General features: G+C 71.3%; 51 protein-coding genes and 1 tRNA gene (1 of these 52 running past the window's edge). 30 read left to right on the top strand and 22 right to left on the bottom strand.

Annotation, left to right across the window (positions count from 1 at the left end; genetic code table 11):
- The 7 genes from Msi02_RS32765 to Msi02_RS32735 all read left to right on the top strand — a co-directional run.
- A protein-coding gene (locus Msi02_RS32765; RefSeq protein ID WP_204051759.1) for an ABC transporter permease crosses the window boundary here: on the top strand, positions 1–133 show its end. The gene continues 668 nt to the left of window position 1, outside the view; the window shows 133 of its 801 coding nt (coding positions 669–801); its start codon lies beyond the left edge, outside the window; the stop codon is at positions 131–133.
- Complete coding sequence (locus Msi02_RS32760; RefSeq protein ID WP_204051758.1) at positions 130–927, top strand: ABC transporter ATP-binding protein; 798 nt, start codon at positions 130–132, stop codon at positions 925–927. The genes Msi02_RS32765 and Msi02_RS32760 overlap by 4 nt, the downstream gene beginning before the upstream one ends.
- Positions 924–1,922, top strand: a complete 999-nt coding sequence (locus Msi02_RS32755) for an aliphatic sulfonate ABC transporter substrate-binding protein (protein WP_079315109.1) — start codon at positions 924–926, stop codon at positions 1,920–1,922. Before Msi02_RS32760 ends, Msi02_RS32755 begins: the two co-directional genes overlap by 4 nt.
- Positions 1,919–3,388, top strand: coding sequence for a sulfatase family protein (locus tag Msi02_RS32750; RefSeq protein WP_239108928.1), 1,470 nt, complete (start codon positions 1,919–1,921; stop codon positions 3,386–3,388). The genes Msi02_RS32755 and Msi02_RS32750 overlap by 4 nt, the downstream gene beginning before the upstream one ends.
- Positions 3,385–4,818 (top strand): sulfatase family protein, encoded by a 1,434-nt coding sequence (locus Msi02_RS32745; protein ID WP_204051757.1) that lies wholly within the window; start codon positions 3,385–3,387, stop codon positions 4,816–4,818. The genes Msi02_RS32750 and Msi02_RS32745 overlap by 4 nt, the downstream gene beginning before the upstream one ends.
- A gap of 2 nt (positions 4,819–4,820) precedes the next feature.
- Positions 4,821–5,738 (top strand): formylglycine-generating enzyme family protein, encoded by a 918-nt coding sequence (locus tag Msi02_RS32740; protein WP_079315108.1) that lies wholly within the window; start codon positions 4,821–4,823, stop codon positions 5,736–5,738.
- A gap of 145 nt (positions 5,739–5,883) precedes the next feature.
- A complete protein-coding gene (locus tag Msi02_RS32735; protein ID WP_079315107.1) occupies positions 5,884–6,102 on the top strand; it encodes a hypothetical protein in 219 nt (72 codons plus the stop codon).
- Between the two features lie 48 nt (positions 6,103–6,150).
- Here Msi02_RS32735 and Msi02_RS32730 read toward each other — a convergent pair whose 3' ends face one another.
- Positions 6,151–7,863 carry a fibronectin type III domain-containing protein gene (locus tag Msi02_RS32730; protein ID WP_204051756.1) on the bottom strand — a complete coding sequence of 571 codons (1,713 nt, stop codon included), beginning with the start codon at positions 7,861–7,863 and terminating at the stop codon, positions 6,151–6,153.
- A gap of 232 nt (positions 7,864–8,095) precedes the next feature.
- Here Msi02_RS32730 and Msi02_RS32725 point away from each other — a divergent pair, with 232 nt between their 5' ends.
- Complete coding sequence (locus tag Msi02_RS32725) at positions 8,096–9,565, top strand: AAA family ATPase (RefSeq protein WP_204051755.1); 1,470 nt, start codon at positions 8,096–8,098, stop codon at positions 9,563–9,565.
- A gap of 9 nt (positions 9,566–9,574) precedes the next feature.
- Here the strand turns inward: Msi02_RS32725 and Msi02_RS32720 are convergent, their stop codons facing one another.
- The 3 genes from Msi02_RS32720 to Msi02_RS32710 are packed head-to-tail and all read right to left on the bottom strand — an operon-like array spanning position 9,575 to position 12,770.
- On the bottom strand, positions 9,575–10,480 hold the full coding sequence (locus Msi02_RS32720) for a carbohydrate ABC transporter permease (RefSeq protein WP_372974677.1): 906 nt from the start codon (positions 10,478–10,480) through the stop codon (positions 9,575–9,577).
- A 2-nt stretch (positions 10,481–10,482) separates the two neighbouring features.
- Entirely contained in the window at positions 10,483–11,403 is a 921-nt protein-coding gene (locus Msi02_RS32715; RefSeq protein WP_079315104.1) for a carbohydrate ABC transporter permease, read from the bottom strand.
- A gap of 2 nt (positions 11,404–11,405) precedes the next feature.
- Complete coding sequence (locus Msi02_RS32710) at positions 11,406–12,770, bottom strand: extracellular solute-binding protein (RefSeq protein ID WP_239108927.1); 1,365 nt, start codon at positions 12,768–12,770, stop codon at positions 11,406–11,408.
- Between the two features lie 337 nt (positions 12,771–13,107).
- On the opposite strand from Msi02_RS32710, the gene Msi02_RS32705 reads away from it, so the two are divergent.
- From Msi02_RS32705 to Msi02_RS32690, 4 genes are all read left to right on the top strand, one after another.
- Entirely contained in the window at positions 13,108–15,540 is a 2,433-nt protein-coding gene (locus tag Msi02_RS32705) for a beta-xylosidase/alpha-l-arabinosidase (RefSeq protein WP_204051754.1), read from the top strand.
- A complete protein-coding gene (locus tag Msi02_RS32700; protein WP_079315102.1) occupies positions 15,524–16,546 on the top strand; it encodes a LacI family DNA-binding transcriptional regulator in 1,023 nt (340 codons plus the stop codon). The genes Msi02_RS32705 and Msi02_RS32700 overlap by 17 nt, the downstream gene beginning before the upstream one ends.
- 85 nt (positions 16,547–16,631) lie before the next feature.
- Positions 16,632–16,949, top strand: coding sequence for a hypothetical protein (locus Msi02_RS32695; protein ID WP_204051753.1), 318 nt, complete (start codon positions 16,632–16,634; stop codon positions 16,947–16,949).
- A 108-nt stretch (positions 16,950–17,057) separates the two neighbouring features.
- On the top strand, positions 17,058–18,038 hold the full coding sequence (locus Msi02_RS32690) for an AraC family transcriptional regulator (RefSeq protein ID WP_204051752.1): 981 nt from the start codon (positions 17,058–17,060) through the stop codon (positions 18,036–18,038).
- 21 nt (positions 18,039–18,059) lie between these two features.
- Here the strand turns inward: Msi02_RS32690 and Msi02_RS32685 are convergent, their stop codons facing one another.
- Together Msi02_RS32685 and Msi02_RS32680 are read right to left on the bottom strand one after the other, a co-directional pair.
- Complete coding sequence (locus Msi02_RS32685) at positions 18,060–18,500, bottom strand: ATP-binding protein (protein ID WP_204051751.1); 441 nt, start codon at positions 18,498–18,500, stop codon at positions 18,060–18,062.
- 285 nt (positions 18,501–18,785) lie between these two features.
- On the bottom strand, positions 18,786–18,998 hold the full coding sequence (locus Msi02_RS32680; protein WP_204051750.1) for a hypothetical protein: 213 nt from the start codon (positions 18,996–18,998) through the stop codon (positions 18,786–18,788).
- 201 nt (positions 18,999–19,199) lie between these two features.
- Between Msi02_RS32680 and Msi02_RS32675 the strand changes: the two genes are divergently transcribed.
- Positions 19,200–22,481 carry an ATP-binding protein gene (locus Msi02_RS32675; protein ID WP_204051749.1) on the top strand — a complete coding sequence of 1,094 codons (3,282 nt, stop codon included), beginning with the start codon at positions 19,200–19,202 and terminating at the stop codon, positions 22,479–22,481.
- On the opposite strand, the gene Msi02_RS32670 is transcribed toward Msi02_RS32675, so the two are convergent.
- The 4 genes from Msi02_RS32670 to Msi02_RS32655 form a co-directional block, all read right to left on the bottom strand.
- Positions 22,482–23,492, bottom strand: coding sequence for a pyridoxamine 5'-phosphate oxidase family protein (locus tag Msi02_RS32670; RefSeq protein WP_204051748.1), 1,011 nt, complete (start codon positions 23,490–23,492; stop codon positions 22,482–22,484).
- A 179-nt stretch (positions 23,493–23,671) separates the two neighbouring features.
- On the bottom strand, positions 23,672–24,070 hold the full coding sequence (locus tag Msi02_RS32665; protein ID WP_204051747.1) for a MerR family transcriptional regulator: 399 nt from the start codon (positions 24,068–24,070) through the stop codon (positions 23,672–23,674).
- A 390-nt stretch (positions 24,071–24,460) separates the two neighbouring features.
- Positions 24,461–24,667: a hypothetical protein gene (locus tag Msi02_RS32660; protein ID WP_204051746.1), complete on the bottom strand. Its 207-nt coding sequence runs from the start codon at positions 24,665–24,667 to the stop codon at positions 24,461–24,463.
- A gap of 217 nt (positions 24,668–24,884) precedes the next feature.
- The gene (locus Msi02_RS32655) at positions 24,885–25,355 is read right to left on the bottom strand and encodes a MarR family winged helix-turn-helix transcriptional regulator (RefSeq protein ID WP_204051745.1); all 471 of its coding nucleotides are present in this window, start codon (positions 25,353–25,355) and stop codon (positions 24,885–24,887) included.
- A gap of 63 nt (positions 25,356–25,418) precedes the next feature.
- Here Msi02_RS32655 and Msi02_RS32650 point away from each other — a divergent pair, with 63 nt between their 5' ends.
- Entirely contained in the window at positions 25,419–25,778 is a 360-nt protein-coding gene (locus Msi02_RS32650) for a VOC family protein (RefSeq protein ID WP_079315093.1), read from the top strand.
- Between the two features lie 146 nt (positions 25,779–25,924).
- Here the strand turns inward: Msi02_RS32650 and Msi02_RS32645 are convergent, their stop codons facing one another.
- Together Msi02_RS32645 and Msi02_RS32640 are read right to left on the bottom strand one after the other, a co-directional pair.
- Positions 25,925–26,341 carry a hypothetical protein gene (locus Msi02_RS32645; RefSeq protein ID WP_204051744.1) on the bottom strand — a complete coding sequence of 139 codons (417 nt, stop codon included), beginning with the start codon at positions 26,339–26,341 and terminating at the stop codon, positions 25,925–25,927.
- A 34-nt stretch (positions 26,342–26,375) separates the two neighbouring features.
- A complete protein-coding gene (locus Msi02_RS32640; protein ID WP_179155161.1) occupies positions 26,376–27,065 on the bottom strand; it encodes a TetR/AcrR family transcriptional regulator in 690 nt (229 codons plus the stop codon).
- Positions 27,066–27,234: 169 nt separating this feature from the next.
- Here Msi02_RS32640 and Msi02_RS32635 point away from each other — a divergent pair, with 169 nt between their 5' ends.
- Positions 27,235–27,729 carry a DUF1707 domain-containing protein gene (locus Msi02_RS32635; RefSeq protein ID WP_204051743.1) on the top strand — a complete coding sequence of 165 codons (495 nt, stop codon included), beginning with the start codon at positions 27,235–27,237 and terminating at the stop codon, positions 27,727–27,729.
- Positions 27,730–27,761: 32 nt separating this feature from the next.
- Positions 27,762–28,403, top strand: coding sequence for a TetR/AcrR family transcriptional regulator (locus tag Msi02_RS32630; protein ID WP_204051742.1), 642 nt, complete (start codon positions 27,762–27,764; stop codon positions 28,401–28,403).
- Positions 28,404–28,406: 3 nt separating this feature from the next.
- On the opposite strand, the gene Msi02_RS32625 is transcribed toward Msi02_RS32630, so the two are convergent.
- From Msi02_RS32625 to Msi02_RS32605, 5 genes are all read right to left on the bottom strand, one after another.
- Positions 28,407–29,423, bottom strand: a complete 1,017-nt coding sequence (locus Msi02_RS32625; RefSeq protein WP_204051741.1) for a lysylphosphatidylglycerol synthase transmembrane domain-containing protein — start codon at positions 29,421–29,423, stop codon at positions 28,407–28,409.
- A gap of 150 nt (positions 29,424–29,573) precedes the next feature.
- Positions 29,574–30,377 carry an amino acid ABC transporter ATP-binding protein gene (locus Msi02_RS32620; protein WP_275414197.1) on the bottom strand — a complete coding sequence of 268 codons (804 nt, stop codon included), beginning with the start codon at positions 30,375–30,377 and terminating at the stop codon, positions 29,574–29,576.
- On the bottom strand, positions 30,374–31,282 hold the full coding sequence (locus Msi02_RS32615) for an amino acid ABC transporter permease (protein WP_079315087.1): 909 nt from the start codon (positions 31,280–31,282) through the stop codon (positions 30,374–30,376). The genes Msi02_RS32620 and Msi02_RS32615 overlap by 4 nt, the downstream gene beginning before the upstream one ends.
- 1 nt (position 31,283) lies before the next feature.
- Positions 31,284–32,246 (bottom strand): ABC transporter substrate-binding protein, encoded by a 963-nt coding sequence (locus Msi02_RS32610; RefSeq protein WP_204051740.1) that lies wholly within the window; start codon positions 32,244–32,246, stop codon positions 31,284–31,286.
- Between the two features lie 14 nt (positions 32,247–32,260).
- Positions 32,261–33,829: an amidohydrolase gene (locus tag Msi02_RS32605; protein ID WP_204051739.1), complete on the bottom strand. Its 1,569-nt coding sequence runs from the start codon at positions 33,827–33,829 to the stop codon at positions 32,261–32,263.
- Between the two features lie 113 nt (positions 33,830–33,942).
- Here Msi02_RS32605 and Msi02_RS32600 point away from each other — a divergent pair, with 113 nt between their 5' ends.
- Both Msi02_RS32600 and Msi02_RS32595 read left to right on the top strand, forming a co-directional pair.
- A complete protein-coding gene (locus Msi02_RS32600; RefSeq protein WP_204051738.1) occupies positions 33,943–34,818 on the top strand; it encodes a LysR family transcriptional regulator in 876 nt (291 codons plus the stop codon).
- 140 nt (positions 34,819–34,958) lie between these two features.
- On the top strand, positions 34,959–36,182 hold the full coding sequence (locus Msi02_RS32595; RefSeq protein WP_204051737.1) for an amidase: 1,224 nt from the start codon (positions 34,959–34,961) through the stop codon (positions 36,180–36,182).
- Between the two features lie 4 nt (positions 36,183–36,186).
- Here the strand turns inward: Msi02_RS32595 and Msi02_RS32590 are convergent, their stop codons facing one another.
- Positions 36,187–37,197 (bottom strand): Lrp/AsnC family transcriptional regulator, encoded by a 1,011-nt coding sequence (locus Msi02_RS32590; protein ID WP_204051736.1) that lies wholly within the window; start codon positions 37,195–37,197, stop codon positions 36,187–36,189.
- Between the two features lie 234 nt (positions 37,198–37,431).
- Here Msi02_RS32590 and cuyB point away from each other — a divergent pair, with 234 nt between their 5' ends.
- Positions 37,432–38,124: a cysteate racemase gene (gene cuyB, locus Msi02_RS32585; protein WP_204051735.1), complete on the top strand. Its 693-nt coding sequence runs from the start codon at positions 37,432–37,434 to the stop codon at positions 38,122–38,124.
- Between the two features lie 594 nt (positions 38,125–38,718).
- Positions 38,719–39,408 carry a hypothetical protein gene (locus Msi02_RS32580; RefSeq protein WP_204051734.1) on the top strand — a complete coding sequence of 230 codons (690 nt, stop codon included), beginning with the start codon at positions 38,719–38,721 and terminating at the stop codon, positions 39,406–39,408.
- Positions 39,409–39,791: 383 nt separating this feature from the next.
- Here Msi02_RS32580 and Msi02_RS32575 read toward each other — a convergent pair.
- Positions 39,792–39,880: transfer RNA gene (locus tag Msi02_RS32575), tRNA-Leu, on the bottom strand.
- Positions 39,881–40,077: 197 nt separating this feature from the next.
- Between Msi02_RS32575 and Msi02_RS32570 the strand changes: the two genes are divergently transcribed.
- The 3 genes from Msi02_RS32570 (at position 40,078) to Msi02_RS32560 (ending at position 44,395) form a co-directional block, all read left to right on the top strand.
- Positions 40,078–41,373 carry a M20/M25/M40 family metallo-hydrolase gene (locus Msi02_RS32570; RefSeq protein ID WP_079315069.1) on the top strand — a complete coding sequence of 432 codons (1,296 nt, stop codon included), beginning with the start codon at positions 40,078–40,080 and terminating at the stop codon, positions 41,371–41,373.
- A 110-nt stretch (positions 41,374–41,483) separates the two neighbouring features.
- Complete coding sequence (locus tag Msi02_RS32565) at positions 41,484–42,110, top strand: hypothetical protein (protein WP_204051733.1); 627 nt, start codon at positions 41,484–41,486, stop codon at positions 42,108–42,110.
- Between the two features lie 203 nt (positions 42,111–42,313).
- The gene (locus Msi02_RS32560) at positions 42,314–44,395 is read left to right on the top strand and encodes a chaplin (RefSeq protein ID WP_204051732.1); all 2,082 of its coding nucleotides are present in this window, start codon (positions 42,314–42,316) and stop codon (positions 44,393–44,395) included.
- A 336-nt stretch (positions 44,396–44,731) separates the two neighbouring features.
- On the opposite strand, the gene Msi02_RS32555 is transcribed toward Msi02_RS32560, so the two are convergent.
- Complete coding sequence (locus tag Msi02_RS32555; RefSeq protein WP_220499497.1) at positions 44,732–44,923, bottom strand: DUF5703 family protein; 192 nt, start codon at positions 44,921–44,923, stop codon at positions 44,732–44,734.
- 262 nt (positions 44,924–45,185) lie between these two features.
- Between Msi02_RS32555 and topA the strand changes: the two genes are divergently transcribed.
- The 7 genes from topA (at position 45,186) to Msi02_RS32520 (ending at position 55,968) form a co-directional block, all read left to right on the top strand.
- The gene (gene topA / locus Msi02_RS32550; protein ID WP_239108925.1) at positions 45,186–47,864 is read left to right on the top strand and encodes a type I DNA topoisomerase; all 2,679 of its coding nucleotides are present in this window, start codon (positions 45,186–45,188) and stop codon (positions 47,862–47,864) included.
- A 171-nt stretch (positions 47,865–48,035) separates the two neighbouring features.
- Entirely contained in the window at positions 48,036–49,346 is a 1,311-nt protein-coding gene (locus Msi02_RS32545; protein ID WP_204051730.1) for a metallophosphoesterase, read from the top strand.
- Positions 49,347–49,501: 155 nt separating this feature from the next.
- A complete protein-coding gene (tmk, locus tag Msi02_RS32540; RefSeq protein WP_204051729.1) occupies positions 49,502–51,565 on the top strand; it encodes a dTMP kinase in 2,064 nt (687 codons plus the stop codon).
- Between the two features lie 6 nt (positions 51,566–51,571).
- A complete protein-coding gene (locus Msi02_RS32535; RefSeq protein WP_204051728.1) occupies positions 51,572–52,744 on the top strand; it encodes a DNA polymerase III subunit delta' in 1,173 nt (390 codons plus the stop codon).
- Between the two features lie 86 nt (positions 52,745–52,830).
- On the top strand, positions 52,831–53,343 hold the full coding sequence (locus tag Msi02_RS32530) for a SigE family RNA polymerase sigma factor (RefSeq protein WP_239108923.1): 513 nt from the start codon (positions 52,831–52,833) through the stop codon (positions 53,341–53,343).
- A complete protein-coding gene (locus tag Msi02_RS32525) occupies positions 53,340–54,926 on the top strand; it encodes a hypothetical protein (RefSeq protein ID WP_204051726.1) in 1,587 nt (528 codons plus the stop codon). Before Msi02_RS32530 ends, Msi02_RS32525 begins: the two co-directional genes overlap by 4 nt.
- Positions 54,927–55,116: 190 nt before the next feature.
- Entirely contained in the window at positions 55,117–55,968 is an 852-nt protein-coding gene (locus Msi02_RS32520; protein WP_204051790.1) for a PSP1 domain-containing protein, read from the top strand.
- A gap of 190 nt (positions 55,969–56,158) precedes the next feature.
- On the opposite strand, the gene Msi02_RS32515 is transcribed toward Msi02_RS32520, so the two are convergent.
- On the bottom strand, positions 56,159–56,344 hold the full coding sequence (locus Msi02_RS32515; RefSeq protein ID WP_204051725.1) for a hypothetical protein: 186 nt from the start codon (positions 56,342–56,344) through the stop codon (positions 56,159–56,161).
- A 454-nt stretch (positions 56,345–56,798) separates the two neighbouring features.
- Positions 56,799–57,251, bottom strand: a 453-nt coding sequence (locus tag Msi02_RS32510) for an RICIN domain-containing protein (RefSeq protein WP_204051724.1), incomplete at its 5' end; no start/stop codon positions are given.

Genomic DNA, 57,251 nt, shown 5'->3' with positions numbered 1-57,251 from the left:
GAGCGCGCAGCTCTACTACGACCTGCCGACGATCTTCGTCGGCATCATCGCGATCGGGGTCCTCGGCCTGATCATGGACCGGCTGCTCATGATCGCCGGCAACAAGCTGACGGCCTGGCAGGAGAACCGATGAGCACTCCCGAGAGCACACCCAAGATCTCCGTACGCGACGTCCAGAAGGTCTTCCCGGTCGGGAAGGACCCGTTCGTCGCCCTCGGCGGCGTCTCGCTCGACATCGCCGACAACGAGTTCGTGACCGTGGTCGGCCCCTCCGGCTGCGGCAAGAGCACGCTGCTCAACATCCTCGCCGGGCTGGAGCAGCCCACCGGCGGCACCGCGCTGGTGGACGGCAAGCCGGTGACCGGCCCCGGCCCCGAGCGCGGCGTCATCTTCCAGCAGTACGCGCTGTTCCCGTGGCTGACCGTCCGCGAGAACGTCGAGTTCGGCATGCGCACCGCGAAGGTCCCCAAGGAGGAGCAGCGGGAGCGGGCCGAGCACTTCATCCGCCTGGTCGGCCTCGAGCAGTTCGCCGACGCGCTGCCCAAGACGCTGTCGGGCGGCATGAAGCAGCGCTGCGCGATCGCCCGCGCGTACGCGGTGAACCCGTCGATCCTGCTCATGGACGAGCCCTTCGGCGCCCTCGACGCGCTGACCCGGGTGCGGCTGCAGGAGCAGCTCCTGGACACCTGGAGCAAGGACCGCAGGACGGTCATGTTCATCACCCACGACGTCGACGAGGCGGTGTTCCTCGCCAACCGGGTGGTCGTCATGGCCGCCAGGCCGGGCCGCATCGCCGAGATCATCGACGTCGACCTCCCCTACCCGCGCGACGAGGACATGAGGCTGAGCCCCGAGTTCGGGGCCCTGCGCAATCGCGTCTGGCACGCGGTGTACCACCAGCGGCAGATCAAGGAGCCCGCGAAATGAAGAAGACACTCCTGGCCGCCGCGGCGGTCGTCGTGGCACTGTCGGCGGCGGCCTGCGGGTCGGACGACTCCGCCGGGCCGGGTGGCTCGGGCGGCGGCACGACCCACGTGAACTTCGGCTACATCGCCGACTTCAACGGCGCGAGCCTGCTCGCCGTGGCCGACAAGCAGGGCCTGTGGAAGAAGCACGGCCTCGACGCCAAGGTCAGCGTGTTCACCAACGGCCCGCTGCAGATCCAGGCGCTGGGCACCGGCGACCTCGACTTCGGCTACATCGGCCCCGGCGCCATGTGGCTGCCCGCCTCCGGCAAGGCCAAGGTCGTCGCGCTGAACACGCTCGGCAACGCCGACCGCGTCATCGCCCAGGCCGGCATCACATCCCTCGACCAGCTGAAGGGCAAGACGATCGGCGTGCCCGAGGGCACCTCCGGCGACATGATCCTCACGCTCGCGCTGAAGAAGGCCGGGCTGACCAAGGACGACGTGAAGATCGTCCCGATGGACGCTTCCACCATCGTGTCGGCGTTCACCTCCAAGCAGGTCGACGCGGCCGGCTTCTGGTATCCGGCCATCGCCACGATCAAGAAGACCGTCCCCGACCTGGTCGAGCTGGCCAAGAACGAGGACTTCTCCGACACCGTGTCGTTCCCGACCGCGTTCGTCGCCGGCAACGACGTCGTCGCCAAGGAGAAGGACAAGACCGAGAAGGTCATCGGCGTGCTGCGCGACGCCATCCAGTACCGCAGCGAGCACCTCGACGAGACCGTGGCCGCGACCGCCGAGATGCTCAAGCTGCCGGCCGACCAGGTCAAGGCCGACGCCGCCAACTCCAAGGTGCTGTCGCTGTCCGACCTGGACGGCTACACCAAGGACGGGACCATCGACAAGTGGCTGAGCGGGATGAACGACTACTTCGTGGGCGCGGGCAAGCTGACCTCGGCCGTGGACCCGAAGACGTACTACACCGGCGATCTGTTCACGGGCGCGGCCAAGTGAACGTTCTGTTCCTGATGACCGACCAGCACCGGGCCGACACCCTGGGCGCGTACGGCAACCGCCTCGCCGCCACCCCGGTGCTGGACGAGCTGGCCCGGACCGGGACACGGTTCGACCGCTGGTACACGCCCACCGCGATCTGCACCCCGGCGCGGGCGAGCCTGCTCACCGGGCAGGCGCCGTTCCGGCACAAGCTGCTCGCCAACCACGAGAGGAACGTCGGCTACATCGAGGACCTCCCCGACGACCAGTGGGCCTTCTCCACGGCCCTGCGGGACGCCGGGTACAACTGCGGGCTCATCGGCAAGTGGCACGTCGGGCACCACCGGAGGGCCGCCGACTTCGGGTTCGACGGGCCGGATCTGCCGGGCTGGCACAACCCCGTGGACCACCCCGACTACCTGGACTATCTCAAGGCCAACGACCTGCCGCCCTACGAGATCCACGACCGCGTCCGCGGGACGCTGCCGAACGGCGGGCCGGGTAACCTGCTCGCCGCGCGGCTGCGCCAGCCGGTCGAGGCGACGTTCGAGCACTACCTCGCCACCCGGGCGATCGAGATGCTGGAGCGGTACGCCGCCGAGCCGAAGCCGTTCTTCCTGCAGCTCAACTTCTTCGGCCCGCACCTGCCGTACATCGTGCCGGACGAGTACTTCGACATGTTCGATCCCGAGCTGGTCGAGCTGCCCAAGTCGATCGCCGAGACCTTCGCCGGCAAGCCGCCGGTGCAGGCCAACTACAGCGCGCACTGGACGTTCGACACCATGCCGCTTGAGGTGACGCGCAAGCTCATCGCGGTCTACTGGGGTTACGTCGCGCTGATCGACATGGAGATCGGCCGGGTCATGGACGCCATGCGGCGCCTCGGCCTGAACGACGACACGGCCGTGTTCTTCACCTGCGACCACGGCGAGTTCACCGGCGCCCACCGGCTGCACGACAAGGGCCCGGCGATGTACGAGGACATCTACCGCACGCCCGGCCTGCTGCGGATCCCCGGCCAGGAGCCCGGGGTGGTCCGCACGGAGTTCGTCAGCCTGCTGGACTGCACGGCGACCATCCTGGAGCTGGCCGGGATCGACCCAGCCCCCGCGGTCGACTCGCGCAGCCTCGTCCCGCTCGCCTCCACCCACGAGGTGCCGTGGGAGCAGGACATCGTCTGCGAGTTCCACGGGCACCACTTCCCGTACCCGCAGCGGATGATCAGGACAGACCGCTACAAGCTGGTCGTCAACCCCGACTCGACCAACGAGCTGTACGACCTGTTCACCGACCCGGACGAACTGCTCAACGTCTACGGCCACCCCGAGATGGCGGAGGTGCGCGGGCGGCTGATGCGGCGGCTCTACCAGGTGCTGCGCGACCGGGGCGACAACTTCTACCACTGGATGACCTCGATGTACGACGTCGGCGACGTGTCGTACGACCCGACGCTGAGCGGACTGGACGAGGCGACCTACCGGTGAGCAGGCGTCCGAACATCGTCATGATCCTGACCGACGACCACGCGTCGCACGCGGTCAGTGCGTACGGCTCGGTCGTGAACCGGACGCCGCGGATCGACGAGATCGCGGACCTCGGCGTCCGGTTCGACAACTGCTTCGCGACCAACGCGTTGTGCTCGCCGAGCCGGGCCAGCATCCTGACCGGCACGTACTCGCACGTGAACGGCGTCTCGACGCTGGTCACGCCGATCGACGCGGCGCAGCCGACGTTCGTGAGCCAGTTGAAGGCGGCCGGATATCGCACCGCGATCGTCGGCAAGTGGCACATGGGGGACGGCCCGGGGCACAACCCTCAGGGGTTCGACTACTGGGACGTGCTGATCGAGCAGGGGGAGTACTTCGACCCCTCGTTCCTCTCGGAGGAGGGCTTGAGGACCGTCCCCGGCTACGCCACCGACCTCATCACGGACATGGCGCTGAGCTGGGCCGACTCGCTCGACGGCGACGATCCCTACTGCCTGCTGATCTACCACAAGGCGCCGCACCGCCCGTGGGAGCCGGACGACAAGCACGCGGGGATGTACACCGACCCCATCCCGGTGCCCTCGACGTTCGACGACGACTACGCGACGCGCTCGTCGTCGGCCCGGCGGGCCGCCATGCGGATCGCCGAGCACCTCAACGCCGAGGACCTCAAGCAGGACCCGCCCGAGGGGCTGTCGTACGAGGAACTGGCGCTGTGGAAATACCAGCGCTACATGGAGGACTACCTGGCCGTCGTCGCGTCGGTGGACGACAACGTCGGCCGGGTGGTCGACTGGCTGCGCGAGCGCGGGGACTTCGACGACACGCTGCTGATGTACTGCTCCGACCAGGGCTTCTTCCTGGGCGACCACGGGTGGTTCGACAAGCGGTTCATGTACGAGGAGTCGCTGCGGATGCCGCTCGTGCTGAGCTATCCGCGGCGGATCCCGGCCGGCCAGGTGCACACCGGGATCGTCACGAACGTCGACTTCGCGCAGACGGTGCTGGACGCGGCCGGGGTTGCGCACCACCCCCGCATGCAGGGCCGCAGCTTCCTCGCCGACCTGACCGGCGAGCCGGGCCCGCCTCCCGCGGAGGGCATGTACTACCGCTACTGGGAGCACGACGACGTCTTCCACAAGGCGCCGGCCCACTACGGCTACCGGACGTCCCGCTACAAGATCATTTACTTCTACAACGACGGCATGGGCATCCCCGGCACGGGCGCGTTCACCTACCCCGGGGAGTGGGAGCTGTACGACCTGGAGGCCGACCCGGAGGAGTTGCGCAACGTCTACGACGACCCGGCCTATCGTGAGGTCCGCGAGGAGATGAAGGTCCGCATGTGGCACGCCCAGGCGGCCCTCGGCGACGAGCCGCACCCGAGCCAGCCGGTGCCCCAATCGCTGGAAAACACGGGGGTCTGACCATGTCGGGGAGCTGCTGCACGCCCGCCACGCCGGGACAGCCCCTTGAGCCGGTCCGCTTCACGGCGGAGGGCCGGCACGGGATCGAGCAGGTGCGCCTGCCCGGCGGGGAGTTCCGGATGGGCGACGCCACCGGCGACGGCAACCCGGGCGACGGCGAGACGCCCGTCCACGCCGTCACGGTGGCGCCGTTCTCGATCGACGCCACGACTGTGACGGTCGCCGACTTCGCCGCCTTCGCCGACGCGACCGGCTACCGCACCGAGGCGGAGGAGTACGGCTTCTCCGCCGTATTCCACCTGGCGATGCGCGCCCACCCCGACGACGTGATGGGGCCGGTGCCCGGCACCCCCTGGTGGGTGGGCGTGCGCGGCGCCGACTGGCGTCACCCCGCCGGGCGGCTGTCGGAGGCCGAGCCCGACCACCCGGTGGTCCACGTGAGCTGGAACGACGCGATGGCGTACTGCTCGTGGGCGGGCCGGCGGCTGCCCACAGAGGCCGAGTGGGAGTACGCCTCCCGGGGCGGCTTGGACGGCGCCCGCTATCCCTGGGGAGACGACCTGCCTCAGGACGAGTGGCGGGTGAACATCTGGCAGGGCGTGTTCCCCACAGAGAACACCCTGGACGACGGTCATCTCACGACCGCCCCGGTCCGTACGTTCGCACCCAACGCGTACGGGTTGTGGCAGACGGTGGGGAACGTCTGGGAGTGGTGCGCGGACTGGTACGCGCCCGACTACTACGTCTACTCGCCCTCGGACAACCCGCGCGGTCCGCTGCGCGGCGGGGCCCGGGTGCTGCGCGGCGGCTCGTTCCTGTGCCACGACTCCTACTGCAACCGCTACCGCAACTCGGCGCGGTCGTCGAACACCCCCGACTCCTCCATGGCCAACGCCGGGTTCCGCACCGTGGCCCTGTGATCAGGGGTTCGTGAATCTTTCAGCCGCGCCCCGGCGGCCGGGCAGGTGGGGGCCGTGTCCTCCGGCGCTCCCTGGCCGCTCGTGATCAGCGATGCGATAGTGCGGGTGCCGCTCGCCCTGTGGGCGTCTATCCCGGGAGGATCGCATGCGTACGGTACGGGCTCTACTCGTCTCCGCCGCCCTGGCCGCCGGCCTGGTGTCCGTCACCACGGCGCCGGCACACGCGGAAAGCATCCGGTACGCCTACTACTACCAGTCGGACTGCTACAACGGCGGCAACCTCGGCATCCAGTGGGGGTGGTGGACCTCCTTCCGCTGCGAGTGGGGAACCGGCGGGGGCAACTTCTGGTTCCTCTACGCCTGACGCTTCGACTGGACGCCCCGCACCCCCGAGTGCGGGGCGTCCAGTGGTTCAGGGGAGGGTGGCGAGGAACGGCTTGACGGTCCTGGAGAAGCTCCAGTTGTTCGAGGCGTCCCAGTTGATCGACCAGGTCATCGCGCCCCGGATGTCGGGGTAGGCCTGCGAGGGGACGAACGACCCGCAGTTGGTGCGCCGCGCCAGGCAGTTCAGGGCGTTGGTGACCGTGCCGGGGGAGACGACGCCGCCGCCGGCCGCGCCGGGACCGGCGGGCAGGCCGAGCGCGACCTGGTCGGGGCGCAGGCCGTTCTGCAGCTGGATGCAGGCCAGCGCGGTCATGAAGTCCACCGTCCCCTGGCTGTAGACCTTCTGGTCGCAGCCGAGCATCGCGCCGGAGTTGTAGTACTGCATGTTGACGACGGTGAGGATGTCCTTGATGTTCAGCGCGAGCTTGAAATACTCCATGCCGGTCGACTGCATGTCGATGGTCTGCGGGGCCATCATGATGATCAGCCCGGAGCCCGCCTTCGCCCGCAGCTCGCGCAGCGCCTGGGCCATGTAAGTGGCGTTGAGGCCGTTCTCCAGGTCGATGTCGACGCCGTCGAACCCGTAGGTCTGCATGATCGAGTAGACCGAGTTCGCGAACGCCGTGGCCGCCCCGGAACTCGCCACCTGTACGTGGCCCGCCTCGCCGCCGACGCTGAGGATGACCTTCTGGCCGCGCTGCCTGAGCGCCTGCACGTCGGCCTTGAACTGGGCCTCGGTGTATCCGCCGAGAGCGGTGGACAGGCCGGAGTCGAGGGCGAACGTCACCTGGCCCGGCGTGCTGGTCGCCTCTCCGAACGCGATCGCGACCACGTCGTAGTCCTGCGGCACCTGCGAAAGCTTGAGCTCGACGGCGGGGTTGACGAAGTTGTGCCAGTAGCCGGTGAGGATGTGCTTGGGCAGCGCCCCGCCCGAGGAGCAGCCGGTGGTCGTGCCGGTGACGGCCGCGCTCGCCGCCGACTCGCCCGCGGAGTTGTACGCCCTGATGGTGTAGGTGTGGGTGGTGCAGGCGCCGAGCGAGCCGATGGTCGCGGTGGTGCCGGTGACCTGGGCGCGCTGGGTCGTGCCCTCGTAGACGCGGTAGCCGGTCACGGTGCCGCTGGAGGCGGTCCACGACAGCGAGATCGACGTGTCGGTGCTGCCGGTCACCGTGGGGGCGCCGGGCTGCCCCGGCGTACCCGTACCGGTGGCGGTCGTGGCCGAGACGGCGGCGCTCGCCGCCGACACGTTGCCCGCCGCGTCCCGCGCCCTGACCGTGTAGCCGTACGTCGTGCCCGAGGCCAGGCCGCCGTCGGTGTACGTCGTCCCCGTCACGGTGGTGACGAGCTGCGAGCCGCGGTAGACCTGGTAGCCGGTCACGCCGACGTCGTCGGTGGAGGCGTTCCACGCGAGCGACACGCTGCTCGACGTGGTGCCCGTCACCCGCAGGCCGGCCGGGACGGACGGGGCCGTCGTGTCGCCGCCCCCGCTCCCGAGCGCCTTCCACAGCGCCGGGACGTTCGGCGGCTCCCACCCCGTCAGCGACGTGTGCGCCTGGATGCACTCGTAGTCGACGCCGTTGTACGTCACCCGCGTCCCGGTGGCGTAATAGGTGTTGGGCGCCCAGGCGGCGTACGCGAGCATCGCACTGGACGCCGCCGACGCCGGGGCGGGGCCCGCCCCGACTCCTGCGAGGCAGAGACCCAACGCGAGCAACAGCGCGCTGAGCAGCCGTTTCTTCATCAATGCCGTCCTTCCGGGGGTGCCGATCGGCGTCCGCGAGGAGGCGTCGGGTGACACGACGGCCGGTCGCGTGGCCTTCCCTTCCTTAGGAAAGTTTCCTAATAGTTTTGGCGCGAGCGTAGCCCCGGAAAGACGGCCGTACAAGACCCAAAAGGGGCAGGGCGGGAAGGAATGATAGCTCTGCCTATGATAGTTACAGCTATCATTAGCGTTCCCGTGTAAGGAGCAGCCGTTGCTGGAGAAGCCGGAACGCCTGTTCGGCCGGGACACCGAGTGGGAGAACCTCGCCGACTTCGTCGCGTCCCCCATGTCCGGGGCGACGCTCGGGTTGGTCTACGGCCGCCGCCGTCAGGGTAAGACCCTCATGCTCGAACTGCTTGCCCAGCAGACCGGCGGGTTCCTGTTCGGCGCGACGCAGCAGACCGAGGCGCAGAACCTCGCCGACCTCGGGGCGGCCTATGCCGCTCATCGTGGCCTGCGACAGCCCGTCGCCTTCCGCACGTGGCGTGAAGCCATCGACGAGCTGCTCCGGCTCGGGGAGGACCGGGCCACCCCCCTGATCATCGATGAGTTTCCCTATCTCGTCTCGGTGACGCCCGCGCTGCCCTCCTACCTTCAGCAGGCGCTCAGCCCGTTGAGCTACGCGAAGCAACACACCCGGACCCGGATGATCCTGTGCGGCAGCGCGTTGACGACCATGGCGCAGTTGCTCTCCGGGGGTGCGCCCCTGCGTGGCCGTGCCGCCATGGAGCTGGTGGTCCGCCCCTTCAGGTTCCGGGAGGCCGCGGCGTTCTGGGGGGTGGATCACGATCCGGAGCTGGCGTTCCGGCTGCACGCCCTGCTCGGTGGAACCCCTGCCTACCTGGAGATGAGTGGGGGATCCGGGCCCGCCGGAATCGCCGAGTTCGACCGCTGGGTTCAGCGGCGCCTGCTGAACCCGGCCTCCGCGATGTTCCGCGAAGGCGGCCTGCTGCTTCGGGAGGAGCCCTCAATCGCCGATCCGACCTCGTACTCGGCCACGTTGAGCGCGATCAGCGCCGGCAACCATCGGCGCTCGGAGATAGCGGCGGCGCTGGGGCGGCCCAGCAGCGCCCTCGCCCACCTGCTGACGGGCCTTGAGGACATCGGGCTGATCGAACACATCGACGACGCCCTGCGGGGCAAGCGCAGCGTCTACCGAATCGCCGAGCCCGTCGTGCGCCTGCACCGGCTCGTCATCCAACGCCACGAGCCCGAACTGGTGGCCGGGCGGGCCGAGCGTGTCTGGAAGGCCAACGCGGACACCGTCGCCTCGCAGATTTACGGCGCGCATTTCGAGGACCTCGCGCGGCAGTGGTGCTTCGAGCACGCCTCACCGGACACCCTCGGCGGGGTCGCGAGCGCGGTGCGTCCGACGGAACTTCCGTGCCGGGAGCACCGCCGGGGACATGAGCTCGACGTCGTCGTCACGGAGTCCGCCTCGTTCGCCGCCGACCGGATCACCGCGATCGGCGAGGCCAAGAGCACCGAAGCCCCTGTCGACGTCCCTCAGTTGGAACGCCTGGAACACCTGCGCGGACTACTGCCCAGTGGCAAGGTCACCGCCCTGCCCAAGCTGCTCCTGTTCGCCCGCTCGGGGTTCTCGGCCGCGCTGGTCCGCCTCGCCGACAGACGGCCCGACGTGGAACTCGTCGACCTGGGCCGTCTGTACGGCGGGGCGTGAAACCTCGGCCTACTTGCCGAAACCGGCGGTCAGGCCGCTGAGCAGCTGACGACGGCCGACCGTGTAGAGGATCAGCATCGGCAGGATGGTCAGCACGACGGAGGCCAGCACGGCGGGCACGTTCACACCGTACGGCCCGCCCTGGAACGCCGCCAGCGCCAGCGGCAGCGTGCGCTTGTCGGGGCTCTGGGTGAGGATCAGCGGCAGCAGGAACCCGTTCCAGACCTGCAGCGCGTTGTAGATCGACACCGTCACCACGGCCGGCCGGGTGAGCGGGAAGGCCAGGCCCCACAGGGTCTTCCACTCGGTCGCGCCGTCCATCCGCATCGACTCGAACAGTTCCTTGGGCACGTCCCTGATGAAGTTGGCCAGCACCAGCACCGACAGCGGGATCGCGAAGGCGACCGACGGCAGGATCAGCGCCGTCAGCGAGTCGTAGAGGTGCAGCTTGATGATCAGCAGGTAGACCGGGATGACCGTCGCCTGCAGCGGGATGGCCAGACCCATGAGGAACAGCGAGTTCACCCCGCGGAGGAAGCGGCTGGCGCCGGCGCTCCGGACGATCGCGTACGCCGCCATGAACGCGAACAGGACCGAAGGGATGACCGTGCCGATGGCGACGAGGAGGCTGTTGAGGAAGTACAGCGGGAAGTCCAGGTCGAGCACGAGCCGGTAGTTGTCGAGGGTCGGATCGCTGGGCGGCACCAGCGGGTTGGTGATGTAGTAGTTGGACTGCGTCTTGAAGCTGGTGATCACGATCCAGTAGATCGGAATGATCACTACGGCCAGCCACAGCCAGCCCATCAGCCCGGCAAGCCAGTTGGGGCGCTGGGAGGTCGTCTTCGGCCGGCGGCGTCCGTGCGCCCCCGGCGCCGCGGTGCGCTGGGCCGCCCTCGAGGTGTGGGTCGCGGTCACGGTCAGGCCCCTTCCAGCTGGCTGGCGTTGGGGTTGCGGCCGCCCAGCCGGCGCAGCAGCAGCGCCAGAGCGAGGCCCACGAGAACGAGGATGACACCGATCACACAGGCCTGTCCCATGAGGTTGGCCTGGATGCCGCGCTTGTACATGTCCAGGGCGAGCGCGCGGGTGGCGTCGCCGGGACCGCCCTCGGTCAGCACGAAGATCAGGTCGAAGAACGTCAGGGAGCCGACGACCATCAGCGTGGAGGACGTGATGGCGGTGTACTTGAGCTGGGGCAGGGTGATGTTGAAGAACATGCGGACCCGTCCCGCGCCGTCCAGCTCCGCGGCCTCGTAGAGCGAACGCGGGATCTGCCGCACGCCGCCCTGGTAGAGCAGCGCGTGGAACGGGATGAACTGCCAGGACACGATGAAGATCACGACGCCCATGGCGAGGCTGGGCGTGCCGAGCCAGTCCTGGTTGAGCAGGTCGATGTGCAGCCCCGCGCCGAGTCCGAAGTTCGGGTCGAGCAGCGCCTTGAAGGTGATCGCGATGGCCGCCGAGCTGAGCAGCAGCGGGATGAAGTACAGCACCGCGAGCAGTTCGCGGTAGCGCTGACGGCCCGCCAGGAACACCCCGATCAGAATGCTGGCCGGTGTCTGGACCGCCCAGGAGAGCGCCGTGATCAGGAACGTCACCCACAGCGCGTGCGGCAGGCCGGGGTCGGAGAGCACCGCCCGCCAGCTCTCGAGCCCGGTCAGCTTGATCTCGCCCAGCGTGTCCCAGGACGTGAAGCTGAGCAGCAGGACCCCGATCAGCGGAATCAGCGCGAAGGCCGCGAAGGCCAGCAGGGCCGGCAGGGCGAGCCACGGCAGGACGGCGCCGCCGCGCGCCTTGTGCGCGGCGGCGGACGACGTCCTTCGAGCAGAGATAGCGGACATGCTTACTTACCGATGACCGCGTTCATGTTCGTCGCGAACTGCTGCGGCGAGATCGACAGCTGGAACAGCTTGGCGATGTTGTCCAGCAGCACCTCGGCCGCGGTCGGGCTGAGCGCCTGGTCCCAGCTCTGCGCGAACACCTTGGCGTTGCTGGCGACGCCGTAGATGAAGTTCAGGAACTCGGCGTCCTTGGACCCGGCGAACAGCTTGTCGGAGCCCTTGACGATCGGCACACCGCCGGTGCCGACCCAGTCCTTCTGCTCCTGGTCGTCGAGGACTCCGGTGGCGAAGAACTTCTTGGCGATCTCCTTCTGCTCGGGCGTCGCCTTCGATGAGATCGACAGGTACTGGCCGGGGTTGCCGACGGTGTCGCTCGGGTCGCCCTTGCCGCCGTCGACAGGCGGGAAGTTCATCCAGCCGAGGCCGCCGCTGGGGACGATGTCTCCGCCCTGCGCCTGCTGGATGCCGTACGACCAGCTGCCGTGCAGCATCATCGCGGCCTTGCCGGTGTACAGCAGCGCCTGGTCGGCGTTGGAGTCGGCGGTGATGGAGGAGAAGCCCTTGATGAACGCGTTGGCCTTGATGAGCTCCTGCATCTTGGTCAGGGCCTCGATGGAGGCGGGGTTGTTCCAGGCGTCCTTCTCGCCGTCGAAGACGGCCTGGAACACCTCGGGACCGCCGATGCGGTCGAAGAGGAACTCCAGCCACATCATGTTCGTCCAGCGCGACTGGCCGGCCAGGGAGAACGGCGCGATCCCCGCCGCGTTGAACTTCTTCACCAGGTCGAGGATGTCGCCGTACGACTGCGGCGGCTGCGCCCCGACCTTCTCGAAGACCTTCTTGTTGTAGAACAGGACGATCGGCTGCACCGTCTCGCACGGCATCGCGTAGATCTTGCCGTCGATCGTCGCCGCGCCGAAGGAGGAGGGGAACAGCCGGTCCTTCACGGCGGAGTTCTGCTCGAACCACGAGGTGAGGTCCTCGACCTGACCGGCCTGCACGTAGCTGCGCAGACCGCCGCCGCCCCAGCCCCAGATGATGGTGGGCGCCTGGTTGGCCCCGATCGCGGTCTTGATCTTCGTCTTATACGCGTCGTTCTGGATGGTCGTCAGTTCGATCTGGCCGTTGGGGTTGGCCTTGTTGAACCGCTGGACGGCCGCGGTGCGGGGGGCCTCTCCGGGCGGGCCCTGAAGGAACCAGTAGGTGGCCTTGGCCCCTCCGCCGCCGCTGCCGCCCGTGGCGCCGCCGCCGGCACCTCCGCCGGAAGGGGCGGGGCCGGACGTGCCGCAGGCCGCCAACGCGGCACCGAGGGGGAGGCCCATGGAGAGGGTGAGGAAGGTGCGGCGGGATGATGTCCTGGACTCCACGCTGATCTCCGTACGTCGAACGCCGAGGCTGGCCGCGGCTCGTTGAAAAATTCTCGGACGCGGCGGGGGCGACGTGGATCGGCACCCCAGTGCCACTGTCCACTCCTTCTTGAAGTCAGCTCGTTCGAAACATTTCGACACAAGCCGCGTGGCACGCCAATCTAGATTTGCGATACCTGACTGTCAAGAGCGCTCTCACGACCTCTCCAGCTCAACGTGAGGCATGTGTAAAGTACCGACGAACAGGCGTCTCACCTGGTGATCATGGTTGGTCGAAAGAAAGCCGACAGAACCGCCCGCGACGCCGAAATGTTTCGAAACATTTTGAGGAGAGCAGATGACGGCCCCAGATCGGACGCACGCGGCGGACGGGACGCTCCGGGCGTGGCAGGACCCGGCACTCCCCGTGGCCGACCGGGTCGAGGCCCTCCTCGCGGAGATGACCCTTGAGGAGAAGGTCGGCCAGCTCGGCAGCCGGTGGATCGGCAACGACATGCAGTCTCCGGAGGAGGTGGAGCCCGACAACGCGCACAACGTGGCCCCCATGCAGGACGTCTTCGCCGCCTCGGGGACGGTGCCCATCGAGGAGGCCGCACGCCACGGGCTCGGTCACCTGACACGGGTTTTCGGCAGCGCTCCGGTGACGGCGGTGGAGGGCGCGGCGGAGGTGGTGCGGCTGCAACGCGAGGTGATGAAGCATTCCCGGCTCGGCATCCCCGCACTGGTCCACGAGGAGTGCCTGACCGGTTTCACCACCTACGGCGCGACCGTCTACCCGGCGGCCATCGCCTGGGGCGCGACCTTCGACCCCGAACTGGTGGAGCGGATGGCCGCCGCCATCGGCAGGGACATGCGCGCCGTGGGCGCCCACCAGGGCCTGTCGCCGGTGCTTGACGTGGTGCGCGACTACCGCTGGGGCCGGGTCGAGGAGACCATGGGCGAGGATCCGTACCTCGTCGCGACGCTCGGCGCGGCCTACGTGCGCGGCCTGGAGAACGCCGGGGTCATCGCCACACTCAAGCACTTCGCCGGTTACTCCGCGTCGCGGGCGGCCCGCAACCACGGCCCGGTCCCGATGGGCCGGCGCGAGCTCATGGACATGATCCTGCCGACGTTCGAGACCGCCATCGCCGAGGGCGGCGCGCGCTCGGTCATGAACTCCTACTCGGACGTGGACGGCGTGCCCGCCGCCGCCGACCCCTGGCTGCTGACCGAGGTGCTGCGCGACGAGTGGGGGTTCACCGGCACGGTCGTGTCGGACTACTGGGCGATCGCGTTCCTCGCGAAGATGCACCAGGTCGCCGCGGACCACGAGGAGGCCGGGGTGCTCGCGCTGACCGCCGGCCTCGATGTCGAGCTGCCCGACACGCTCGGCTTCGGCCAGCACCTGGCCGAGCGGGTGCGGCGGGGCGAGCTGCCCGAGGAACTGGTGGACCGGGCCGCGCGCCGCCTGCTCACCCAGAAGGTGCAGCTCGGGCTGCTCGACCCGGACTGGACGCCGGAGGGGTCGGTGGCCGGCGCGGACGCGGTGGACCTCGACTCGCCCGCCAACCGGGCGCTGGCCAGGGAGCTGGCCGAGCGGTCGATCGTGCTGCTCGACGCGGGCGACGCGCTGCCGCTGCTCGGGGAGGGACGCCCGGGACCGCGCCGGGTGGCCGTGGTCGGGCCCTGCGCCGACGACCCGCGTACGTTCATGGGCTGCTACGCCTTCCCCAACCACGTGCTGCCGCGCCACCCGGGCCTCGGGCTCGGCGTTGAGGCGCCCAGCCTGCTCGACGCGCTGCGGGCCGAGCTGCCGGATGCCGAGATCGTCCACGAGCGGGGCTGCGACTGGCGGGACGAGGACCGGTCCGGCTTCGCCGCCGCGCTCACGGCCGCCCGCGAGTCCGACCTGTGCGTGGCCGTCGTCGGCGACCTCGCCGGGCTGTTCGGGCAGGGCACCTCGGGTGAGGGCTGCGACGCCGAGGACCTGCGGCTGCCGGGGGCGCAGGAGGACCTGCTGCTCGCGCTGGCCGCCACGGGCACGCCGGTCGTGGTGGTCGTCGTGTCGGGCCGGCCGTACGCGCTGGGGCGGGTGCGTGACCGGGCCGCCGCGCTCGTCCAGGCGTTCATGCCGGGCGAGGAGGGTGGGGCGGCCATCGCCGGCGTCCTGTCCGGCCGGGTGCAGCCCAGCGGGAAGCTGCCGGTGCAGATCCCGCGGACCCCGGGCGGGCAGCCGGGCACCTACCTGCAGCCGCCGCTGGGCTCCGACAGCCACGGCATCAGCAACCTCGACCCGACGCCGCTGTTCCCGTTCGGCTACGGCTCCTCCTACACCACCTTCGAGGTCGGCGACCTGGAGATCAGCGACGCGGAGGTGCCCACCGACGGGGAGTTCACCGTGTCGGTGCGCGTGCGCAACACCGGGGACCGGGCGGGCGAAGAGGTCGTCCAGCTCTACCTGCACGACGTGCTGGCCCAGGTGACCAGGCCGGTGCGGCAGCTCGCCGGGTTCGCCCGGGTGCGGCTGGAGCCCGGCGAGAGCGCGCGGGCGACCTTCGCCGTGCACGCGGACAGGACCGCCTTCACCGGCCGCGACCTGCGGCGGATCGTCGAGCCCGGAGACATCGAGGTGTTCGTCGGCACCTCCGCGTCGGACCTGCCGTGCCGGGGCCGCGTACGGCTGACCGGCCCGCTGCGCCACGTCGGCCGCGGCCGGCGGCTGGTCACTCCCGTGGAGGTGCGACCGGCTGGCCCCGAGCAGGGAGGAACAGATGCCGCCCAGTCGTAGGCGGGCCACTCTCGCCACGGTCGCGGCCTCGGCGGGGGTGTCGGTCGCGACCGTGTCGAAGGTGCTCAACGGCCGCAGCGACGTCGCGCCGGAGACGCGTTCCCTGGTGTTGTCGCTGCTGGAGCAGCACGACTACGTCGCGCCGCCGCAGCGCCGCGGTGAGGTGGCGCCCGACACGATCGAGGTGGAGTTCGACGCGGACCTCAACGCGTACTCCACCGAGATCGTCCAGGGCGCGGTGCAGGCGGGCGCCGATCTCGACGTGGCCGTCGTGGTGAGCATCCGGCGCAACGCCGACCGCACGGGAGGGTGGGCGCGCGAACTGGTCGCGGCCGGGCGGCGGGCGTTGGTCGCCGTCACCGGCGAACTGACCTCCGGGCAGCTCACCGCCCTGGCCCGGGCGCGGCTGCCCCTGGTCGTGATCGACCCGCTGAACCTGCCGCGGGCCCGGGTGACCAGCGTCGGCTCGACGAACTTCGCCGGTGGCATGGCCGCGACGCAGCACCTGCTCGCGCTCGGCCACCGGCGCGTCGCCTATCTCGGCGGCCCGGCCACCGCGGCCTGCAACCAGGCCCGGCTGCACGGCTACCGAGCCGCCATGGAGGCCGCGGGTGCGCCCGTCCTGCCGGGGTACGTGCGGACCGGGACCTTCCATTACCACGACGGCGTGGCGGGCGGGGCGGCCCTGCTCGACCTGCCCGAGGCGCCGACGGCGATCTTCGCGGGCTGCGACGACATCGCCCTCGGGGTGCTGGAGGCGGCCAGGGCGCGGGGGTTGCGCGTGCCCGAGGACCTCAGCGTCGTGGGCTTCGACGACACGCAGGTCGCCCGGATGGCCTCGCCGCCCCTGACCACCGTGCGGCAGCCGCTGCGGGAGATGGGCGCCGTCGCGGTGCGTACGGCGCTGCGCCTGGCGGCCGGGGAGCAGATCGAGTCGCATCACGTCGAACTCGCGACGGAACTGGTGGTGCGCGGTTCGACCGCACCGGCGCACACTGGAGGGTGAGGCCTGCGGAAGCGAACGGCCGGGACGAACGTTGCACAATGCAATAGAACGCAGTGCAACTGACGCGTGAAAGTCGGTGGTCTCGATGACCGTCCAAGCAAAGGCACTGATCACGCTCCTGCCCTCCGACCAGGGCGGCCTGCCGCACGAACTTCCCTTCCGCACGCAGTCGCTGGTGGTCTGCGCCGGCACCGGGGAGCACGGCGAGGGGCCCAGCCGGCCGTTCCAGGTGGCGATCACCGCGGACGACGAGGAGCCGCTGACCCCCGGAGACTGGCTGCACGTGGTGACCATCGCGACCACCGACGACGACGCCGTCGAGTATCTGCGCCCCGGGGAACGGTTCCGCCTCTGGTGCGGCCACGATGTCGGCACCGGCATCGTCTCCCGCCGCCTGATCTGATCGTCCGGCCCGGTCCTCACCCGGCGAGGTGCCGCCGGGAGGGTCGTAGGCTTGTGTCACGCCCGCCAGCTGCGGGAACGGGGGGCCTGCCCGCTTGGGGAGGCGAAAATGGCCGAACACTCGCTACCTTTCGCCGCGCATCAGCGGCTGCACACGCACGACGTCGACGAGGCCCGTAAGAGGGTCGGGAACGACCTCGGCGACCACGGGCTGCGCCCGGTGAATCCGGAGGGCCGGCTCGACGTCCGCATGAACGGGGTGACGCTCGACGGGATCGGGCTGTACTCCCTCGGCTACGGCACGGAGGTGCTGATCACGCCGCAGCCGCTGGACAGCTACCTGCTCGTCGAGATGCCGCTGACCGGCGCCGCGGAGGTGTCCCACGGGCGCGAACGGATCACGGCGACGCCGGAACTCGCCGCCGTACTGTCGCTGACGCGGCCCATGTGCATGCGGTGGTCCCCCGGGCACGCGTCGCTGATCGCCCGCTTCGACCGGGCCGCGCTCGAAGCCCACCTCGCCAAGCTCATGGGGCGCACGCCGCGCAGGCCGCTCACCTTCTCTCTCGGCATGGACCTGACCCGGCCCCCCGTCCGATCGTGGCTCTCGGTCGTCGACCTGCTCAGGCGGGAGGCGGAGACCGGCGGCGCCATGCTGGAGCAGCCCATCGCACTCAGGCAGCTGGAGGGGCTGCTGATGACGCAGCTGCTGCTGGCCCAGCCCAGCAACTACAGCGATGCGCTGGCGGGCGGGCAGCCCCGCGTCGCGCCGACGGCGGTGGAACGGGCCGTGGACCTGATCGAGGCGCGGGCGGCGGAACCGCTCACGGTGGAGGAGATCGCCGAGGCGGTGGGCGTCGGCGCGCGGGCGCTTCAGGAGGGGTTCCGGCGTCAGCTGGAGACGACGCCCACGAGCTATCTGCGAGAGGTGCGCCTCGATCGGGTGCGCGCCGAACTCACGGTCCAGGATCCGGGCGCCACCACGGTCACCGACGTCGCCTACCGCTGGGGGTTCGTCCACCTCGGGCGGTTCGCCCTCGCCTACCGCCGGCGTTTCGGGGAGTCGCCGTCGGAGACCCTGCGCCGCTGAGCCCGAGGGCGTACGGCCGGCTCAGCGGGCCGGCAGGTCCGCCCACCACGTGGTGGTCCCGCAGGGACGGCTCAGGGAGCCGTGCCGGAGGGCGAGGGCGTCGACGACGAGGGCGCCGCGCCCGCTCTCGTCCGGGCACGTCCCGGTCCCCGGCCACACCGGTGCCTCGCCGGCGTCGGTGACCTCGACCCGGATGACGTCGCGGTCATCCTCCGAGCAGAGGAGGAGCCGGAGCTCGGCCGGCGGCAGGGCGTGGAGTACGGCGTTGGTCACCATCTCGGAGATCACCAGCACGGCCTCCTGCGCGGCGGCTCCGGGCGTACCCCAGGCCGTCAGCACGCCGAGCGCACGGTGTCGCACGTCGCCGACCGCCTGAGGAGTGTGCGGCACCGGACACGTGTATTCGGAAACGACCGCCTCGGGCGTGCAGACGTCCGCGCGGTCCATGGTCTGCGAGTTCATCGTGTCGTGCTCCTTGGTCACCAGCGGGCGGGGACTCTTGTGGAGAAGCGCCCCGACGCTCCGTACGCTGCGCGTCATACGGTCGGAAAGAGCGTCACTTATCGCAGATTATGCAGGCCATACGAAGGCTCGCTATCCTCAAGGCGAGGGCGGGTATCCGCATAACGAACCATTACCCGGACGCCTGTGCGGGTGGCGGTCCGGCCGGGGCGGGTGAGGCGGGCGGGTCGGCCAGTTCGTGGGCCGAACGGGCGAGCCAGATCACCGACAGGGCGTTGGCGGCCGTCATCGCGATGCCGTGGACACCCCCGGAGATCCCGGCGATCTTGCCACGCGCCGCGCCTCGCGCCAGTCGAGCACGTCGAACACCTCGACGGCTGCCGTACTCGTGTTGGTCAGTAGGCCCGCGACCAGGGCGAGCCCGGCGAACCCGACGGTGCGGCGCAGCACCGGGTGGAACAGCACCACGAGCGCCGACATGACCAGCGAGTCGATCACCAGTCGCCGCGGGCCGTCGCGACCGCGGCGGCGACTGCGACCACCGCGCCATATCCGGCGGCGGCGACCAGGGCGGGAATACCCCACCGATAGTGGCGCACGGAGTCATCCAGGAAATAGAGGAGTAAATCGATCGGGAATCGAGGGCTCACCCTAACGAGCCGTCGACGTAAAAGGAAACAGACCTATGCTTTACCCGCTATGGTGCGAGTTCTGGTGTTGGGCCACATCGGCGCGGAGGTGGCGGGCCGTCCTGTCGAGCTCGGCACGTCACTCCACCGGGCCGTGATGGCCCGGCTGGTCTGCGCACAGGGGCACATCGTGTCCACCGACCGGTTCATCGACGACCTGTGGAAGGGCCAGCCGCCGCCGAAGGCGCTCGGCGCCCTCCAGGTGTACGTCTCGAACCTGCGCCGCGTCCTTGAGCCCGATCGCGCGCCGCGGTCCGCCGCCCGCGTGCTGGTGAGCGCGCCGCCCGGATATCGCCTCGCACTCGACACCGAGGACGTGGACGCCTGGCGCTTCCCCAAACTGGTCGACGCCGCCGCCGGCCTCCTCGCCCGGCGCGATCCCGCCGGCGCCTTCGACACGATCAGTGAGGCGCTGTCTCTGTGGACCGGCCAGGCGTACGCGGAGTTCGCCGACCAGGAGTGGGCCGTGCCCGAGGTGGGCCACCTGCTGGAGCTGCGGGCGGTCGCGGTCGAATACCGCGCCGAGGCGGGCCTGGCGCTCGGCCGCCACGCCGAACTGGTCCCCGAGCTGGAACGGCACGTCGCCGCCCAGCCGCTGCGGGAGAACGCGGTCCGGTTGCTCGCGCTCTCGTACTACCGCGCCGGCCGTCAGGGAGACGCCCTGGCGGTCCTGCGCCGCACCCGGGCCCTGCTGGCCGATGAGCTCGGCGTGGATCCCGGGCCCGCGCTGCGGAGCCTGGAGGCGGACATCCTCGCCCAGGCCCCCTCCCTCGACCTGATCGTCCGGGAGCCCGCGCCCGCGCCGCTGGTCGTGCCGCCCGACCGGCCGCGCCCGCCGGCTCCCGGCAGGATGGTCGGCCGTACGAGGGAGCTGTCCCGCCTGGTCGCCGCCGCGGAGCAGGCCGGGGAGGGGTTCCGGGTCGCGTGGCTCGGCGGGGAGGCCGGGCTGGGCAAGAGCACCCTGGCCGACGCCCTGGTGGGGCATCTGTCGGCGCGGGGCTGGCGGACCGTCGTCGGCCGGTGCCCGGAGACGACGGGCGGGGTGCCGCCCGCGTGGGCGTGGAGCGAGGTGCTGCGCGATCTCGCGGCGACCACGCCGCCTCCGCCGGAGACCGCCGCGCGGCTGGCGCCGCTGCTGACCGACGACGCCGCGCCGGTCGGCCAGTTCTGGCTGGCCAGGGCCGTGGGCGACTATGTGGACGGCGTGCCGGGGCCGCTGCTGATCGTGCTGGAGGACGTCCACAGGGCCGACGAGGAGACCCTTCAGCTGCTGCGCCATCTGGCCGTACGGCTGGCCGCGACACCCGTCCTCGTCCTGCTCACGCACCGGCCCGGGGAGTCGGGCGCCGACCTGATGGCGACCGCTGCCGCCCTCGCCGTCCAGACGGTGGAGAACCTGGAGCTGAGCGGTCTCGCACCGGACGAGGTCGCCCGGCTGCTCACCGAGCGGTCCGGCATGGACGTGGATTGGGCGACCGCGCGGAAGGTCAGCGAGCGCACCGGCGGCAACCCGTTGTTCGTGATCGAGACGGCGCGGCTGCTCGCGATCGACGGCCCCTCCGCGGTGAACGTGCTGCCGCCCGGGGTGCGGGACCTGATCCGGCGGCGGGTCGCCCGCCTCCCCGGCGCGGTCCAGGCGACGTTGCGCAACGCCGCGGTGCTCGGCAGGGAGGTCGACGCCGACGTGCTCATCGCGATGCCGGGAGGCGACGAGGAGACCGTGCTCGACGGGCTGGAGGCGGGGGTGCTGGCCGGGCTGCTCGAGGAGCCCCGGCCGGGCCGGGTCCGCTTCGCCCACGTGCTGGTCCGCGAGACCCTCTACGAGGACATTCCCCGGCTGCGGCGTGCCCGGATGCACCGCAAGGTCGTGACGGCCCTGGAGACCGTGCGGCCCGGGGACGTCGGAGCCCTGGGGCACCACGCCCTCGCCGCCGCGACCACCGCCACCGCGCCGGCCGCGGCGGAGTACGCGTCGCGTGCGGCGGCCCAGGCGTCCGCCCTGTACGCCCACCGGGACGCGGCGGCCTTCCTGGACGGCGCGCTGGGTGCGCTCGATCTCGCGCCCGACCCACCCGAGGCGCTGCGACTCGACCTGATGTGCCGCCTGGTGTCGGCGCTGGCGCACGCCGGTGAGGTGGAGAGGGCGCTCGACGCCCGGGCGAAGGCGCTGACCGTCGCCCGGAGAACCGCCGATCCGAAGGCCGTCGCCCGGGCCGCGGTGGCCTTCGACGCGCCCGTCATCTGGACCATCCAGCCGGAGCGGAGGCTCGACCGCGATCTGGTGCACGCCGTCGAGGACGCCCTCCCCCGGGAGACGGGCGAGCTGCGCTGCCTTCTGCTGGTCACGCTGTGCCACGCCGTCGAGGGACACGACGCCGCCCGGGTGGAGACGGCGAGCACGGAGGCGGTCGCCATCGCCCGCGGCATCGGCGACCCGCACCTGCTGTGCATGGCGCTGAACGCCCGCTACTGGGCCTGCCAGGCCCCCGACAGGCGCGAGGAGCTGGAAGGACTGGGGCACGAGTTGCTCCGGATCTCCTCGTCGGCCGGGCTGCTCGGCTACCAGACGCTCGGCCACGCCGCGCTCTGCATGGTTGCGCTGGCCCGCAACGACTGGGCCGCCGCCCGGCAGCACGCCGACCAGGCGGCGGAGCACTCGACGAGCGGCCAGCTCGGCCACGCGCTCGGCATCCTCGCGTTTCTCGACGCCCTGCATCTGCTCCTACGAGGAGAGTTCGACGAGGCCGAGAGGGCGTACACGACGCTGGGCGAGCGGTTGATGGAGACGGGAGCCTCGATTTCGTCCCTGATGGGCGCGGTGGGGTGCTTCGCGGTCCGTCTGGCGGCGGGACGCTACGACGAGTGCGTGGAGGCGCTCGCCCCGGTGTGGGAGCGGATCCCGCAGGAGGTCGTAGAGCTGTACGCCCGCGCGCTCGTGGCGGCCGGCCGCCTGGAGGAGGCCAGGGCCGTGTGGCCGGCGGCCCTTCCGCGCCGTGACTTCACCTGGGCGGGCATGATGGCGGCGCGGTCGGCGACCGCGATCGCGTTGGCGGACCGCACGGCGGCCGAGGAGTGCTACCGGCAGCTCCTCCCCGCGGAGGGGGAGATGGCCGGGATGAGCACCGCGTCGGTCACCTTCGGCCCGGTGGCCCACACGCTCGGCGACCTCGCCGTCTTCCTCGGCAGGTCCGAGGCCGCGACGGGACACTACGGCCGTGCGGCGCAGGTCGCCCGGCAGGTCGGCTCTCCCCACTGGGAGAAGGCGGCCCGTGACGCGCTCGCACGCCTGTGATCAGCGGGGACGCCGGAGCACGGGAACGGGCTGCCCGCGCCGCGCGGCCTCCCGTTCGAGTCGCGGTGCCAGGGCGCGAGCGGTCCGCATCATCTTCCGCACCTGTCCGAAACGGCTCCCGCTGAGGCTGAAGTCGGCCAGCGCGCGCTCGACCCGCACGTGGACCCCGTCGGGCAGGGGCGTGGCCTCGCCGACCAGCACGACGTTGTCCTGGCCGCTCATGTCGGCGCCGTGGGTGTGGAAGGTCAGGCAGGCCCGTCCCCGCGCCAGGACGCCGGGCGGGCCGGTCCGTACGAGGAAGCCGTCGTCCACACGGGTCGCGCCCAGCGAACGCAGCGGCAGGGGCCAGCCGTCCTCGCCGATCACGGTCAGCACGGGGTCGCCGAGGCGGACGGCGTAGTCGGCGCGCGGGCGCCAGTCGGCGGGCGGCTCCAGCCATCCAGGAGCGCCGGCTCCGGTGGGGGCGGGGTCCGACGGCGGCGCGGTCACCTCCGGCGCCGCCTCCCACCGCAGGGGAGGCGCGTCGAGCCGCCCGTGCGGCCACCACAGCACGCGCAGCGGAGTGACCTCGATCCATATCCTCGCCCAGTACCAGGCCTGGCGCCGCAGGAGGAACCACGGCTGCCGGGCGACCGCCTGCGGATACTTCGCCAGCGTCCGCCGCAGATAGAGATCGGTGTTGGCCTGCAGGTCCGCGTCCCGCACGGTGGCCAGGCCCTGGACGAGCACGACGGGAGGATCGGAGACGGGCGACCCCGTCGGGTCGGAGAACAGCAGGGCGACCCTGGGGTCGCGTCTGGCCCGCTCCGCCTTGGACGGATAGGTCAGGCCCGTCGAGACGTCGACCGTACGGCCGTCCTCGGCGACGTACGGTCCCACGGGCCAGGTGATCGGCGCGCCGGCGCGGGTGAGCGAGGCGTACTCGCACGTCAGGGCGTTCTCGAGCACCGGCAGGATCTCAGCGGGCCAGTTCGTGCGCCCGGCCGTGCCGGACGTGGGCGACAGGGACATCCCAAGCTCCCTCGCTGCGGAAAGCCGGAGAATTCCGGGGGGCGTCCGCGGAATTCCTTACGCCGGTGAAATTAGGCGTCAGGGCTTAGCCGGCACTTGGGACGGACTTGGGCACGGGGGAGACAGATCAGCGGGCTGACGGGGAGACACAGATCAGCGAACTGACGGGGAGGAACAGGTCAGCGGGCTGACACGGCCTTCGGGACGTTCATCCGCTGGCGGCGGAGCTGCTCGGCGAACTCCCTGGCCATCGCGAGTTGCTCGCGCAGTCTGTCGGCGCGTTCGGCCACCGTCTTCTCGAACAGCTGCAGCCGGGTGAGCAGGCCGGGGTCGTCGTCGCCGCGGGCGAGCCGGTCGGTGATCTCCAGCAGGTCGCGCATCTCCTCCAGCGTGAACCCCAGCGGCTTCATCCGCCTGATCAGCGCCAGGCGCTGCACGTCCTCCTCGCTGTAGAGCCGGAAGCCGCCCTGCGTGCGGGCGGGCACGACCAGGCCGACCTCCTCGTAATGGCGGATAGTGCGCAGGGACAGCCCGAGCCGCTCGGCGACCTCGCCGATCTGCACCCGACCTTCAGGCATCGCTCCGCTCACCTTTCCTACCCCGTGGTCACCGCGCCCGTGCGGGTACCGTCGCCACTCACGGCCTACCCTCACGTAAGGGCAGGGTTTCGCAGAACAGCTCCCTGGAACTCTTCGGCGACGATACCTCTCGTCCGGGAGTCCGGCCGGAGGGGAGGACAAGCATAAGGCTCAGGGCTCACCCCGGCGGAGCCAGGCGGCAGCGCATGCTCCCACCGCGACGGCGCGCCCGGCGAGGGGGAAGGGCCAGGCGGGCCGTCCGGTGGCGTTGACGCCTGCGATGGGCGAGCACGCGGCGAAGCGGAGTCCCACCGCAAGCGGGGCAGACTCTACTCTTACGGAAGGTTATAGAGCAATAACCTTTGGCGGCCGGGGAGCGGGCGCTCGGGGTCAGTAGGTGCTGGGCCCCGGTCTCTCGACGTTCCACGTCACCGTGCCGTCCGGCTGGACGCACCGCCGGCGGACCCGGGTGACCAGTTGGGTCGGCAGTTGGAGCGCCGCTACCCAGGACCCGTTCCTGCTCCGCTCGAAACAGATGTTGTCGCCGTTGACGACGACGCGGTCGGCGGTGAGGGTGCGCTGAAACCCGCTGTACATTCTGACGCGGTAGACGGACATCGTCCTCCCTCTTCCACGTGCGGTCTCTCGTGTGGCCGGACCCGCCGCGGAGGAATCCGCCGCGCGCGACGGCTGTCGCGAGCGGCGAGGCCGCCCGGATCCCTGGCCTCCCGGCGGCCACGACGCGGGGCGCGGGGATGTCGCGGGACGGCTGCGCGTCGGCCGGGAGAACCACGTGACCGGAATCACCCTACTCTCACGTCAGAGTAGGCGAATCCCGAGGGCGGGGGTCCAAGGCGTCCGTCATCCGCTCCAGGTGGCCAAGCAGGAGGTCGGCCTGCTCCGCGTCCAGGTGGGCGGTCATCCGCTGTTCGATCTCGAGCACGTCGCCCCGCGCGGCGACGAGCCGAGCTCTGCCCTCCGCCGTCAGCGTGGTGGGCAGGGCTCTGCCCTGCGGCGCGGACGCCGGTCGCTCGACCAGCCCGGCGTCCTCGAGATTGCGGAGCAACACGTTCATCGACTGGCGGGTGACGAAGGCGCCCCTGGCCAGTTCGGCGTTGGACAGCCCCGGCCGCTGGTCGAGCAGTTCCAGGCAGGCGTACTGCGGAGTGGTCAGGTCGTGGGGGCGCAGCGCGGCGTCCATGGCCGAGCGCAGGGCCGCCTGGACCCTCTTCAACTGGTAGCCCACCAGGCGGCCGAGGTCCGCGCCATTGCTCACTTGCCTCATGTCAACAGTTTGACATAGGGTTCCTAGTGTCAAAGCCCTGACATAGGAAGGTCGGTCGTCACCATGACCGGAGTGGATTTCGTGGCGTTGCAGGTGCGCGATCTGGAGGCGGCGGCGGCGTTCTACGAGAAGCGCCTCGGGCTGCGGCGTAACCCGGCCGGGCCGCCGCACGCCGTGGTGTTCGCCACCGAGCCCATCCCGTTCGCGGTACGCGAGCCGCTGCCCGGCGTCGACCTGGAGTCGGTCCCGCGTCCGGGCCTCGGGGTGGCGCTGTGGTTCAAGACGGACGACGCCCAGCGGCTCCATGACGAGCTCGCCGCGGCGGGGGTGCCGATCCTGTCCGATCCGGTCGACGGGCCGTTCGGCCGGACGTTCTCCTTCAGCGACCCCGACGGGTACGCGGTCACCGTCCACGACAGGTGAGCGAGGCCCGTGCGGGACGTGACGGATGACCTGTCCGCCGCCGTCCCGCACGGGCCCCGTAGCGCACTCTCCCGCTCTCGCGTACCCCTGGAAAGCGGTCTCATGCACAGCCGCGGTGCCCAGTGTGCCCCGGTCAGCGTGCCCGGTCAGCTCGTCAGCAGGCCGATGCCGAGGGTCAGCACGCCCGCCGCCAGGCAGAGCGCGCCGAGCCAGAGCAGGATGATCAGCCGGTTCGGCCGGGTCACGTCCCGTCCGAGGGACGACAGGAAGAACCCGGCGGACATCAGCGCGGCGGCGGCCGGCACGCCGAGCCGGGCGGTCCACAGGGCGACGCCGTCGAGGCCGGTGGCGTCGACGAAAAGGAGGCACACCAGCCCGAGGGTGACCAGCACCCCCGCGTGCGCGTGCCCGGCGCGGGCGAACGTCTGCTGGAAGGGCGTCATCGGCACCGCGCCGCGGACGATCCTGGTGAGGAACCATCCGCCGAACTCGATGGTCACGACGGTCAGCAGGACGGCTCCGGCGATCAACTGGGTCGGCTGACTGAGCTGCAGGGGGGTCATTGGGCACTCCTGTGGGGATGGTGGTGGGGGGACGTCAGCGACCGCTGTTCAAGGCGGCCTCGGGAAGGCCGAGTGCCCGCGCGAGGTCGGCCAGCTCCGCCTCGAACAGATCGCCCGCCTCGTCGCCGATGATCCGCGGAAGGCCGAGCGACTCCAGGCAGACCATTCCGTAGAGCCGCATCCAGCAGCGGGTGAAGGCGGTCGCGGCGGTGGTGGAGGGCATCGTGATCTCCAGGATCTGGACGAGCCGCTCGGCCAGCGGCTCGATCCGCGGCTCGCGGAGCCAGGGAGCGGAGGAGGTGCGGCCGTAGTCCCGCCAGACTCCGGCGAAGATGTCTCCGAACAGCCTGCCCACCTGGCCTCGCCTCCGGACGACCGCCTGGCTCTCCTCCTCCGGCGGCGACACGACCAGGGAGAGGTGGAACTCCCGGGGGTGGTCGACCCCCCAGCGCCGCAACGCCCTGCTGGCGACGACGAGCCTGCCCGCCGTGTCCGCCTCGTCCACCTCGCCGACCCTGGCGGCGACGAACTCGGTGAGCTCGTCCAGGATCGCCACGATGACCGCGTCGAGGAGGGCGCGGTGGCTGTCGAAGTAGCGGTAGACCCCGGGCGGGGTCATCCCCATCTCCCGGGCGACCGCCCGGATCGTCAGCGCTTCGACACCTTGGGTCGTCAGGATCTCGCGGCTCACCGAGATCAGTTCGCGCAGCGTCGCGTCACGCACCCTCTGGCGTCGTGAAGGACTGGCCGTCGAGGACGCCTCCATCGGTCTGTCTCCCATCGTGTGTTGTCACATGTTAACTGTAGCGTCTTGCATTAGCGGATGCGTATATGCGACGCTGCTGTTACCTGTATCCGCGCGTCATCGTCCGCCCGATCCCCTGGAGGCCCCCTTGAGCATCGACTCCGGCACCGCGCTGGACTCCAGGCCCGCCGGCGCCCCGGCCGCCGCGCCCCGGGTCGGCGCCGCCGAGCGCGACCGTGCCGTCGAGCTGCTCGGCGACGCGTTCGGCGCCGGCTACCTGACCAAAGAGGAGTTCGACGAGCGCCTGGACGTCGCCGCGCGAGCGCGGCACCGCACCGAGCTCGACGCCCTCCTCGCCGATCTGCCGCCCAAGCTGCGTACGTCGAGGGACCGGGCGCGGCGCCGGGCCCGCAAGGCCAGGGCGGCCAGGCTCGGAGTGCGCATCCACGCCGGCGTCTATGCCGGCACCTCGCTTCTCATGGTGGTCGTCTGGCTCGTCGTCGGGCGGGCGACGGACTTCTGGTATCCGTGGCCGATCTGGCCGATCCTGGGCTGGGGCGTCGGGCTGCTGGGCCACGCCATACCCGTGACCCTGGCGACCCGCGCCCGCGAGCGCCGGGAGACGTCTAAATCAATTGCTTGACTTACCGCATCGATTCCGGTGCGCTGGTGAGGATGACCGGTAAGTTGCGAGCCGAACGGGTCAGCGTGACCCGCGAGCGGATTCTGTCGGCGGCGGAGCGGCTCTTCGCCGAGCACGGCGTGTTCGCCGTGTCCAACCGCCAGGTCAGCGAGGCCGCGGGGCAGGGCAACAACGCCGCGGTCGGCTACCACTTCGGCACCAAGGCGGATCTCGTACGCGCGATCGCGCGCAGGCACGCCGAGCCGGTCGACCGGATACGCGAGCAGATGCTGGCCGACATCGGCGACTCCGCCGACGTACGCGACTGGGTGGCGTGCCTGGTCCGCCCGGTCACCGAGCATCTGGCCGCCCAGGGCAACCCGACCTGGTACGCCCGCTTCATCGCCCAGGTGGTGACCGATCCCTCGCTGCGCGCGGTCATCGCCGAAGAGACGCACGCCTCGCTGCGACAGGCGATGGACGGGTTCATCCGCTGTCTGCCCGAACTGCCCGCCGAGGTCCGGGCCGAGCGCAGCGACATGGCGCGCCAGCTGATCACGCACGTGTGCGCGGAACGCGAGCGCGCCCTCGCCGAAGGCGCCCCCACGCCCAGATCGAGCTGGCACGACACGGCGACCGGGCTGATCGACGCGCTCGTAGGGCTGTGGCTGGCACCCGTCTCCGACGACTCGTGAGCTTCACCCCGCTGGGCGCACGTCCGCCTCGTCCTCACCGCGGCCGATGACGCCGAGCAGCCACCGCCCGGCCGCGGCCAGCCGGGCCTGGACCCCGTCGCGGAGCAGCAGCCAGGAGACCCAGCCGACGGCGATCACGGCCCAGTACGAGATCAGCCGGTAGAGCGCGACGACGGCCGCCGCCACGCTGCCGGTGACACCCGCTCCGACGAAGGTGGCGGCCATGCCGAGCTCGGTGACGCCGAGCCCGCCGGGGATGACGGCGATCGCCGCCGCGGTCTTGCCCGCCACGTAGCCGAGCAGCACGGTGTGCGGCCCCAGCCCGACCCCCGCCGCCGCGCACACGGCCGCCAGGCAGGCCACGTCGAGAAGCCAGTTGGCCAGCGCCAGGACGGCGAGGACCAGCCGGTCCCTGCCGGTCGGCCTGATCGCGTCCCTGGCCGCGAGGATGCGGCGGGAGGCGCCGGAACGACGTCCGCCGGGCCGCCGGCACAGCCGGACCAGTGCGAGGACGGCCACCACGACGGCGGCCAGCGCGATCAGCGCGGGAACCCGGGTCGCGTCGCCGCTCAGCAGCGCGACCAGCCCCAGCACGGCGAAGGTGGCGGTCGAGTACACCGCGCTGAGCACGAGTGTCGCGACCGACAGCGGTTTCGACGCGCCGAGCCGGCCGAGCTCACGGATGGTGAACGCGACCGAGAGCACCGGTCCGGCGGGCAGGGAGCCGGACACGGCGTTGCGTGCGTACGTGACGGCCATCGAGCGCGGCCGGGTGAGCCTGATGCCGCCGCTCCTGAGCAGGCGGCGCAGCAGCCCCGCGAAGAGCCTCATCGAGAGGCCCTCGGCGAGCACGGCGACGGCCAGCCACCCCGGGTTCACCCTCCGGACCGAAGCCCAGACCGCGTCCGGGTCGGGGACCCTGTCCCTGAGGGCGAACAGCGCCACTCCGGCCACACCGACGGCGGCGGCGCTTCTGAGCCTGCGCGCCGTTCTCGCGTGAGCGACGGAGGTAGGGGACATGCGCGGGTCTCCGGTGCGCGGTCGGGGTGGGTGCGCGTTTAAATCAAGCGACTGACTTAGGCTAGCAGCGCGCTTTTCCCCGGCACGGAGAGGATCCCCCGGCTGCCGAACGGCCGCGCGACGCCCGCCGACTGCGCCCGGACCTCACGATCACGTGTTCCTGGAGGGGCCCTCCTGCGCGCCGAGGACGCTGGACAGGAACGCGCGCGTGCGCTCGTGCTCCGGGGCGGCGAGCACCTCGCGGGGGCGGCCCTCTTCGACGACCACGCCGTCGGCGAAGAAGGCCAGCCGGTCGCCGACCTCGCGGGCGAAGGCGATCTCGTGGGTCACCACGATCATCGTCATCCCCTCGGCGGCCAGGCCCTTCATGACCTCGAGCACCTCGTCCACCAGCTCGGGGTCGAGGGCGGAGGTCGGCTCGTCGAACAGCATCAGCGCCGGGTTCATCGCCAGCGCCCGGGCGATGGCCACCCGCTGCTGCTGGCCGCCCGACAGTTGGTGGGGCCTCTTGTGCGCGTGGTCGGCCAGGCCCACGCGATCCAGGTGCTCCATCGCCAGCGTACGAGCCCGGTCCGGCGGCGTGCCCAGCACGTGGACGGGGCCGCAGGCGACGTTCTCCAGCGCGCTCTGGTGGGCGAACAGGTTGAATCGCTGGAACACCATGCCGATGTTCCTGCGGAAGGCGGCGAACTGCTTGGGCGTCCAGGGGTGATACCTGCCGTCCCGCAGCGTGTGGCCGACCTCCTCCCCGAGCACGCGCAGGCTGCCGCCCAACACCGGCTCCAGTCCGTTGAGGCACCGCAGGAACGTGGACTTGCCCGAGCCCGACGGTCCGATTATGCAGCTCACCTCGCCGGAGGCCACGGTGAAGTCCACCCCGTTGAGCACCTGCACGCCGCCGTAGCCCATCCGTACGTCCGTCGCCACCACCACGGGGGCCGCCCCGGCGTTCACGCGGCCACCTTCGGCAGGACCCGGGCCGCGACCCCGCCGCCGCGCACCAGCCGTACGGCGTCGGAGCCGAAGCGGCGTTCCAGCCGTCCCTGCAGGAAGGTCGCCACGGCGGTCATGACCATGTACCAGACGCTCGCCACGATCAGCAGCTCCATGATCCGGTTGTTCGCCTTGTAGATCTGGCTGGCGTTGGTCATCAGGTCGTGCCCGGCGACGACGTACACCAGGGAGGTGGTCTTCAGCATGGAGATGAACTCGTTGCCGGTCGGCGGGATGATGATGCGCAGCGCCTGCGGCAGCACGATGACCCGCATCCGCTTGGCCGGCGTCATGCCCAGCGCGTACGCCGCCTCGGTCTGGCCCCGGTCCACCGCCTGGATCCCGGCGCGCACGGTCTCGGCGAAGTACGCCGCCAGGTTCAATCCCAGCCCCAGCATGGCCGAGGTGAAGCCGGTCATCACCTGGTTGGTGTCCCACTTGAGCCCGATCATCGTGAACGGGATCTTGAGCACCAGCTCGGGGAAGAGGAACGCCAGGTTGTACCAGAAGATGAGCTGCACCAGCACCGGCGTGCCGCGGAAGAACCAGATGTAGAACGTGGCCAGCCCGCTCAGCACCGGGTTGTGCGCGAGGCGCATGACCGCGACCAGGACGCCGAGCACCAGCCCGAGTGCCGTCGCCAGCACGGAGATCTCGATGGTGACCCAGACGCCGGACAGGATCCGCTCGTTGAACAGATACTCGGCGACCTTGCCCCAGTCCAGGCGCGGGTTGACCACCACCAGGTAGGCCAGCCAGCCGGCGACCACGAGCGCGACGGCCGCGGCGAGCCAGCGGCCCCAGTGCCAAGTGCGCGCGACGGGGACCGGCGTGCCGGACCCGTCGGCGATCGGTTCGGTGCGCACGTCACTTACCGCCGTTGACCACGGCCGACTCGACGGCCAGGGCGTCCAGGTTCCACGCCTTGAGCAGCCTGCCGTACTCCCCGCTCTTGATGAGGGAGTCGAGTGCGCCCTTGACGGAGTCGATGAGCTGCTTGTTGTCCGGCTTCATCCCGATCCCCCAGGGGCTCGCGGTCCCGTCGAGGCTGATCGCCTCCATCGCGAGCTTGGGGTCGGCCGCCTTGTACGCGGCGACCACGTAGTCGGTGACGCTCGCCTGCGCGCGGCCGTTGCTCACCTGGAGCATGGCTTCCGTGTCGCCGGGGAACTTCAGGATGTCCGCGGCGGGCTTGCCGTCCTTCTTGCAGGCGGCGTCGTAGCTCTCGGCCAGCTCCATCGAGGAGCCGTTGTCGACGACGGAGACCGTCTTGCCGCACAGGTCTCCGGGCCCGGTGATGCCCGCCGGGTTCCCCTTCTTGACCAGCAGCGCGGCGCCGGCCTGCACGTAGTCGACGAAGGTGACCTGGCCCTGCCGTTCCGGCGTGTCGCTCATGGAGGAGATGACGAAGTCGTAGCGGCCGGTGAGCACACCGGGGATCTGCGAGTTGAACTCCTCGTCGGTGATGGTCACCTTGACGCCGAGCTTCCTCGCGATGGCGCGCGCCAGGGCGGGGTCGAAACCGATCGGCGTCTTGCCGTCGCTCGCGTACAGCTCCATGGGCGGGTAGCCGATCGAGGAGACGACCTTGAGGCCGCCGGACTTCAGGCTCGCCGGCGCCTTGGCCGCGAGCTCCTGGTCGGGGGTGATGGCGTTGATGACGTCGGCCGCCTTCTCCTCGGCGGGGGCCTGGTCGAGGACGACGGCCGGCGCCGAGGCCGCCGCGCCGGAGTCGCCGGAGCCGCCGGCGTCCAGGGACTGGGCGCCGCAGGCGGCGGTCGCGGTGAGCAGCCCGCCGACGGCGAGCATGGTGAGGATCCGGGTGTTCAAAGGGGGGTGCTCCTTCAGATTCGCCGCCAGCGGACCTCGCCGCCGACGACGGTGGTCAGAACCTTGGTGCGCAGCACCGCCTCGGGCGACTCCAGGTAGGGGTCGGTGTCCACCGCGATGAAATCGGCGAGTCTGCCGGGCGCGAGGACGCCCTTGCGCTCCTCCTCGCCCGCGGCGTAGGCCGCGCCCAGGGTGTGGGCGGTGACGGCCTCGGCCATGCTCAGCCGCTGCTCCGGCTGCCACCCGCCGACGGGGGTGCCGTCGGTCCGGGTGCGGGTCACCGCGGCGTACAGCGCGGCGAAGGGGTTGGGGTGCTCGACGGGTGCGTCGGAGCCGAAGGCCAGCGCCACGCCGACGTTCAGCATCCCCCGCCAGGCGTAGGAGGCCAGCTCGTGGCCGGCCAGCAGGTGGTCCACCAGGTCGATGTCGCTGGTGCAGTGCACAGGCTGCATCGAGGCGACGATGCCGAGCCGCGCCATGCGCGCCAGGTCGCCGGGCCGCAGGTGCTGGGCGTGCTCGATGCGGTGCCGCAGCCCGGGCGTGGGGCCGACCGCCTCGTACGCGTTGATGACCAGGTGGTTGGCCCGGTCGCCGATCGCGTGCGTCGCCACGGCGATGCCGGCCCCCGCCGCCCGGGAGAACAGCGCGACCAGCTCCTCGTACGGCGTGACCGCGATGCCGGTGTTGCCGTGCTCGCCGGCGAAGGACTCGCTCATGTGGCAGGTGTGCGAGCCCAGCGCCCCGTCGCTGAAGATCTTCACCGGGCCGGTGCGGAACCAGTCGTCGCCCTGCCCGGTGCGGCGGCCCTCGGCGATCGCCGCCTCCAGGTGGACCATCGGGATCGCCTTGTGGACGCGCAGCTTCAGCTCGCCCGCGTCGCGCAGCTCCAGGTAGGCGGCCCGGCAGTCCTCGCCGTCGATGTCGTGCACGCTGGTCAGGCCGAGCGCGAGCAGCTCCTCCTGCGCCGCGCGGAGCAGGTCGCGCAGGTCGGGGGAGACCATGAGGTCGCGCAGCGGGTAGGAGGCCGCCTCGCGCAGGATGCCGGTGGGCTCCCCGCTCGCGTCCCTGACGATCTCGCCGCCCACGGGGTCCGGCGTGCCCGCGTCGATACCGGCCAGCCGCAGCGCGGCCGAGTTGGCCCACACGGTGTGGCCGTCCACGCTGGGCAGCGCGACCGGCAGGTCCGGGCAGACCGAGTCGAGGGCGTACCGGTCCGGCTGGGCGGGCGGATCCCAGGTGTTGCTGTTCCACCGGCCGCCGAACAGCCAGGCGCCCGGCCGCAGCCGCGCCGCGTGCGCGGCCACCGCGGCGAGGGCCTCGTCCAGGGACCGCACGTCGCGCAGGTCCACCGCGCCGAGGCTCTGGGCGTACTGCGCGGTGTGGATGTGCGCGTCGTAGAGGCCGGGGAGCACCGCGGCGCCGTCCAGGTCGATCAGCTCCGCTCCCGGGCCCGCGGCCTCGCGTACCTCCGCCTCCGTGCCGACGGCGAGCAGCGTCTCGCCGTCCACGGCCATGGCCTGGGCGGGTGGCGTGCCGCCGGCTCCCGTGTGGATGGCGGCGTTGCGGTACACGCGGATGCTCATGTGACTCTCAAAAGGGGTTCGGGGAACGGTGGTCCATCACTGTAGGAGTGGCGAAAAAAAGGCGGAAGCGCTATAAACACGACATTTAGCAGCCCTGAGAGCAAGGAACGCTGATGCTCAAGCCGGAACACCTCCGCACTCTGCGCGAGGTGGTTCAGCTCGGCTCCTTCGCCGCCGCGGCCAACCGGCTGGGGTACACCTCGTCGGCCGTCTCCCAGCAGATGGCCGCGCTCGAACGGCAGATCGGCGTGCGGCTGTTCGAGCGGTCCGCGCACAGCGTGCTGCCCACCAGCGCCGCCGAGGTGCTGGCAAGGCACGCGGCGACCGTGCTCGGCGACATGGAACGCATGATCGCCACCGTCCAGGCCGTGCACCGCAACAGCTCGCGGCGGATCCACCTGGGGATCTTCCCCAGCTTCGCCGACATGCTGACCGGCGTGCTCGGGCGGATGGAGGACAGGGACCGGGCCGGCGTCAGGGTCACCGTCGGCGAGTCCTCCCAGCTCATCCCGCGTCTCGGCGCCGGAGGCGAGATGGACGCGGCGATCGTCTACCAGGTGGGGAACTCCGGCCTCTCGTGGCCGTCGGCGCTGGGCCGCCGCTGGATCGCCGAGGACCGCTACAAGGTCGTCCTTCCCGCCCGCTGGGGCGACCTGGCGCCGTACCGGGCCGAGCAGCTCGTCGACCTGCCGTGGATCATGCACCACCCCGGCAGTAGCGACGCCTCCTTCTTCGAGGGCGTGTTCGCCCGCTGGAGCCTGCACCCCCGGGTGGCCGGCTACTCCGACGACTTCAAGATCACGCTGGCGATGATCGAGGCGGGGATGGGGGCCGCGCTCATTCCCGACCTCGCGCTGCGCGGGCACGGCCCGGGCGTCGTGGTCGCCGACGTGCCCTGGCTGAACACCAGCCGCAGCATCTTCGCCCTCGCCCGCCCCGAGCGGGAGACCGCCCGCCTGCTGTCCCTGCTGGACGCGCTCGCGGTCTGACCGTACGGCGGCATTCCCGGGGGCTCGACGCGGAACGGGGGATCTGTCACCATTTGCCGGATCGTGGGCGCGGCCGGCGAGGACCGCCGCGCCGTCCCCACCGGACAGCTCCCGGAGCAGGCGTGAGGAGGTCCCCGGCCATGGGACGCGAGGCGGCGATCATCGGATCCGCCGAGGCGGCCGCGGCACGCGAGGCGGCGATCGCCCGGTCCGCCGAGGCGATCCGTCTGCACAGCGAGCACGCCATCCTCATCGAGGCCGGCGCCGAGCCGGTCATCGAGCGGCTCGCGAGCCAGGATCGCCCCGCCCCCGACGTCCCGCCGGAGCTGTGGGCCTGGACGTTCGTCGTCAAGGACATGATCGACATCGCCGGGCTTCCCACGACCCGCGGCTCCGCCCTGTACGGGAGCGAGGAGGCGCTGACCACCGCCGCCTGCGTCGAGGCGCTGGAACGCGCGGGGGCACTGCTGGTGGGCAAGGCGAACCAGCACGAGTTCGCCTGGGGTGTCACCAGCGAGAATCCCCACTGGGGCGACGTGCGCAACCCGCGCCACGCCCACCTGTCTCCCGGCGGATCGAGCGGCGGCACGGCTGCCGCGCTCGCCGCGGGCATCGCCCGGTTCGGCCTCGGCACCGACACCGGCGGTTCCGTACGGATCCCGGCGGCCTGCTGCGGCGTGGTCGGCCTGCGCCCCGGAGCCGGCGCCGTCCCGTCCGAGGGCGTGGCGCCGCTCGCCCCCATGTTCGACGTCGTCGGGCCGATGACCACCTCGGTCGCCGACTGCGCCCGGGTGTGGCGGGTGCTCTCCGGCGAGTCGGTCGAGCCGCCGGACTCGCTGCCGGGGCTGGTCGTCGGCGTCGCCGAGGGGTGCGCGCAGGCCGGGGAGTTCGCGGACCTCGGCGCCGAGGTCCGCGAGATCGCTCTGCCGTACGACATTCTCCCGCCGTACTGGACGATCGTGGGCGCGCAGGCCCGCCGTACGCACGAGGCCACCTATCCGAGGGCGGCCGAGAGCTACAGCGAGGGGGTGCGGCGGAAGCTGGACGGCGCCGCGGGGATTGGCCACCGGGAGTACCAGCGGGCGGTCGAGGAGCTCGCCGCAATCCGGGCCCGGTTCTCCGCGGAGATGTCCGGGGTCGATCTCCTGATCATGCCGACGCTCGGCGGACCCGCGCCCCGCTTCGGGTGCGACGAGGCCGCCGTACGCGGCGAGGTCGGCCGCCTCACCGCCGTCGTGTCCGCGCTCGGCCTGCCCGCGCTGGCGGTCGGCGACCTGCAGATGGTGGGACGCCGCGAGGCGGACGTCCTGCGCGCCGGGCTCTGCCGGGAGGCGCGGGGCGGCGGCGTCCCCGAGCCCCGCTGACTCTTCAGGCGTGCGGCGGCAGGGTCCACGGGTCCACCGGGACGACGGCCGTGCAGCGGCCCAGCCGGTCGAGAACCCGGCCGTACAGCTTGGTCTGCCGCAGCACGATCTGCCGGTCGGCGACGCTGACGTGGGGGAACCGCTCCTCCAAGCGGACCACCAGCGGATGCAGGTCCGAGACTCCGTGCAGACCCACGGTGAGGAGCATGTTGCGGCTGCCCGCGAGCGCCGCGCAGGTGCGCGTCTCCGGCCAGCCGAGCAGCGCCCGGCCCGTCTCCTCCAACCGGCCGTCCGGCATCCGCAGCCACAGGATCGCCGAGGAGTGCCAGCCCGCCTGCGAGCGCGCGAGATCGCAGCGGAAGTCGATGTCGCCCGTCGCGACCAGCCGCGACAGCCTGCGCTGCACCGTGCGCTCGGACGCGCCGACGGTCCGGGCCAGCTCGGAGTAACCGGCCCGGCCGTCCGCGAGCAGGGCCTTGAACAGCAGGCGGTCGAGCGCGTCCATCCGCCGCGTCGACTCCGGCGGGCCGGGCCGCCGCACCAGCGCGGCCGCCGCACGAGGGGGCAGCACCCGCAGCCGCCAGCGGCACGAGGCCTCGAAGACGCGCGTCGCGACGTGGGTGCGCACCTTCGCCACGCCCGGCACCCGCGGCAGGTCCGTGAGCAGGTAGTCCGCCAGCGCCGGCATCGACGCGGCCACGGCGATCACGAACAGGTCGTGGCCCCCGGCGACGTGCTGCACGGTGATGAGGTGGCCGGCCGTGGCGAGCCGCTCCGCCACCTCGACCGCGGCTCCCGCCTCGCAGTCGATCTCCAGGAACGCCATGCTCATCGCGTGCATCTGGCGCTGCCCGAGGGCGACGGTGGTCCACGCCTCGCCCGAGGCGTTCAGCCGCTGCCAGCGCCGCGCGGCCGTCACCGGATCGGCGCCGATCGCCGCCCCGATGTCCACCCAGCTCGCGCGCGGGTTGATCTGGAGCGCGTCGATCAGTTCGAGGTCGGCCTCCGACAGCAACCGAGGCGACTCTGTGCCGGAATCCTGCACAATCACCCCTTCAATGGCTGTTTGCTGCGTTCGTACGCCGAAATCACCTTATAGATCGATCCTTGTGCGGGCAGCCGTCCCGGCCGGCCGTCCGGACTTCCGGGCGCGAAGGGGCCTTTCGGGACGGCACGAGGGATGAGGACGAATCTCGATGTCTCGGTTCTGCGGCACCCGGCGGGTCCGCGGCGCGGCCGGAGGCGGCCGGTGAGCGGAGCCCGTCTGGTCGGCGTCCTGGGCGGCATGGGACCGGCGGCCACGGTCGACTTCTACGGCAAGCTCGTGGAGGAGACGCCGGCGACCTGCGACCAGGGGCACGTACCCGTCGTCATCTGGGGCGACCCCCGCGTCCCCGACCGCTCCCTGAGCCTGGTCGGCGACGGCGAGGACCCGACCCCCTACCTGCGACGCGGCATCGAGGGCCTGAAACGGGCCGGGTGCCAGGTGCTCGCCGTGCCGTGCAACACCGCCCACGCGTTCGTCCCCCGCCTCGCGGACGAGGCCGGGCTGGAACTGGCGAGCATCATCGAGGTCACCGCCGACGCCCTCGCCGCCGACGGCGTACGCGCGGCGGGCGTGCTCGCCACGTCGGGCACGCTGCGCGCGGGCCTGTACGCGGAGGCGCTGCGGCGTCGCGGCGTCGCGGCGATCGAGCCGGGCGAGCCCGACCAGCGGCGGGTCATGGCGGCCATCGGCGCGGTCAAGAGCGGCGCCGCGGGCCCGGCCCACCGGCGAGCGCTCGAGGAGGTCTCCCGCGCCCTCGCGGACCGCGGCGCCGAGCGGGTCGTCGCCGCGTGCACCGAGATCGTCCTGGCCCTGGACGGCTCCCGCGTCCCCGTCCCCGTCGTCGATCCCGCCCGCCTGCTGGCCCGCCGGGTCGCCGAACTGGCGCTCGGCTGAGGCCGCCCGCACCGCTCGTACGTGACCGCGTGGCCTTCGGCCACAGACTCGCGCCCTCGACGCGCCCCTGAGCGTCCCCCAGGCAATCGCCGCAGCGACGCCCGTGGTTGTGTCGCCTGGTGTCACGCCGCTCTACGACTGGGCGGCCGAGGGCGACTTCCCGCCTGCGGCCGATCGGGTCAGGGCAGGCGTCCTCGACGAGCAGCCCGTCGAGGACGCCTCGAGCAGGCCGCACTCGACCCGTTCCCGACATTCCCCCCGTTCCGTGCGCTCCCGGGCGGCGCTCAACGAGGTTTTGCAACGGTCCAATCTCGGCCGCCAACCCTCCCCGATGAGAGCACGTCCCCTACCGCACAGAGCAACCCGAGCCTCTGGAGTAACGGCATGCACCAGCAGCCCAGCCCCCCGAACGGTCCCTACGGACCACCCGCCGGCCAGCACCCATACGGCGGACATCCCCACCAGCCTCCGTACGGCGGGCCTGCTCAGCAGCCGCCCGCCTGGCAACCCTCACCCCCTCACCGGAAGAAGGGCAAGGGGCCCGTCTTCTGGCTACTGGTGATCGGGCTGCCGTTCGTCCTCCTCTTCGGTTGCATGGCCACCATCGGCTCCCTCGCCTCCAATACGTCGAGCACGACGAGCCCCGTCGCGAAGGCCCGCAAGTCGAGCGCGCCGGCCGACTCCAACGCCACGTCGGCCGAGGAGACCAGCGCGAGCGAAGAACCATCCTCGACGCCCAACCCGGAGCCCAAGCCACGCACCTACGGCGGCACCGGGGCGAAGGTCCTCAAGCTGCGCAAGAGCGACTGGTCGGCTGTATGGCTGGTTACCCTCACCCATCGCGGAGGCTCGAACTTCATCGTCTCCCCGCTCGACTCCGGCGGCGCAGAGCAAGGCGCGATCGTCAACGAGATCGGCAACTACAAGGGGAGCGTCCTGCTCAACGAGGACGACGGCAAGGAGACCGCCGCGCTGAAGATCCAGGCCGATGGGGCGTGGACGATCACGTTGAAGCCGTTGTCGATGGCCCGCGTCTGGTCTGGCGACTCGCTCACGGGTCGGGGCGACGAGGTGGCCATCGTCTCGCCGCAGAGCTCCGGCCTCACGACGGTGAACGCGCGGCACTCGGGGAGCGAGAACTTCATCGTGGAGGCCTGGACCGAGTCGAGCAGGGAACTGCTCATCAACGAGATCGGCAGTTGGCACGGTGAAGTCCCGCTCCCCGACGGAACGATCCTCGTCACGATCAAGGCTGACGGCGTCTGGTCCTTCAAGAAGAGCTGACGAGCGTACGGCTCGCGCCCGGGAGGGTGGCGCGAGCCGTACCGGCCTCTGCGGGGCTGCTCAGAACCTCATGGCAAACGCGACCAGGTCGCCCCCACCCCAGCCCGAGACGGCCTTCGGCCGAATTAACCCTCGAACGGCAGATGCCGGTGCACCACCTCGACCAGGTCGATCCCGGCCGCACGAGAGTGCGACGTTCTGGGCGGATGTGAACGGGGTCATGACGCCGCGCCTGCAGCGGGAGGCGGTCGCGAAGCTCGCCGCGATCATGAATTGGGAGCGGCTTTGGGAGCTGAAGTATCAGAGCAGTGTCACGAGGCCGCCGATGCGGCCAGGAACGACAAAGCCCCGAGCCGATGACCTGCATCTTCTCGGGGCCTCTCTGGTGTCCGAGGGGGGACTTGAACCCCCATGCCCATCACTGGGCACTAGCACCTCAAGCTAGCGCGTCTGCCTATTCCGCCACCCGGACGTGGTGCCTCACGCGGGATCGTCATCCCGCGTCGGCTGATACAGGTTAGCACTCTCTCGGCCCTGCTTCATACCGAGAATCGGCTCGCGGCAGCCCGGGGGTGAACGTCACGCCTGTACGGCGGCAGGATGGAGGCGCGAGCCGTACGACGTAGAGGGCGGGGCCGCTGACGGGCCCGCCCGGCAGGAGGAGGCGTAATGACCCCACGCTACGGGGAGGACGAGGTCGCCGAGCTGTGCCGCGACCTGATCCGCATCGACTCGGTCAACGCTGGGGACAACGCGGGGCCCGGGGAACGCGAGGCCGCGGAGTACGTGGCCGGAAAGCTGTCGGAGGTCGGCCTGGAGCCGAGGATCCTCGAGTCCGACCGCGGACGGGCGAACGTGGTCGCCCGGGTCGAGGGCACCGACCCGAGCAGGGACGCCCTGGTCCTCCACGGTCATCTGGACGTGGTGCCGTTCGACGCCGCCGACTGGACCCATCACCCGCTGAGCGGCGAGATCGCCGACGGCTGCGTCTGGGGCCGCGGGGCGGTCGACATGAAGGACATGGACGCGATGATCCTCGCCGTCGTGCGGCGGCGGCTGAGCGAGGGGCGCAGGCCGCCCAGGGACGTCGTCCTGGTCTTCACCGCGGACGAGGAGGCCGGGGGCCACTACGGCGCCCAGTGGCTGGCCGGGCGGCATCCGGAGGTCTTCGAGGGCTGCACCGAGGCCATCGGCGAGGTCGGCGGCTTCAGCGTGACCACCGAGAAGGGCCGGCTGTACCTGATCGAGGCGGCGGAGAAGGGCATCGCCTGGATGCGCCTGACCGCCAAGGGCAGGGCCGGGCACGGCTCGATGCTCAACGACGACAACGCCGTGACCGAACTCGCCGAGGCGGTCGGCCGGCTCGGCCGCCACAAGTGGCCGGTGCGGCTCACGCCCACCGTGCAGGCGTTCTTCGAGGAGGTCTTCGGCACGGAGGTCAAGGCGGAGGACGCGGAGGCGGCCGTGGCCACCCTCGGGCCGCTCGCCCGGATGATCGGCGCCACTCTCCGCAACACGACCAACCCGACCATGCTCCAGGCCGGTTACAAGGCGAACGTCATCCCCCAGATCGCGACCGCGCACGTGGACGGCAGGTTCCTGCCGGGGTACGAGGACGAGTTCTTCCAGACCGTGGACGAGCTGCTGGGGCCGAACGTCACCCGGGAGTTCGTCTACCACGACGTGGCGGTCGAGACCCCCTTCAAGGGCCCGCTGGTCAAGGCGATGGCCGACGCGCTGCAGGAGGAGGACCCGGGCTCCCGGGCCGTTCCGTACACGCTCAGCGGCGGCACCGACCTCAAGGCCTTCAGCCGGCTCGGCATCAGCGGGTACGGCTTCGCGCCGCTCCGGCTTCCCGAAGACTTGGACTTCTCCGGGATGTTCCATGGCGTCGACGAGCGCGTTCCGGTTGATTCGCTCCGGTTTGGCGTCCGGGTCCTTGACCGTTTCCTCGAATACTGCTGAGAAAGCCCTTGCGATCACGTGCCGTGCCGCTACAGTAACTATCCGTTGGGGGTTGGATCCGCACCGGGTGGACCCAGCGGACTGTTGACTCAGCGGTTTGGGGAGGTCGCGTGACGCGCACGTCGCAGGAGCAGCGGAGGGCGAGTTCGCCCGCCGCCGTTCCCGGCGTGCGCGTCACGTCTCCCGGCTCTGCGGAGCGGAGCCGGATGGCGCGGTTCGCGGCCGGCTCCCGTCTGGGCCGCCTGCTGGTCATCGGCGGGCTGATCGCCGCCGGATGGCTGCTCGGCGTGATCTTCGGTGTCTTCGGCACGGCGACGTCCGTGGCCGGGACCGCACCCTCACATGACGTCGCCGGGTCGGTTCTTCCCGACCGTTTCTCAGGTCCGGACCTCGGTCTGCCGCCCTCACCGGGCGCGGTCGAGTCCCACGGGAAGAGCACCGACGGTTTCCCCACGGCGGCGGACGACGTCTCGGTGAACGCCGAGGCGATGGCGGGACGCACGGTCGACGGGCTCACCAGCCAGTCGAAGCCTCTGCTCCCTCCGCCCTCCACCGCGGACCACGCGCCCGCAGACCGGGGCCTGGTCCCGCAGTCGAGCGGTGGAAACATCCTGTTCGGGGATGTCGCGCGGGATGTGTTCGAACCGCGCTTCACCAAGCTGCCCGCCCCACTGGCGGCGGTTGTTCCCCCGGTGGTCCGCACAGCGGCGGACGACCCGTCTTTCTCTCCTGACTGATCCCGCCTTCGTGCCGGTCCCCGTCGTACGGCGACCGGTGCCAGCGCCTGCCCTCGCTCGTGGTGCCCGGGCGGCAGGCTCCCGCGGGTGACGCGGAATCTCCCATCCTCGTGACGTCCACCGCTCCGCTGTGCTCATGCGGTCTGGACACGCGTCGCGAGCTGTCAGGTAACCCCCTAGAAGAACCACTAGGAGCATTCATCATGCGAACGTGGGCGAAGGGCTCGGCCTCCGCGGCGTTTCTGGCCGCCGGCGTCATGGCCCTTGGCAGCGGTACGGCTTTCGCCGACACCGACGGCAGTCACTCGGTGCTCGGCGGCAACCAGGTCGACATCCCGGTGACCCTGCCGATCGACATCAGCGGCAACGCGGTGGCGGTCGTCGGAGACTCCCGGGCCTCCTCCCTGGGCGGCGCGACCGCGCAGGGCGCGGGCGTGGGCGCCGGGCAGAACAGGACCTCCGGCGCGGGCAGCATCCTCGGCGGCAACCAGGTGGTGGCGCCGATCAACGCCCCGATCAACGCCTGCGGCAACGCGGTGTCCGTCATCGGCCGGTCCGACGCGGGCTGCCGGGGCGGCGCGGCGGTCAAGGGCTCGGGACGGCGAGGGAACGCGGGCGGCAACCGCACCAGCGGGGTGCACAGCATCGGGGGCGGCAACCAGGTCGTCGCGCCGATCACCGCGCCGATCAACCTGTGCGGCAACTCGATCGCCGTCTTCGGCGACGCCACGGCGGGGTGCCGTGGCGGCGCCTTCGTCGGCGGCGGCCGTGACGGCGTCCGCGCCGGTGGCAACCGCACCAGCGGCCGTGGCTCGATCCTGGGCGGCAACCAGGTGGTCGCGCCGATCACGGCGCCCATCAACGTCTGCGGCAACTCCGTCGCGGTCCTCGGCGAGGCGTTCTCGGGCTGCCGCGGCGGTTCGTCCGTGGGCGGCTCCGGCGGCCACGGGGGTCACGGCGGCCACGGCGGTCACGGGGGCCACGGCGGATACGGCGGTCACCACGGAGGCGGTCACTGGCACCGTCCCGGCTCGACCGGTCACGACACCGACGGCCGTTACTCGGCCGGCAGCGGCACCCAGGTGGTCGCGCCGATCACCACGCCGGCCGACGTGTGCGGCAACGGTTCCGGCAGCTGCCACGGCGGCTCCACGCCAGGTCACGGCGGGCACTCGGGCCACGGCGGGCACGGTGGACACGGCGGTTGGTCCGGCGGCTGGTCCGGTGGCGGCGCGGGTGGCAACCGCACCAGCGGGGTGCACAGCGTCGGCGGCGGCAACCAGGTGGTCGCGCCGATCACCGCTCCCATCAACGTCTGCGGGAACGCCATCGCGATCGTCGGCGACGCCTTCGCGGGCTGCCGCGGCGGCGCGACCGTGATCGGCGGCTGGAGCAAGCACGGCGGCCGCTGGGGCGCCGGCGGGAACGTCACGTCCGGTCGCGGCTCGATCCTCGGGGGCAACCAGGTGGTCGCCCCGATCACGGCCCCGATCAACGTCTGCGGCAACGCGGTGAGCGTCATCGGCCGGTCCCACGCGGGCTGCCGTGGCGGCGCCTCGGTCCTCGGCGGCGGTGCCGGCGCGGGCGGCAACATCACCTCGGGCAGGCACGGGATCCTCGCGGGCAACCAGATCGTCGCCCCGATCACCGCGCCGATCAACGTCTGCGGCAACGCGGTGGCCGTGCTCGGCGACGCCGCCGCGGGGTGCCTGGGCGGCGCCCAGGTGGGCGGCGGCTGGAAGCACCACGGCTACTGGGTCCAGCACAAGAGCGCCCGTGGCGCGATCATGCCCGCCATGCCGGGTGCGTCGGTGCTGTCGGGCAAGCACACGGTGCAGCAGATGAGCGCTGCCGCCGCTCCCTCCGCCCCGGTCGTCGGCGACCTGCCGAACATGCTCGGCCTGCCGGAGACCCCGAGCCTGCCCGCCGTTCCCGCCGCGAAGGGCAAGAAGGGCGCCGGCACCCCCGCGGCCGTCTCCAAGGCCGGCGGCACGCTCGACGACGCGACTCGCTCGCTGCCCACCAACCAGACGCTGGAGGACGCGACCGCCTCGCTGCCCGTCGCCGACACGACGCGCAACCTCCCGACCGGCGACCTCGGGAAGAGCACTGACGTGCTGCCGCTGGGCAAGCTGAGCAGCCTCAAGCTGATGAGCGCCGAGCAGCCCGTCGGCCTGACCGGGATGAACCCGGCGTCGTTCCTCGCCCTGGCCCTCGGTGCCATGTTCGCCGCTTCGGCGAGCCTGTTCGCCGTCACCCGCCGCTTCCGGTTCGGCCGCAAGTAGCCGTACGGCCGCGCGTGACGGCGCGGGAGCACCTCCGGCGGCGACGGCCGTACGGAAGTGACCCGGCGGCGCGCGGCTGACGGAGGCGAGGGATATCCTCGCCCGCGCCAGGGAGTGTCCGACAGATGCTGCCCGGCGCGGGCGACCAGGACGCCCCCCCACCGCCAGTGGAGGGAGGCACGAACGCTTTGCCCGTTCCGGGGGCGCGGCCCGGGGCGGGCAAAGCCCTTTTGTCCGGTACTGTTTCAGGACACATTGGAGCACTTACGGTCATGGCATCGACGGCATTACGGATGGGCAAAGCCCTTTTGACCGTGGCGTCCACGCCCGCGGGGCTCACATGGTCCGGGCGGCCCGTATGATCTTCCGACGCAGCCGGACGCGCCTGCTGCCGTCGGGATAAAGGCGTAGCCGCTCCAGTTCCCAGTCTCCGTGCTCGGCATGCTCCGTGAGCATCTGCCTCGCCACCTCACGAGGGGTGCCCCGAGGGAGATACAGGTCCAGATAGGAGTAGTCGAGCACAGCCATTGGTCTCCGGGGCGTGCTAGGGAACTCGATGGGCTCTATTCTGCGTCTCCGTGGATAACAGCGCCAGGCGGGTTACATTCCCGGACATAACCGGGTAGCCCGAGGGGGAGGAACGTGCGGCGGCAGGTACCTTCAAAGCGGCGCCTCGTCGGCGCCCCACGGGGGTAAGTGCCCCCGGCCCGGACGACGAGGGTGTCATGAGCCGGGAGTACGAAGCCCGGCAGCACGGGGAATGACAGCGGACAGCGAGGTAGGAAGCAGCGTGCCAGCCAACAACGGCAACGCCGGCGGAACCCGCCTGGTGATCGTGGAATCGCCCGCGAAGGCGAAGACGATCGCCGGGTACCTCGGGCGCGGCTACATCGTCGAGTCGAGCATCGGCCACATCCGCGATCTTCCGGAGAAGGCCGATGACATCCCGGAGAAGTACAAGAGCGAGGCCTGGGCCCGCCTTGGGGTGAACGTCGATCACGAGTTCGAGCCGCTCTATGTCGTGAACCCGGACAAGAAGTCGCAGGTGTCCAAGCTCAAGCAGCTTCTCAAGGAAGCCGACGAGCTCTACCTCGCCACCGACGAGGACCGGGAGGGCGAGGCCATCGCCTGGCACCTGCGCGAGGTGCTCAAGCCCAAGATCCCGGTGCACCGCATGGTGTTCCACGAGATCACCCCGCACGCGATCAGGGACGCGGTCTCCAATCCGCGTGACCTCAACCTCCGCCTGGTCGACGCCCAGGAGACCCGGCGCATCCTCGACCGCCTGTACGGCTACGAGGTCAGCCCGGTCCTGTGGAAGAAGGTCAAGCCGCGGCTTTCCGCCGGTCGGGTCCAGTCGGTCGCCACCAGGCTCGTGGTGGAGCGCGAGCGGGAGCGCATGGCGTTCACCGCCGCGAACTACTGGGACCTGCAGGCGCTGTTCGACACCGGCCGGGCGGGCGACGACCCCCGGACGTTCTCCGCCACGCTGACCGGTGTGGACGGCAGGCGCGTGGCCCAGGGCCGCGACTTCGCCTCCACCGGCAGGCTGAAGGGCTCCGACGTCCTCCACCTCGACGAGGCCGCCGCGACGGCCCTCGCCGGCCGCCTGGAGGGCGTGTCCTACGCGGTGCGCTCGGTCGAGCGCAAGCCGTACACGCGCAAGCCGTACGCGCCGTTCCGGACGACGACGCTGCAGCAGGAGGCGAGCCGCAAGCTGGGCTTCTCCGCCAAGTACACGATGCAGGTGGCCCAGCGGCTGTACGAGAACGGCTACATCACCTACATGCGTACCGACAGCATCACGCTGTCGGAGACCGCCGTCGCCGCCGCCCGCAGCCAGGCGATCAAGCTGTACGGCTCGGCGTACGTGCCGGACAAGCCGCGCGTCTACACCAGCAAGGTGAAGAACGCCCAGGAGGCGCACGAGGCGATCCGGCCGTCCGGCGAGGAGTTCCGCACGCCGGGCGAGACCGGCCTGTCCGGGGACATGTTCCGGCTGTACGAGCTGATCTGGCAGCGCACGGTCGCCTCCCAGATGAAGGACGCGGTCGGCGAGTCGGTGTCGGTCAAGGTGGGCGGCACATCCAGCGCCGGCGAGAACGTGGAGTTCAGCGCCACCGGCCGGACCATCACCTTCTACGGCTTCCTCAAGGCGTACGTCGAGGGTGCGGACGACCCCTCGACCGACCGGGACGACTCGGAGAAGCGTCTGCCCACGCTGGCCGAGGGCGACCGGCTCACGGCGGCCGAGCTGACCGCGCTCGGGCACTCGACCAAGCCGCCCGCGCGGTACACCGAGGCGTCGCTGGTCAAGGAGCTGGAAGACCGGGAGATCGGGCGGCCGTCGACGTACGCGTCGATCATCGGGACGATCCTCGACCGGGGCTACGTGTTCAAGAAGGGCACCGCCCTGGTGCCGTCGTTCCTCGCGTTCGCCGTGGTCAACCTGCTCGAACAGCACTTCGGCAACCTGGTCGACTACGACTTCACGGCCGAGATGGAGAAGGTCCTCGACGACATCGCCAACGACCGCGCCGAGCGGGTGCCCGAGCTGCGCCGGTTCTACTTCGGCGGCGGGGACGGCGACGAGGGCCTGAAGGAGATGGTCACCGACCTCGGCGAGATCGACGCAAAGGAGATCAGCTCCTTCCCGATCAAGGGCACGGACATCGTGATCAGGGTCGGCCGCTACGGTCCGTACCTCGACCGCGACGGCGCCCGGGTGAACATTCCCGAGGACATGGCGCCCGACGAGCTGACCGCCGAGAAGGCCGAGGAGCTGTTCTCGCGCCCGAGCGGCGACCGCGAGCTGGGCGTCGACCCCGCGACCGGCCGGAGGATCGTGGCCAAGGACGGCCGTTTCGGCCCGTACGTCACGGAGATCCTGCCCGAGGAGCCGGCGCCGGCCGACGGCAAGAAGCGGACGAAGAAGGCCGACGCGCCCAAGCCGCGGACCAGCTCGCTGTTCAAGACGATGTCCCTCGACACGATCACACTGGAGCAGGCGCTGAAGCTGCTCCAGCTGCCCAGGGTCGTCGGCGAGATCGACGGCGAGGAGGTGACCGCGCAGAACGGCAAGTTCGGGCCGTACATCAAGAAGGGCACCGACTCGCGCTCGCTGGCCTCCGAGGAGGACCTGCTCACGATCACCATCGAGCAGGCCAAGGAGCTGTTCGCGCAGCCGAAGGCCCGTGGACGCGGCCGTGCCGCCGCCGCGCCGCCCCTTCGTGAGCTGGGCGAGGACCCGAACTCCAAGAAGCCGGTCGTGGTGAAGGAGGGCCGCTTCGGTCCGTACGTCACCGACGGCGACACCAACGCGTCGCTGCGCAAGGGCGACACGGTCGAGGACATCACGCTGGAGCGGGCGGCGGAGCTGCTGGCCGAGCGGCGGGAGCGGGCGCCCGCAGCCAAGCGCACGACGACCCGGACCAGGACCGCCGCGAAGAAGCCCGCCGGCAAGTCCTGAACCCCGGTCCCGCGGACGGCGGGGCGGGTGCGGGCGTGGTCACGCACGTTGTCCACAGCCGGGCCCGGCTGTGGACAACGGACGCGGCTGTCGGCGTGAGCTCGTAGCATCGTCGTCAGCCGGCCCTTGATCGCCAGCCGGTCGAGGGGAGTTCTCGTGGGGTTCGTCGGCATGATTCTGACGGCCGTGGTCGTCGTGCACCTCTACTTGTGGCGGCGGCTGGTCAGGGCGTCGACGACGCCGGGATCGCGTCCGCGCCGGGTGCTGACGTGGGCGCTCGTGATCTTGGCCGTCGTGATGGTGGTGACCTTCGCCGGGAGCCGGCTCGGCCTCGGCATGGACGTCGAGCGGGTCGTGGCCTGGCCCGGCTATCTGTGGCTGGCCGTGATGTTCTACCTGTTCGTGTTCGGCCTGGTCATGGAGGTGCCCCGGGCGATCGCGACGTTCGTCGTGTCCAGACGCCGCCGTACGGCCGAGACCGCCGCGGCCCCGGCCGAGCGGGCCGAGGGGGAGGCGGCGCCGGTGGACGAGGTGGTCCTCGCCGGAGCGGCGGCCGGGGGAGGCTCCACCGCTCACGGCACGGCCACGATCGGCAGGCCGGCGGCGGAGGGGGCCGCGGCGGACGCGCCGGCGATCGACCGCCGGCTGTTCATCTCCCGCACGGCCTCCGCGGTCGTGGCCGCCGGAGCGCTCGCGACCGTGGGCTACGGCGTGAGCCGGGCACTCGGCGATCCGGTGATCGAGAGGGTGCCGATCCGCCTGCCCCGGCTCGATCCCCGGATGAGCGGGCTGCGCATCGCGGTCGTCAGCGACATCCACCTCGGCCCGCTGAGCGGCCGGGGGCACACCGAGCGGATCGTCCGGATGATCAACGGTCTGCAGGCCGACGCGGTGACGATCGTGGGCGACCTGGTGGACGGCACGGTCGCCGAGCTCGGTCGTCTCGCCACGCCGCTCAGGTCCCTCGAATCCCGCTATGGCGCGTATTTCGTGACCGGCAACCACGAGTACTACACCGCCGCGGGCCCGCAGGAATGGATCGAGGAGCTGCGCTCGCTGGGCGTCCGGCCGCTGCGCAACGAGCGGGTCGAGATCCGGCACGCGGGAGCCGTGCTGGACCTCGCGGGCGTCAACGACCTCAACGGCGTGCCGTCGGGCGACGGCCCGGACTTCGGCAAGGCGCTCGGAGGCCGCGACGCGAACCGGCCCGTCGTGCTCATGGCCCACCAGCCCGTCCAGGTGACGCAGGCCGCCGCGCACGGCGTCGACCTCCAGCTGTCCGGGCACACCCACGGCGGGCAGATGGCGCCGTTCAACCTGCTCGTGCCGCTGCAGCAGCCCGTGGTGGCGGGACTGGCGAGCGTGCCGCGCACGGGCGGCGGCGACACCCAGGTCTACGTGACACGAGGTGCGGGCTTCTGGGGGCCGCCGGTCCGCGTGGGCGCGCCGCCCGAGATCACCCTCGTCGAGCTGCGGACCTGACCGCGCCCGGTCCGCGGGAGCGGAACCGGGCAGAGCATTGGCGCCATCTCGACAGCGAGGACGAGGCGGACGTAATACCCTCAGGCGACGGGCAGGCCCCAGTGGCCCGCTCGTCCGTCTCCCAAGCCCAGCGAGCACCTGGATACGCTGACATCATGAGCACCCCTGGCCGGGCCGCCGCGCGACGCAAGCAGCCGCACGTGCTGGCGAACGCGCCGTTCCGCAGACTGTGGACGGCGATGGCGACGTGCAGCCTCGGCGACTGGCTCAACATCATCGCGCTGACCGCCCTGGCCGGTAACCTGACCGCGGGATCCGGCTTTCAGGCGCAGAGCCTCGCCATCGGCGGCGTCTTCGTCGCCAAGATGCTGCCCGCGATCCTGCTCGGCCCGCTCGCGGGAGCGGTGGCCGACCGGTTCGACCGCAGGCTGACGATGGTCGTCGCCGACCTCGCCAGGTTCGCGGTGGTGCTGTCGATCCCGCTGGTCGGCGTCTACCAGTGGGTGATCATCGCGACGTTCCTGGTCGAGTGCGTGAACCTCTTCTGGGTGCCCGCCAAGGACGCCACCGTGCCCAACCTCGTGCCCAAGGAGCGGCTCGAGGAGGCCAACCAGCTCAACCTCCTCGTCACGTACGGCACCGCCCCCGTGGCCGCGGCGCTGTTCGCGATCGTGTCGGGCGTGGTCACGACGATCTCGGCGGCCGCCCCGTCGTTCGACGTCGCGGCCACCAGCGTGGCGCTGTACGCCAACGCGCTGGCCTACCTCGCCTCCGCCGTGATGGTCTTCACGCTGCGGGCCATTCCGAAGAACCACATCAGGCACGTGTCCGCGCCCTCGGTGCTCCGGCAGATCACCGAGGGCTGGCGGTTCGTCGGCGGCAACCGCGTCGTGCGCGGCCTGATCATCGGCATGCTCGGCGCGTTCGCCGCCGGGGGCGCCGTCATCGGGGTCGCCAAGGCGTACGTGCAGGCTCTGGGCGGCGGTGACGCGGGGTACGGCGCGGTGTTCTGCGCCGTCTTCCTCGGCATGGCGTTCGGCATGTTCTTCGGCCTGCGGCTGCTGAAGGGCCTGTCCAGGCGGCGGCTGTTCGGGCTGTCGATCGTGCTCGCGGGGCTGACGCTGGCCGCCGTCTCGCTCATCCAGAACCTGGTCGTCGTGGTCGTGCTGACCGTGGTGCTGGGCGCCTGCGCCGGCATCGCCTGGATCATCGGCTACACGGTGATCGGCCTGGAGGTGGAGGACGGGCTGCGCGGCCGTACGTTCTCCTTCCTGCAGTCGCTGGCCCGGGTGGTGCTGCTGCTGGTCGTGGCGGTGGCGTCCACACTGGCCGCGCTGTTCGGCACGCACGCACTCCGGATCGCCGGGATCAGCTACCGCTTCGACGGCACGAACCTCGTGCTGCTCCTGGGGGCGCTGCTGGCGATCGCCGTCGGGGTGGTCGCGCTGCGGCACATGGACGACCGGCCGGGCGTTCCCATCGCGGTCGACCTGCTGACCGCCCTGCGCGGCCGGCGGTTCGTGCCGGAGGAGGCGGATCCCGACCGCGGGCTGTTCATCGCCTTCGAGGGCGGCGAGGGCTCGGGCAAGACCACCCAGTCGCGGCTGCTCGCGATCTGGCTGCGCGACCAGGGCTTCGACGTCGTGCAGACCCGCGAGCCGGGCTCGACCAAGGTCGGCATGCGGCTGCGGGCGATCCTGCTCGACGCCGCCCACCAGGGCCTGTCGCCGCGGGCCGAGGCGATGCTGTACGCCGCCGACCGGGCCGAGCACGTGGAGAAGGTCATCAGGCCCGCGTTGCAGCGCGGCTCGACGGTGATCTCCGACAGGTACGTGGACTCGTCGCTGGCCTACCAGGGCGCCGGGCGGTCGCTCGACCCGGAGGACGTCGCGAGGATCAACAGGTGGGCGACGGGCGGGCTCGTCCCCGACCTGACCGTGCTCATCGACGTGCCGCCCGCGGTCGGGCTGCGGCGGATGGCCTCGCCCGCCGACCGCATCGAGGCGGAGCCGCTGGAGTTCCACGAGCGGGTGCGGCGGGAGTTCCGGGCGCTGGCGGCGGCCGACCCCGACCGCTACCTGGTGGTGGACGGCACGCTGGACCAGCGGGAGGTGACGCGCCTGATCCAGGACCGGGTGCGTGAGATCCTGCCCGACCCGGTGCCGCAGGAGGCCGAGGAGGCCACCGGCACGATGCCCGCCATCCGCGACTTCGGGTAGCCGCGCATGACCGTTTTCGGAGATCTGATCGGGCAGGACCGGGCGATCGACGTGATGCGGCGGGCCGCGTCGGCCGCGGCCGAGGTCGTCGCCGGAGGCCGCGGCGCGGGCATGACCCACGCCTGGCTGTTCACCGGGCCGGCCCTGCGGTCCGCGGCCGCCACGGCGTTCGCGGCCTCGCTGCTCTGCCCCGACCAGGGGTGCGGCCACTGCGACGCCTGCCACCAGGTCGAGGTCGGCTCGCACCCGGACGTCACGTTCGTCCGGCCCGAGGGCCTGTCGTACAGCGTGCGGCAGACGCGTGAACTCGTGCTCAAGTCGGCGGGGGCGCCCACCCTCGGCCGCTGGCGGATCGTGCTGTTCGAGGACGCCGACCGGGTGACAGAGGCGGCGGCCAACGCGCTGCTCAAGGCCATCGAGGAGCCGCCGCCACGGACCGTGTGGCTGCTGTGCGCGCCCTCGCCGGATGACATGATCATCACGATCCGCTCGCGCTGCCGGGTCGTGACGCTGGGCACGCCCTCCACCGAGGCGGTCGCGAACGTGCTGGTGACCCGCGACGGGGTGCCCCACGACGTGGCGCTCGACGCCGCGCGGGCGGCCCAGGGGGACATCGGCCGGGCGCGGCGGCTCGCGCTGGACGAGGAGACGCGGCGCCGGCGCGACGACGTGCTGTCGATCCCCCGGTCGCTGACCGGTGTGGCGGAGTGCATCACCGCCGCCGAGCGGCTGGTGAAGACCTCCACCGAGGACGCCGACGCGGCCACGACCGCGCTGAACGAGGTCGAGACCGCCGAGTTGCGCAAGGTCTACGGCGAGGGCTCCTCCGGCAAGGGGCTCAACAAGGGCCTCGTGCGGGGCGGCGCGGGCGCGCTCAAGGAACTCGAGACCATGCAGAAGTCGCGGGCGACCCGCATCAAGCGCGACTCCCTCGACCTCGCGCTGCTCGAACTCGTGGCGTTCTACCGCGACGTGCTGGCCGTGCAGTTCGGGGCCTCGGTAGAGCTGGCCAACGAGGACCGCAGGCACGAGGTGGAGGCCGTCGCGCGCGCGTCCACTCCCGAGCAGACGCTGCGCCGTACGGACGCGATCATGAAGTGCCGGGAACGGCTGGCGGCCAACGTGAACCCGCAGATCGCGGTCGAGGCCATGACCCTCGCTCTTCGCTCGCCCGCGTAGGACGCCAAGCAACCCCGGCGGGCGTACGGCGTCTCTGGTACATGAAGGCCGAAACGCTCGATCTCGATGAGCAATCCGGGGGGCCCGTGAGCGTCCCGCCCCTGTCGGCGGGCGCCGACGACACGATCAGCGGGCTCTACGCCGAGCACGCCCTCGGCCTCACCCGGCTGGCCCTGATCATGGTCGGCGACCGGGAGAGCGCCGAGGACGTGGTGCAGGAGGCGTTCCTCGGCCTGCACCGGCGCTTCGACGGCCTGCGTGACCGGGACAAGGCGCTCGTCTACGTGCGCGCCGCGGTGCTGAACAACGCCCGCTCCGTGCTGCGCAGGCGGCGGATGCCGTCCTGGTTCGCCGGCACGTACGACCCGCCCGTCTGGTCGGCCGAGTCGGCCGCGATCCTCGGCGTGGAGCGGCGGGAGGTCATGGAGGCCCTCCACCGCCTGCCCCGGCGCCAGCGGGAGGCCCTGGTCCTGCGCTACTACGCCGAGCTGTCCGAAGAGGAGACGGCCCGCGTCATGAAGATCAGCCGGGGCACCGTGAAGTCCACCACCTCCCGGGCGCTCGACGCGCTCGGCCGCCTCCTGGGAGAGACCCCATGAACGACGACGTCATCCGCCGGTTGCAGGACGCCACCCGCGCGGTGGGGGACACGGTCGAGGCCGTCCCGCCGTTCGACTCCGCCGCCGTCCCCACCCGCCGCCGTACGCGCGTGGGCGCCGCCCGGGGGAGGGCCTGGTTGGTTCCGGTCGCGGCGGCGGCCGCCGTGACCGTCGCGGTCGCGGGCGGGGTGGCCGTCGCGCGCCACGGCGGCGCGACCATGGACACGGCCGCCGGCACGACGGCGGGCCCGGCCGTCGAGCCGTCCTTCCTCGTGCAGATCCGCTCCGGGAACATCGCGGTCAGGAGTGTCGCCGACGGCCACGTGACGGCCACGGTGCCCGGGCCGGAGGGCGAGCGGTTCACCCAGGTGCAGGCCGTCCGGGACAACCGGCTCTTCTACGCCGTGGCCGAGCAGGACGCGTGCCGGTCCCACTTCTACTGGTTCAGCCTCGGCGACAGCGGGGAGGTCGGCTCCATCGGCGAGCTTCCGTTCACGCCTGGGGAGGGCAGCGTCACCTCACTCGCGGTGAACGGAGACGGCTCCAGGCTGGCCTACGGGCTGTCTCCCTGTACGCCGGGCAGACAGGGTGCGTCGCTGATCGTCATGGATACGGCGACCGGCGACAGCCGTGCCTGGATCTCTGGAAGGACGTCGGCCGTCGAGGACGTCTCGATGAGCGACGACGGGCGCACCCTCGTGTTCCGCCGGGCGGGCGTGGTCTGGGGGACTTCGACGGAGGCGATCAAGAAGCCGTCGGTTCCGCCGGACGCGACCCCGGAAGCCGCCACGGAGCCGGAAGCCACCGCGGAGCCGGAAGCCACTGCGGAGCCGGAAACAACGCAGGAGGTGCCCCGGGATTCAGCCGCCGTGGAGTCGGCTCTCCCGCAGGACGACGGCGGCGTCCTGCCGGAGTCGTGGGCGACCCCGGGAGAGTCGGGAACGGCGCCCTCCCCGGCTGCTCCTGCGGCAACGGATGCGGCGCAGGCACCACGAGAGCGGTCCGTGGCGGCGTCGGCCGGGCCCTCCGCTCCGCCGCTGCCCAAGGGGTGGACCTGCCTGTTGCCGGCCAGAACGGTGCAGGTCCCGACGGGGAATCCGGCCTCGGGCACGACGCCTCCCGCAGGCGGACCCGCGAGGACGGTGGCCTGGGAGTGCTCGATGTCCCAGACGGTGTGGGTGCTCGACACCGGAACCTCCGGCGGCCTCGACGACGTACGTGCGATCAAGCTGGGGGGATCGACCGTTCCGACGACGAGCGGGGTCTACGACATCACCCTCACCCCCGACGGCGGACGCGTCGTGGCGGTGGTGGGCTGGAGCAAGCTGGCGCGGGTGCAGGGTGAGTCCAAGCTCGCGGGGGCCGTCGACGAGGTCGTGGCGTACGACGTCGGCACCGGGCGGGCCGTGCAGACTCTCTATCGGGATGAGGACGGACGGCCCCCCTTGGAGCGCGTCGACGTGGACGGCACCGGGCGGTTCGTGTTGGTGGTCAGGCCGGACGAGACGGGACAGGTGACGGAATCCGGGTATCGCACGCTGTTCACGGACGACGGCGGCGTCGCACGGACGGCGGCCTGGTAGGAGGGCGGTAGGACGGCGCTGTAGGACGGCCTGTGGACGGACGTCTCCGGCGGGCCGGATCTCCCGGTCCGCCGAGAGGTTGTCCACAGGCGATGATTTCCGGTGCCGTACGGCACGTATGGTGGGTTCGAGCGCTGAGGCGTTTGGGGCGCGACAGCCGTACGGGATCGAGGAGGGCCGGCGCGTGGGCATGATGATGGCGGTGAGCTTCACTCGCTACGGACGGCTCTACTACCTCGATCCGGGCGGCCACTCTCCCAAGGTGGGCGACAAGGTCCTCGTGCCGACGGACTCCGGGCCCGAGGTCGCCGAGTGCGTGTGGGCGCCGCAGTACGTGAGCGAGGACGTCGAGGGCCTGCCCGTCTGTCAGGGCATCGCGGCCGAGGAGCACCTGGCCCGCGACGAGACCAACCGCCGCCGCAGGGCGGAGGCCCGCAGTGTGTCCAAGCGCCTGATCAAGCGGCACGAGCTTCCGATGAAGGTGGTCGGCGTCGACTACCTGGACGCCGACAACGTCTACACCGTGTACTTCTCCGCGCCCCACCGGGTCGACTTCCGGGCGCTGGTGCGCGACCTGGCCCGCAACCTGCGGGCCCGGGTCGAACTGCGGCAGATCGGCCCGCGCGACGAGGCAAGGCTCCAGGGCGGCATCGGCCCCTGCGGACGCGACCTGTGCTGTGCGACGTTCCTCAAGGACTTCGAGCCCGTCTCGGTGCGGATGGCCAAGGACCAGGACCTCCCGGTCAACCCGCTCAGGATCGCGGGCGCCTGCGGCAGGCTGATGTGCTGCCTGAAGTACGAGCACCCGCTCTACCAGGAGTTCCGGGCGTCGGCGCCGCGTGCGGGTCTCGCGGTGGACACCCCGCAGGGCCCGGGCACGGTGGTGGGCCACAACGTGCCGTCCGACTCCGTCATCGTCCGCCTCAACGAGGGCGGCCGCCGCTGCGCCTGCTCCAAGGCCAGCGTCTGCGCCCCGCGCAAGCAGCATGACGCGATGTACGGCGACGCGCAGGCAGTGGCCGTGAGCGATCCCACGGAGTAGGCGAGTTCCGGTGCGCCGGGGCCCGGCGCGCTCTGGATCGTCCTCGGGCCCACTTTGTTCGAAGGGGCAGCCTCTTTCGCGCCCGGCGGCGGGAAAGACGTGCCGCGAGCCGTACGCGGCGATACGACCGGTCGGGGTGAAGGTGTGGCCAGGACCGAACGCGGGCCGGAGGAGGGACCGGACCATGACCTCAGCGGGGTGGCTGCCCGTCCTCGTCCCGGAAGAAGATCTCGCTACTGGCCATGACGACCTCGTAGGTGTCGGTCACCGCCTTCGGCCTCCGGGTGTAGCAACGGTATCCGGTGGTCGTCGGAGCGGCGCCTTCGGAATCCGGAGGGATCAGGTCGACGCCGCCCGGGACGATGTCGCATCGCACCGCCGCCCCGCGCTTCCGCTCGTTCCCGGTCTGCTCCCAGAACTCTACGTCGTAGCCGGGCGGCGGGTCATACCGGCTGAAGTTTCGGATGAGGGTGAAACCTCCCCGTCCAGAGAGTAACCGACGCGAGCAGCGGCGGCCGTCTCGCGGAGGACTGGGCCGAGGCCTGGCGCGACCGCTGAAGTGCCCGGTGAAGGGCACAACCCTGTCTGGCTGGTGCCCTCCGGGTGCTGCGCGCGGTCGGTGTCAGGGGCTCGTGCAGGTGAGGGACGACGACAGCGTGCCGCCCCTCACCTGGTTGATCGTTGGCCGTCGATCGCCGAACTGCCGGCCGTCACGGTGCCTGCACCGTGCCTGCACCATGCCTGCACCGTGCCTTCACCATGCCTGCACCGTGCCTTCACCATGCCTGCGCCGTGCCTTCACCGTGGCGGCCAGAAGGCTGGGGACCGAGTCAGGTGCGGGTCCACTGCTGGTTGCTCTCGCCGTGGCAGGTCCAGATGTGCACCTTGCTGCCGTTGGCGGTGCCGTAGTTCGACACGTCCAGGCACTTGTTCGCCCCGACCGCGGTGATGGTGCCGTCGGAGTTGAAGCGCCACTTCTGGTTGTTCTGCCCGTTGCAGTCCCAGATGATCACCGCCGTGCCGTCCGCCGTGCCCGCGCCGTTCACGTCCAGGCACTTGTTGCCGTAGACGCGCAGCTCACCCGCGCTCGTGGAGGCCCACTGCTGATTGGACTGCCCGTTGCAATCCCAGATCTGCACCTGTGCCCCGTTGGCCTGCGAGGCCTCGGTGACATCCAGGCACCGGCCCGAGCCCGTACCCCGGATCGCATTCGTCGCCTGCGGAGTGCCCGTCGGCGAGGGCGACGGCGTGGGCGACGGCGAGGGTGATGTGGTCGGTCCGCC

Source organism: Microbispora siamensis, from assembly GCF_016863095.1.
Taxonomy (GTDB): Bacteria; Actinomycetota; Actinomycetes; order Streptosporangiales; family Streptosporangiaceae; genus Microbispora; species Microbispora siamensis.
Note: the sequence above shows the minus strand (reverse complement) of the source record. Positions and strands in the feature narration are given on the sequence as shown.

Bases quoted from the DNA above. Each gene is read 5' to 3' on its own strand.
- Msi02_RS32625 (WP_204051741.1), bottom strand. From the start codon at position 29,423: ATGTCCCCTACCTCCGTCGCTCACGCGAGAACGGCGCGCAGGCTCAGA.
- Msi02_RS32525 (WP_204051726.1), top strand. From the start codon at position 53,340: ATGAACGACGACGTCATCCGCCGGTTGCAGGACGCCACCCGCGCGGTG.
- Msi02_RS32560 (WP_204051732.1), top strand. From the start codon at position 42,314: ATGCGAACGTGGGCGAAGGGCTCGGCCTCCGCGGCGTTTCTGGCCGCC.
- Msi02_RS32735 (WP_079315107.1), top strand. From the start codon at position 5,884: ATGCGTACGGTACGGGCTCTACTCGTCTCCGCCGCCCTGGCCGCCGGC.
- Msi02_RS32715 (WP_079315104.1), bottom strand. From the start codon at position 11,403: ATGTCCGCTATCTCTGCTCGAAGGACGTCGTCCGCCGCCGCGCACAAG.
- Msi02_RS32605 (WP_204051739.1), bottom strand. From the start codon at position 33,829: ATGAGCATCCGCGTGTACCGCAACGCCGCCATCCACACGGGAGCCGGC.
- Msi02_RS32570 (WP_079315069.1), top strand. From the start codon at position 40,078: ATGACCCCACGCTACGGGGAGGACGAGGTCGCCGAGCTGTGCCGCGAC.
- Msi02_RS32630 (WP_204051742.1), top strand. From the start codon at position 27,762: ATGACCGGTAAGTTGCGAGCCGAACGGGTCAGCGTGACCCGCGAGCGG.
- Msi02_RS32555 (WP_220499497.1), bottom strand. From the start codon at position 44,923: ATGGCTGTGCTCGACTACTCCTATCTGGACCTGTATCTCCCTCGGGGC.
- Msi02_RS32675 (WP_204051749.1), top strand. From the start codon at position 19,200: ATGGTGCGAGTTCTGGTGTTGGGCCACATCGGCGCGGAGGTGGCGGGC.
- Msi02_RS32685 (WP_204051751.1), bottom strand. From the start codon at position 18,500: ATGAACTCGCAGACCATGGACCGCGCGGACGTCTGCACGCCCGAGGCG.
- Msi02_RS32730 (WP_204051756.1), bottom strand. From the start codon at position 7,863: ATGAAGAAACGGCTGCTCAGCGCGCTGTTGCTCGCGTTGGGTCTCTGC.
- Msi02_RS32645 (WP_204051744.1), bottom strand. From the start codon at position 26,341: ATGACCCCCCTGCAGCTCAGTCAGCCGACCCAGTTGATCGCCGGAGCC.
- Msi02_RS32545 (WP_204051730.1), top strand. From the start codon at position 48,036: ATGATTCTGACGGCCGTGGTCGTCGTGCACCTCTACTTGTGGCGGCGG.
- Msi02_RS32705 (WP_204051754.1), top strand. From the start codon at position 13,108: ATGACGGCCCCAGATCGGACGCACGCGGCGGACGGGACGCTCCGGGCG.
- Msi02_RS32650 (WP_079315093.1), top strand. From the start codon at position 25,419: ATGACCGGAGTGGATTTCGTGGCGTTGCAGGTGCGCGATCTGGAGGCG.
- Msi02_RS32690 (WP_204051752.1), top strand. From the start codon at position 17,058: ATGGCCGAACACTCGCTACCTTTCGCCGCGCATCAGCGGCTGCACACG.
- Msi02_RS32580 (WP_204051734.1), top strand. From the start codon at position 38,719: ATGGCCACCATCGGCTCCCTCGCCTCCAATACGTCGAGCACGACGAGC.
- Msi02_RS32600 (WP_204051738.1), top strand. From the start codon at position 33,943: ATGCTCAAGCCGGAACACCTCCGCACTCTGCGCGAGGTGGTTCAGCTC.
- Msi02_RS32660 (WP_204051746.1), bottom strand. From the start codon at position 24,667: ATGTACAGCGGGTTTCAGCGCACCCTCACCGCCGACCGCGTCGTCGTC.
- Msi02_RS32665 (WP_204051747.1), bottom strand. From the start codon at position 24,070: ATGCCTGAAGGTCGGGTGCAGATCGGCGAGGTCGCCGAGCGGCTCGGG.
- Msi02_RS32695 (WP_204051753.1), top strand. From the start codon at position 16,632: ATGACCGTCCAAGCAAAGGCACTGATCACGCTCCTGCCCTCCGACCAG.
- Msi02_RS32700 (WP_079315102.1), top strand. From the start codon at position 15,524: ATGCCGCCCAGTCGTAGGCGGGCCACTCTCGCCACGGTCGCGGCCTCG.
- Msi02_RS32740 (WP_079315108.1), top strand. From the start codon at position 4,821: ATGTCGGGGAGCTGCTGCACGCCCGCCACGCCGGGACAGCCCCTTGAG.
- tmk (WP_204051729.1), top strand. From the start codon at position 49,502: ATGAGCACCCCTGGCCGGGCCGCCGCGCGACGCAAGCAGCCGCACGTG.
- Msi02_RS32655 (WP_204051745.1), bottom strand. From the start codon at position 25,355: ATGAGGCAAGTGAGCAATGGCGCGGACCTCGGCCGCCTGGTGGGCTAC.
- Msi02_RS32595 (WP_204051737.1), top strand. From the start codon at position 34,959: ATGGGACGCGAGGCGGCGATCATCGGATCCGCCGAGGCGGCCGCGGCA.
- Msi02_RS32535 (WP_204051728.1), top strand. From the start codon at position 51,572: ATGACCGTTTTCGGAGATCTGATCGGGCAGGACCGGGCGATCGACGTG.
- Msi02_RS32760 (WP_204051758.1), top strand. From the start codon at position 130: ATGAGCACTCCCGAGAGCACACCCAAGATCTCCGTACGCGACGTCCAG.
- Msi02_RS32755 (WP_079315109.1), top strand. From the start codon at position 924: ATGAAGAAGACACTCCTGGCCGCCGCGGCGGTCGTCGTGGCACTGTCG.
- Msi02_RS32670 (WP_204051748.1), bottom strand. From the start codon at position 23,492: ATGTCCCTGTCGCCCACGTCCGGCACGGCCGGGCGCACGAACTGGCCC.
- Msi02_RS32520 (WP_204051790.1), top strand. From the start codon at position 55,117: ATGATGATGGCGGTGAGCTTCACTCGCTACGGACGGCTCTACTACCTC.